General features: G+C 46.6%; 56 protein-coding genes, 2 tRNA genes and 1 CRISPR repeat array (1 of these 59 cut by a window edge). Of the genes, 21 read left to right on the top strand and 37 right to left on the bottom strand.

Translation table 11 applies throughout. The annotated features are described in order from the left end of the window. A protein-coding gene (locus tag QXF64_04815; GenBank protein ID MEM1689801.1) for a hypothetical protein crosses the window boundary here: on the bottom strand, positions 1-288 show its start. Its footprint begins 366 nt before the window's first position; 288 of the gene's 654 nt are visible here — the first part of the coding sequence; it begins with the start codon at positions 286-288; the stop codon falls past the left edge of the window. A gap of 98 nt (positions 289-386) precedes the next feature. Here QXF64_04815 and QXF64_04810 point away from each other — a divergent pair, with 98 nt between their 5' ends. Together QXF64_04810 and QXF64_04805 are read left to right on the top strand one after the other, a co-directional pair. Continuing rightward, positions 387-1,430 carry an NAD(P)-dependent glycerol-1-phosphate dehydrogenase gene (locus QXF64_04810; protein ID MEM1689800.1) on the top strand — a complete coding sequence of 348 codons (1,044 nt, stop codon included), beginning with the start codon at positions 387-389 and terminating at the stop codon, positions 1,428-1,430. A 110-nt stretch (positions 1,431-1,540) separates the two neighbouring features. Continuing rightward, positions 1,541-2,398, top strand: a complete 858-nt coding sequence (locus tag QXF64_04805; protein MEM1689799.1) for a M48 family metalloprotease — start codon at positions 1,541-1,543, stop codon at positions 2,396-2,398. Here the strand turns inward: QXF64_04805 and QXF64_04800 are convergent. Genes QXF64_04800 through QXF64_04780 form a run of 5 tightly spaced genes read right to left on the bottom strand, consistent with a single transcriptional unit; the run spans position 2,395 to position 7,346 of the window. After that, positions 2,395-2,556, bottom strand: a complete 162-nt coding sequence (locus QXF64_04800) for a preprotein translocase subunit Sec61beta (GenBank protein ID MEM1689798.1) — start codon at positions 2,554-2,556, stop codon at positions 2,395-2,397. The two genes, QXF64_04805 and QXF64_04800, sit on opposite strands and share 4 nt — an antisense overlap. Before the next feature lie 10 nt (positions 2,557-2,566). Beyond that, positions 2,567-3,163 (bottom strand): DUF367 family protein, encoded by a 597-nt coding sequence (locus tag QXF64_04795; protein ID MEM1689797.1) that lies wholly within the window; start codon positions 3,161-3,163, stop codon positions 2,567-2,569. Further along, complete coding sequence (locus QXF64_04790) at positions 3,138-4,898, bottom strand: hypothetical protein (GenBank protein MEM1689796.1); 1,761 nt, start codon at positions 4,896-4,898, stop codon at positions 3,138-3,140. Before QXF64_04790 ends, QXF64_04795 begins: the two co-directional genes overlap by 26 nt. Positions 4,899-4,957: 59 nt before the next feature. Beyond that, the gene (locus QXF64_04785; protein ID MEM1689795.1) at positions 4,958-6,031 is read right to left on the bottom strand and encodes a 4Fe-4S binding protein; all 1,074 of its coding nucleotides are present in this window, start codon (positions 6,029-6,031) and stop codon (positions 4,958-4,960) included. A 13-nt stretch (positions 6,032-6,044) separates the two neighbouring features. After that, on the bottom strand, positions 6,045-7,346 hold the full coding sequence (locus QXF64_04780; GenBank protein ID MEM1689794.1) for an amidohydrolase family protein: 1,302 nt from the start codon (positions 7,344-7,346) through the stop codon (positions 6,045-6,047). A gap of 71 nt (positions 7,347-7,417) precedes the next feature. On the opposite strand from QXF64_04780, the gene QXF64_04775 reads away from it, so the two are divergent. Beyond that, positions 7,418-8,704, top strand: a complete 1,287-nt coding sequence (locus QXF64_04775) for a dihydroorotase family protein (GenBank protein ID MEM1689793.1) — start codon at positions 7,418-7,420, stop codon at positions 8,702-8,704. Here the strand turns inward: QXF64_04775 and QXF64_04770 are convergent. From QXF64_04770 to QXF64_04730, 9 genes are all read right to left on the bottom strand, one after another. Continuing rightward, the gene (locus tag QXF64_04770; GenBank protein ID MEM1689792.1) at positions 8,690-9,862 is read right to left on the bottom strand and encodes a hypothetical protein; all 1,173 of its coding nucleotides are present in this window, start codon (positions 9,860-9,862) and stop codon (positions 8,690-8,692) included. The genes QXF64_04775 and QXF64_04770 overlap by 15 nt on opposite strands. Position 9,863: 1 nt before the next feature. Further along, entirely contained in the window at positions 9,864-10,550 is a 687-nt protein-coding gene (locus tag QXF64_04765) for an acetate--CoA ligase family protein (GenBank protein ID MEM1689791.1), read from the bottom strand. A 65-nt stretch (positions 10,551-10,615) separates the two neighbouring features. Beyond that, positions 10,616-10,849 carry a hypothetical protein gene (locus QXF64_04760; protein ID MEM1689790.1) on the bottom strand — a complete coding sequence of 78 codons (234 nt, stop codon included), beginning with the start codon at positions 10,847-10,849 and terminating at the stop codon, positions 10,616-10,618. Next, positions 10,827-11,147, bottom strand: a complete 321-nt coding sequence (gene cutA, locus QXF64_04755; protein MEM1689789.1) for a divalent-cation tolerance protein CutA — start codon at positions 11,145-11,147, stop codon at positions 10,827-10,829. The genes QXF64_04760 and cutA overlap by 23 nt, the downstream gene beginning before the upstream one ends. A 22-nt stretch (positions 11,148-11,169) precedes the next feature. Then, positions 11,170-12,609 carry a hypothetical protein gene (locus tag QXF64_04750; GenBank protein MEM1689788.1) on the bottom strand — a complete coding sequence of 480 codons (1,440 nt, stop codon included), beginning with the start codon at positions 12,607-12,609 and terminating at the stop codon, positions 11,170-11,172. Further along, positions 12,570-14,657 (bottom strand): type II/IV secretion system ATPase subunit, encoded by a 2,088-nt coding sequence (locus QXF64_04745; GenBank protein ID MEM1689787.1) that lies wholly within the window; start codon positions 14,655-14,657, stop codon positions 12,570-12,572. The genes QXF64_04750 and QXF64_04745 overlap by 40 nt, the downstream gene beginning before the upstream one ends. Then, entirely contained in the window at positions 14,654-14,812 is a 159-nt protein-coding gene (locus tag QXF64_04740) for a hypothetical protein (GenBank protein ID MEM1689786.1), read from the bottom strand. The genes QXF64_04745 and QXF64_04740 overlap by 4 nt, the downstream gene beginning before the upstream one ends. Further along, entirely contained in the window at positions 14,790-15,344 is a 555-nt protein-coding gene (locus QXF64_04735) for a hypothetical protein (protein ID MEM1689785.1), read from the bottom strand. Before QXF64_04735 ends, QXF64_04740 begins: the two co-directional genes overlap by 23 nt. Continuing rightward, complete coding sequence (locus QXF64_04730; protein ID MEM1689784.1) at positions 15,322-15,549, bottom strand: hypothetical protein; 228 nt, start codon at positions 15,547-15,549, stop codon at positions 15,322-15,324. Before QXF64_04730 ends, QXF64_04735 begins: the two co-directional genes overlap by 23 nt. Positions 15,550-15,619: 70 nt before the next feature. On the opposite strand from QXF64_04730, the gene QXF64_04725 reads away from it, so the two are divergent. From QXF64_04725 to QXF64_04715, 3 genes are read left to right on the top strand one after another with little or no spacing between them, the layout of a single operon-like run. Next, the gene (locus tag QXF64_04725) at positions 15,620-16,183 is read left to right on the top strand and encodes a KH domain-containing protein (GenBank protein ID MEM1689783.1); all 564 of its coding nucleotides are present in this window, start codon (positions 15,620-15,622) and stop codon (positions 16,181-16,183) included. A gap of 3 nt (positions 16,184-16,186) precedes the next feature. Beyond that, positions 16,187-17,764, top strand: coding sequence for a DNA topoisomerase VI subunit B (top6B, locus tag QXF64_04720; GenBank protein ID MEM1689782.1), 1,578 nt, complete (start codon positions 16,187-16,189; stop codon positions 17,762-17,764). After that, a complete protein-coding gene (locus QXF64_04715) occupies positions 17,730-18,800 on the top strand; it encodes a DNA topoisomerase IV subunit A (GenBank protein ID MEM1689781.1) in 1,071 nt (356 codons plus the stop codon). Before top6B ends, QXF64_04715 begins: the two co-directional genes overlap by 35 nt. On the opposite strand, the gene QXF64_04710 is transcribed toward QXF64_04715, so the two are convergent. Then, positions 18,784-20,607, bottom strand: a complete 1,824-nt coding sequence (locus QXF64_04710; GenBank protein ID MEM1689780.1) for a GNAT family N-acetyltransferase — start codon at positions 20,605-20,607, stop codon at positions 18,784-18,786. The genes QXF64_04715 and QXF64_04710 overlap by 17 nt on opposite strands. Positions 20,608-20,716: 109 nt before the next feature. On the opposite strand from QXF64_04710, the gene QXF64_04705 reads away from it, so the two are divergent. After that, entirely contained in the window at positions 20,717-22,840 is a 2,124-nt protein-coding gene (locus QXF64_04705; GenBank protein MEM1689779.1) for an acetate--CoA ligase family protein, read from the top strand. A gap of 2 nt (positions 22,841-22,842) precedes the next feature. Beyond that, entirely contained in the window at positions 22,843-23,889 is a 1,047-nt protein-coding gene (locus QXF64_04700; protein MEM1689778.1) for a phosphotransacetylase family protein, read from the top strand. Position 23,890: 1 nt separating this feature from the next. Here QXF64_04700 and QXF64_04695 read toward each other — a convergent pair whose 3' ends face one another. Continuing rightward, positions 23,891-24,589, bottom strand: coding sequence for an orotidine 5'-phosphate decarboxylase / HUMPS family protein (locus QXF64_04695; protein MEM1689777.1), 699 nt, complete (start codon positions 24,587-24,589; stop codon positions 23,891-23,893). 67 nt (positions 24,590-24,656) lie between these two features. Between QXF64_04695 and panB the strand changes: the two genes are divergently transcribed. Next, positions 24,657-25,514 carry a 3-methyl-2-oxobutanoate hydroxymethyltransferase gene (gene panB, locus QXF64_04690; protein MEM1689776.1) on the top strand — a complete coding sequence of 286 codons (858 nt, stop codon included), beginning with the start codon at positions 24,657-24,659 and terminating at the stop codon, positions 25,512-25,514. A 15-nt stretch (positions 25,515-25,529) separates the two neighbouring features. Then, positions 25,530-25,721, top strand: coding sequence for a hypothetical protein (locus QXF64_04685; GenBank protein MEM1689775.1), 192 nt, complete (start codon positions 25,530-25,532; stop codon positions 25,719-25,721). 14 nt (positions 25,722-25,735) lie between these two features. On the opposite strand, the gene QXF64_04680 is transcribed toward QXF64_04685, so the two are convergent. Next, positions 25,736-26,137, bottom strand: coding sequence for a translation initiation factor IF-5A (locus QXF64_04680; GenBank protein ID MEM1689774.1), 402 nt, complete (start codon positions 26,135-26,137; stop codon positions 25,736-25,738). Positions 26,138-26,220: 83 nt separating this feature from the next. On the opposite strand from QXF64_04680, the gene QXF64_04675 reads away from it, so the two are divergent. The 3 genes from QXF64_04675 to QXF64_04665 are packed head-to-tail and all read left to right on the top strand — an operon-like array spanning position 26,221 to position 28,218. Further along, entirely contained in the window at positions 26,221-27,012 is a 792-nt protein-coding gene (locus QXF64_04675; GenBank protein MEM1689773.1) for an NAD(+)/NADH kinase, read from the top strand. Next, positions 26,973-27,491, top strand: a complete 519-nt coding sequence (locus QXF64_04670; GenBank protein ID MEM1689772.1) for a hypothetical protein — start codon at positions 26,973-26,975, stop codon at positions 27,489-27,491. Before QXF64_04675 ends, QXF64_04670 begins: the two co-directional genes overlap by 40 nt. A gap of 40 nt (positions 27,492-27,531) precedes the next feature. Beyond that, positions 27,532-28,218 (top strand): DUF47 family protein, encoded by a 687-nt coding sequence (locus tag QXF64_04665; protein ID MEM1689771.1) that lies wholly within the window; start codon positions 27,532-27,534, stop codon positions 28,216-28,218. 4 nt (positions 28,219-28,222) lie between these two features. Here QXF64_04665 and QXF64_04660 read toward each other — a convergent pair whose 3' ends face one another. Genes QXF64_04660 through QXF64_04650 form a run of 3 tightly spaced genes read right to left on the bottom strand, consistent with a single transcriptional unit; the run spans position 28,223 to position 30,897 of the window. Then, on the bottom strand, positions 28,223-29,218 hold the full coding sequence (locus QXF64_04660; GenBank protein ID MEM1689770.1) for an inorganic phosphate transporter: 996 nt from the start codon (positions 29,216-29,218) through the stop codon (positions 28,223-28,225). A 21-nt stretch (positions 29,219-29,239) separates the two neighbouring features. Further along, the gene (locus QXF64_04655; GenBank protein MEM1689769.1) at positions 29,240-29,731 is read right to left on the bottom strand and encodes a metallophosphoesterase; all 492 of its coding nucleotides are present in this window, start codon (positions 29,729-29,731) and stop codon (positions 29,240-29,242) included. After that, on the bottom strand, positions 29,728-30,897 hold the full coding sequence (locus tag QXF64_04650; protein MEM1689768.1) for a M28 family peptidase: 1,170 nt from the start codon (positions 30,895-30,897) through the stop codon (positions 29,728-29,730). The genes QXF64_04655 and QXF64_04650 overlap by 4 nt, the downstream gene beginning before the upstream one ends. Before the next feature lie 40 nt (positions 30,898-30,937). On the opposite strand from QXF64_04650, the gene QXF64_04645 reads away from it, so the two are divergent. Both QXF64_04645 and lysA read left to right on the top strand, forming a co-directional pair. Continuing rightward, positions 30,938-31,025, top strand: a tRNA-Leu gene (locus QXF64_04645). A 105-nt stretch (positions 31,026-31,130) separates the two neighbouring features. Beyond that, positions 31,131-32,426: a diaminopimelate decarboxylase gene (lysA, locus tag QXF64_04640; protein ID MEM1689767.1), complete on the top strand. Its 1,296-nt coding sequence runs from the start codon at positions 31,131-31,133 to the stop codon at positions 32,424-32,426. Positions 32,427-32,516: 90 nt separating this feature from the next. On the opposite strand, the gene QXF64_04635 is transcribed toward lysA, so the two are convergent. Next, entirely contained in the window at positions 32,517-33,212 is a 696-nt protein-coding gene (locus tag QXF64_04635) for a hypothetical protein (GenBank protein ID MEM1689766.1), read from the bottom strand. A gap of 72 nt (positions 33,213-33,284) precedes the next feature. Continuing rightward, positions 33,285-34,406 (bottom strand): ATP-binding protein, encoded by a 1,122-nt coding sequence (locus QXF64_04630; protein MEM1689765.1) that lies wholly within the window; start codon positions 34,404-34,406, stop codon positions 33,285-33,287. A gap of 100 nt (positions 34,407-34,506) precedes the next feature. On the opposite strand from QXF64_04630, the gene QXF64_04625 reads away from it, so the two are divergent. Together QXF64_04625 and QXF64_04620 are read left to right on the top strand one after the other, a co-directional pair. Then, positions 34,507-35,193 carry a 5-formyltetrahydrofolate cyclo-ligase gene (locus QXF64_04625; protein ID MEM1689764.1) on the top strand — a complete coding sequence of 229 codons (687 nt, stop codon included), beginning with the start codon at positions 34,507-34,509 and terminating at the stop codon, positions 35,191-35,193. Between the two features lie 46 nt (positions 35,194-35,239). Beyond that, entirely contained in the window at positions 35,240-35,665 is a 426-nt protein-coding gene (locus QXF64_04620; GenBank protein MEM1689763.1) for a YDG/SRA domain-containing protein, read from the top strand. On the opposite strand, the gene QXF64_04615 is transcribed toward QXF64_04620, so the two are convergent. Both QXF64_04615 and QXF64_04610 read right to left on the bottom strand, forming a co-directional pair. Further along, positions 35,645-37,684, bottom strand: coding sequence for a LamG-like jellyroll fold domain-containing protein (locus tag QXF64_04615; GenBank protein MEM1689762.1), 2,040 nt, complete (start codon positions 37,682-37,684; stop codon positions 35,645-35,647). The genes QXF64_04620 and QXF64_04615 overlap by 21 nt on opposite strands. Before the next feature lie 122 nt (positions 37,685-37,806). Then, on the bottom strand, positions 37,807-39,852 hold the full coding sequence (locus QXF64_04610; protein MEM1689761.1) for a GH92 family glycosyl hydrolase: 2,046 nt from the start codon (positions 39,850-39,852) through the stop codon (positions 37,807-37,809). A gap of 37 nt (positions 39,853-39,889) precedes the next feature. Here QXF64_04610 and QXF64_04605 point away from each other — a divergent pair, with 37 nt between their 5' ends. After that, positions 39,890-40,264, top strand: coding sequence for a CoA-binding protein (locus QXF64_04605; protein ID MEM1689760.1), 375 nt, complete (start codon positions 39,890-39,892; stop codon positions 40,262-40,264). 3 nt (positions 40,265-40,267) lie between these two features. Here QXF64_04605 and QXF64_04600 read toward each other — a convergent pair whose 3' ends face one another. The 3 genes from QXF64_04600 to QXF64_04590 form a co-directional block, all read right to left on the bottom strand. Further along, a complete protein-coding gene (locus QXF64_04600; GenBank protein MEM1689759.1) occupies positions 40,268-40,681 on the bottom strand; it encodes a Holliday junction resolvase-like protein in 414 nt (137 codons plus the stop codon). A gap of 9 nt (positions 40,682-40,690) precedes the next feature. After that, positions 40,691-41,653, bottom strand: coding sequence for an ROK family protein (locus QXF64_04595; protein MEM1689758.1), 963 nt, complete (start codon positions 41,651-41,653; stop codon positions 40,691-40,693). A gap of 74 nt (positions 41,654-41,727) precedes the next feature. Further along, on the bottom strand, positions 41,728-43,566 hold the full coding sequence (locus QXF64_04590) for a beta-galactosidase (GenBank protein ID MEM1689757.1): 1,839 nt from the start codon (positions 43,564-43,566) through the stop codon (positions 41,728-41,730). Between the two features lie 81 nt (positions 43,567-43,647). Between QXF64_04590 and QXF64_04585 the strand changes: the two genes are divergently transcribed. After that, positions 43,648-43,721 (top strand) — tRNA-Phe (locus QXF64_04585). Between the two features lie 128 nt (positions 43,722-43,849). Further along, a CRISPR array of direct repeats spans positions 43,850-44,986; the repeat unit is 37 nt; unit sequence GTTGCAGTGAAATGCCCCTGAAAATGGGGATTGAAAG. Positions 44,987-45,809: 823 nt separating this feature from the next. Here QXF64_04585 and QXF64_04580 read toward each other — a convergent pair. The 9 genes from QXF64_04580 to csx1 form a co-directional block, all read right to left on the bottom strand. Then, positions 45,810-46,688, bottom strand: coding sequence for an RAMP superfamily CRISPR-associated protein (locus QXF64_04580; protein ID MEM1689756.1), 879 nt, complete (start codon positions 46,686-46,688; stop codon positions 45,810-45,812). Further along, entirely contained in the window at positions 46,685-47,758 is a 1,074-nt protein-coding gene (locus QXF64_04575) for a hypothetical protein (GenBank protein MEM1689755.1), read from the bottom strand. The genes QXF64_04580 and QXF64_04575 overlap by 4 nt, the downstream gene beginning before the upstream one ends. Further along, positions 47,755-48,369 (bottom strand): RAMP superfamily CRISPR-associated protein, encoded by a 615-nt coding sequence (locus QXF64_04570; protein MEM1689754.1) that lies wholly within the window; start codon positions 48,367-48,369, stop codon positions 47,755-47,757. Before QXF64_04570 ends, QXF64_04575 begins: the two co-directional genes overlap by 4 nt. After that, positions 48,366-50,969, bottom strand: a complete 2,604-nt coding sequence (locus QXF64_04565; protein ID MEM1689753.1) for an HD domain-containing protein — start codon at positions 50,967-50,969, stop codon at positions 48,366-48,368. Before QXF64_04565 ends, QXF64_04570 begins: the two co-directional genes overlap by 4 nt. Continuing rightward, positions 50,966-51,877, bottom strand: a complete 912-nt coding sequence (locus QXF64_04560) for an RAMP superfamily CRISPR-associated protein (protein ID MEM1689752.1) — start codon at positions 51,875-51,877, stop codon at positions 50,966-50,968. The genes QXF64_04565 and QXF64_04560 overlap by 4 nt, the downstream gene beginning before the upstream one ends. After that, positions 51,874-52,695 (bottom strand): RAMP superfamily CRISPR-associated protein, encoded by an 822-nt coding sequence (locus QXF64_04555; GenBank protein ID MEM1689751.1) that lies wholly within the window; start codon positions 52,693-52,695, stop codon positions 51,874-51,876. Before QXF64_04555 ends, QXF64_04560 begins: the two co-directional genes overlap by 4 nt. A gap of 1 nt (position 52,696) precedes the next feature. Next, positions 52,697-53,380, bottom strand: a complete 684-nt coding sequence (locus QXF64_04550; GenBank protein MEM1689750.1) for an RAMP superfamily CRISPR-associated protein — start codon at positions 53,378-53,380, stop codon at positions 52,697-52,699. Further along, positions 53,367-53,771 (bottom strand): hypothetical protein, encoded by a 405-nt coding sequence (locus QXF64_04545; GenBank protein MEM1689749.1) that lies wholly within the window; start codon positions 53,769-53,771, stop codon positions 53,367-53,369. Before QXF64_04545 ends, QXF64_04550 begins: the two co-directional genes overlap by 14 nt. 803 nt (positions 53,772-54,574) lie before the next feature. Then, positions 54,575-55,876, bottom strand: a complete 1,302-nt coding sequence (csx1, locus tag QXF64_04540) for a CRISPR-associated CARF protein Csx1 (protein MEM1689748.1) — start codon at positions 55,874-55,876, stop codon at positions 54,575-54,577. Positions 55,877-55,918: 42 nt separating this feature from the next. Between csx1 and QXF64_04535 the strand changes: the two genes are divergently transcribed. Further along, a complete protein-coding gene (locus tag QXF64_04535; GenBank protein MEM1689747.1) occupies positions 55,919-56,710 on the top strand; it encodes a putative CRISPR-associated protein in 792 nt (263 codons plus the stop codon). A gap of 175 nt (positions 56,711-56,885) precedes the next feature. Beyond that, positions 56,886-57,298: hypothetical protein (locus QXF64_04530; GenBank protein MEM1689746.1), on the top strand; the 413-nt coding region annotated here is incomplete at its 3' end.

The following is a 57,298-nucleotide window of genomic DNA, read 5'->3' as shown; positions in this document are numbered from 1 at the left end:
AGCGCAGGCAGACACACTCATAGGTTTTCCCAAACTTGTTTGATGATAACCTGCTTCCGCTCTCAGCCATTCTACCAGTTTTTGCGTATCCGCCACCCCCCCGGCGGTCGTAAATGCGATGTGGTCAGTAACTTTGTATATTTTTTTTGCAATTTTGCTGGCTATCAGATATCCCGCAGTAGCCCTACTGTCGGTTGCCAGAACCACCCCATCGCGACACACGACACCGACTGTTGTGGTTCCCTTTAGATATTTCAACTTCTCTTCAGACATCACAGAATCGACCATTTACTCTGAATTTTCCAACCTTAAAAGTCTTTATGATAAACCTGCTCGGAGGACGATTACCGCGGTCTATTTTTATGTGAAGGCGTAAGTGGAAAGAGATGAAAGAACCTAAACGCATACAACTAGCTAGGGAAATTTGGGTTGGTCGTGCTGTTCTTGAAAAGATCCCCGAGGTTTGTCAAGCTCTCGACCTGCATGGTGAGGCTCTGATAGTGGCTGACAAAACAACGTATGATATCGCCGGTCGGACGGTGGAAAGAAAACTGCGCGAAGCCGGTATAAAACCATCGGTTTCCCTGATATCAGATGCAAACTCGGAGGTTGTGGAGAAAGTTAGAAAGTCTTCAAAGGGCGTTTCTTTCTTCGTGGGAGTAGGGGGTGGAAAATCCATCGACGTAGCAAAGTTGGCCTCATTCTATGAGGGAAAACCATTCATTTCAGTTCCAACGGCAGCTTCGCATGACGGAATTGCTTCCTCGCGGGCATCCGTAAGAGATAACGGATCACCGGTTTCAATTCAGGCGCACGCACCAATCGCGATAATCGCAGACACAGCAATCATCAAAAAAGCCCCTTACAGATTGCTTGCCTCCGGTTGTGGGGATTTAGTTGCCAACATAACAGCTGTCAGGGATTGGCAACTCGCTCGAGACTTCAAAGGTGAGCCTTACAGTGAATATGCAGCAACCCTTTCCATTGTCAGCGCGGAGCTAATAATCGCAAACGCGAAGGTGATTAAGCGATACACAGAAGAAAGCGTGAGAAAAGTCGTTAAATCTTTGATATCAAGTGGAGTTGCCATGGCAATTGCCGGAAGCAGCAGGCCGGCCAGCGGTTCGGAACATCTTTTTAGTCACGCTCTCGACATGGTTGCTCCTAAACCAGCTCTCCATGGCGAGCAATGCGGCGTTGGTGCGATAATGATGTCATATCTTCAAGGTGGAGATTGGGAGATCATAAGAAATGCTCTAAAAACAATCGGAGCTCCGACCACGGCCAAAGAATTAGGTATACCTCCGAAATACATTGTCAAAGCTTTGACAATTGCCCACAAAATTCGTCCTGAGAGATACACCGTGCTCGGCGGCGGACTTGGCAGAAAAGAAGCGGAGCGGCTGGCAAAAATCACCGGCGTCATTTAGTCCGGTTTCGGCTCGAATTTTCACAATAGGGAACCCCTTTAAAAGAAAGTACAAAAAAGAGCACTGAGAGAATTCTTTTTATACTGCCTCGCCGCCAATACCAGATATTGATGAGCGGAACAGTACGGACAGCCCTGCTGATGAGTATTCTGACGGGGCTTCTGCTTGCAATCGGCTGGATAGTGGGTTACTTGACAGGCTTGTCGATTAGCAGCACTCTTACCTTCGCCTTCATGCTAGCGATAGCGCTAAACTTGTTCATGTATTTCTATGCAGATAAGTGGGTGCTTTCTATGTACCGCGCCAAGGTGGTTAGTGAGGAGGAACACCCGGTGCTCCATAAGATAGTAGAACGTTTGGCTAAGAATGCTGGAATTCCGAAACCAAAGATCGCCATTGTTCCGTCAGATGTTCCGAACGCTTTTGCAACCGGAAGATCACCCTCTCACTCCGTTGTCGCGGTTACAAGAGGAGCCCTCGACCTTCTGTCAGAAGAAGAACTTGAAGGAGTCCTTGCCCATGAAGTCGCCCATGTGAAAAACCGGGACATGTTGATCAACACGATTGCGGCTATAATCGGAGCGGCAATAACATACGTGTTTTATTTCGCCTTCTTGGCTGGTGGGCGACGGGAACAGAAGGGATCTCCGTTGTTTCTACTGCTTCTCCCCATCATTCCTTTCGCTGCTATGCTCGTCAGGCTTGCTATCTCTCGGGGTAGAGAATATGAGGCAGATGCCGCCGGTGCCTCGATTTCTAAAAAACCGCTAGCTTTAGCGAGAGCCCTGAGAAAGATTCAAGAAAGCGTTATTAGGCGTCCGTTAGATCATGGAAATCCATCGACCACCCATCTCTTCATTGTGAATCCATTCCGTGGTGTTTCATTGGCCTCTCTCTTCTCAACCCATCCGCCAACAGAGGAGCGTATAAAAAGATTAGAGTGGATGGCAAAAATTGGGAATTATTAAATCGCCGGTCCGAAGATGTGAAGTCCAATCATGAAGATTATGAAACCAATCGTGAAATAAATCATTTTCTTCGGGTCAATCTTTATTCCGAAACCTTCCTCCTCAAAATATCTTATCAACCCGGCCCTGCTTGCAGGCATTCTTTCCCTTTCTCTCATATTCTCTCCATTATGGTGACTGGTTCATGTCTTTTAATAAGCTTTTGTTTAACAAACGGGATCTTTCCATCTCCATAAAATGCTCCTGGATTTTGACTATTTCCTCGCTCGTACCCGCCCGCATGTAGGCTTCTAGCCGCTCTTTATTAAGTTCGATGAAGACAGGCCCCCATTTGAAGATTCTCATTATTTTTTCCGATAGTTCTGGTTTGCCGAGTATGTAAAGTGCTGCCGCGAAAGCTTCAGCAGTGCTGAGAATTGTCGGTCTACCGTAGTTGATGGGGTTTGCCGCTACCAAATAGGGCAACGATCGGGGATGTCTTCCTTTCCACAGTCTCGAAAACCCCTTTAACTTTTTCCAAGAGCAGTCAATGGCGATTATTCCGAATCTTTCGGCCGTTGGCAGATCTTCTCTTGAGAGAGCTCTCTCTGAGGTTGGATCCAAAAGAATCCCAGGGGGAAGTTCGCCCGCACGTTTCACGATTTCAGCAAAACCTGCCTGCTTTAACTTCCTAGCGGAACATCGTTTAGGATCACATTCTTCAAGATGAAGGACTATCAGTCTAATTTCATCCAACGTGTCATGTTTTAATACTCTCGTTTTCATCCACCCATGAGAACTTTTTATGGAGGCTTTTCGGATATAGTTTCTTCCAGTCATATCCAAGCTTTTTCGCCCAGTACGCATAAACTCTAGGATCGATGTAGCTTTTGAGAGAGGTGATCAAGTTATAATCCTTCGTCTTTTTCGCCAGCTGCAATTTTATTTCAGCCTCCTTTATCTTGAGCTCCAAATTTTTTATTTTATGCTCATACATTTCGAGAATTCTTTTCTTCTTCTCTCGGTATTTTTCTATAGCTTTCCTCAGCATCAGTTTTTCTTTGTTTATTCTTTCCCTGATCTTCTTGCTTTTGGAAGGTTTCTTACTCAGCTCTTCGATTTTTTCAGTTCTCTTTTTCTTCTCCTGTTTCAACTTTTCTTCGAGTTTCTCCAACTTCTCATTCATCTTTTTCTTAGCGATTTTGATGTCTTCCTTTAGTTTTCTCACTCTTTCCTCCTTTTTTCTGATGGACTCTATCCAATTCTTGGGAAGTTTTCTCTTGTGATTGCATTCTATCGCGGCCTGCAAGTTGGCCATGCAACCGACATATTTTTTCTCGATTTCCGGAGCATCTTTATCCACATGGTTCTTGTTGAGATATTCTTCGACAATCTTTGTCGCGTGGTATGTCCTGAAAACCTTGGCTGTCAACCCTGGCATAACCTCTCCGAGAAACTCATTCACGAGTTCCGATTTGACCCCATCAAAAATTTGATCTCTTGGGCCCCGAATGAAAGATTTTAGGTTTTGGATTACCTCTTTTGGGAGTTTAACTCTCTTGACCCACCTGACAGAATCTTTTCCAAGAAAGTCGAATGTTACTGTATTATCCGAGTTTATTTTAACGTGGGAACCTCTGAGGGTAGTTGCGCCAACAGTGTCCGCTTCATCCTTGTCTTTTTCGTCTCCGACTCTTAGCTTCAGGACATCTATCAGGTACGCCACCGTGGCGATTTTCCTTCTGAGTTCATCTTCAGATGTCAGATTTTTCCATATGTGTTCCCTAATTTTTTCGATGTATTGATCGAGCTTTCTAGCGACATCATATTTCTCCTTTTCTCTCATTTGTCTCAGCTCCGCGTTTTCAGCTATCCAAACATATTTCATCTTTCCAGTGAGTTTGTCCCTCCATTTGGCGATCCACAAAGCTTTTGGATCGAAAACCCTCCCTCCCCACGACTCTCCAGTCGGCGTTTGGGGCGTAGGAGCATCTTCAGAAAGATTGAGTATGATGTCGGAGTGGTATATCCTAGGTTTCCATCTGCCACGGAGGGGATGTTTTCCACGACCCACGAATATGCATGGAGGTTCTACCGTGTAATTCGCGATTTCAACTTCTTTACCGTTTATTATCGCAATGCCATATTTTTTCTTGTTTTCTTCTCTGATTCTTTTCCTCTCTTCGGAAAGCTTCTTTTTTTCATCTTTTGTCATCGATTCTTTCTTAGCTTTTTCTTCCTCTACCCATTGTTTGACTTCAGAAAAATCAAAATCCTCCGGTTTTCCATTTTCAATTCCGAGCGCTTTGCAGAAGTCTTTAAAAAAGTTTTTGACGAAAACCGGATCTTTGACCTGCTCACTATCCATTTTTTTAGCCCAAGCTACTGCCATTTCTTCCTGTTCCGGGGTAAGTTTTATCTCCTTTCCTCTAAACTTGATGGAAAGTCCGACTGGCTTATACTCCGGAATCAGGACACCATTGTGCCGCAGTTGCCATATTGTTATCTCTTCTTCGTTCATTCTAATCCAATAGATTAGCCTGCAAAAGTTCTAAAATTTTCCTCTTGTAATGTGGAAATTTACCACCTGAGAGCTCTAGAAGGACAAACAGAAACGCATAAACCACATCCGTCACATCTTGACAAATCTATTCTAATTCCTCGGGCTGAGGTCCACATCGCGGAAGACGGGCACTGCTGCACGCATATCCCACAAGAATTACATCTTGTGGCTATGATTTCTGGTGGTTTAGTTTCCAAATGAGGCCAGTCCGGTAAGCGACCGAGAAGTTTTCCTCTAACCTCTTCTAAAGAATAGTTTTTTGTCCTGAGAAACTTCAATATCTCGTCCGCGATTATTCCGAAAACTTTCGGTCCTCGAAAGATTGCCGCCGTGCATATTTGCACCGCAGAAGCTCCAGCCTGGATAAATTCTATTGCATCTCTCCCGGACGAAATTCCTCCGCAGCCTATTATTGGAATCGAAACATTCTTGGCGATTTTCGCTGTCCAATAAAGCGCCAATGGTTTAATTGCCGGACCCGATAGAAGACCCGCTCCTTCTGCAGTTCCGATAGCTGGCATGGCAACTTCGATATCAGCCTCCAAGGCTGGCCAGAGCGCATCCATGCAAACTATTCCGTCTGCTCCAGCCTTTTTTGAACTGATTGCCATTTCCAGCGGACCTTTATCGTACATCCCTACTTTAACGAAAACGGGGATATTGGCAGAACTTTTTGCAGCTTTCACAGCTTCGGCCACCTTTGATGGATTTTTTCCAGAATGTCTGGCCGAGATTTCTATGGCGTCGGCTCCTGCTCCAGCGATTTCTCCAGCAAGTTTTTCTATTTCTTCTGGCTCACCACCTACACTGGCAATTAGCGGAAGACCGATCTTTTTTGCTTTTTTCAATTCTTCTTTTATCCAGATCTCGGCTCGGATCTCAGACCATCCATCTGCGCTCAAAAGGTTATCTCTAGTTTTAGCTAGATAGGGACGCGGCATTTTGCACGATTCCACTTTGATTGTCTGCGTGACCACCGCAGCTGCTCCTCCTTCAGCTGCTCTGCTCATCATTTCCGCATTTTTACCAAACGGACCAGCTCCTGCAATTATTGGATTAACAAGCTTTAACCCACACAATTCTACTTGCAAGACAGTCAGAGACTCAACCTCCCCCTACTCTATCCCAAACTTCTTCTGCAATCTTCTGGTATTCTTCAATGGTTTTTTCTTCATCGATGGAGAGAACCTTTCCATCTCTTTTCACAATTCTACCGTCCACTATGACAGTATCCACGAATCTTCCATCGAAGTTCCCTACTATTTGATCCGTAATCCAAGCTGGTCTAAGAGGCGCAGGCATGTGTGAATGATCCAAAATCACGATGTCTGCAGCCTTTCCTTTCTCCAGAATTCCCGTATTTACGCCATACATTTCGGCTCCGTTTTTTGTTGCCATTTCAAGAAGCTGGGAAGTTTTCAAAGTCAATCCAAGCGAAGACAGCTTTGTCATAAGATAGACTGTCTTCAGCAATCCTAGAAGATCTGGCAACAATCCGTCGTCTCCCAAACTCACAGGTACGTTCTCGGAGACTATCCACTCAAGACGGATTGCTTCGGAAACATCGGCAATGGTATACCCAAGCTTAGTTTCGTTGTTTTTTAACAACTTCAACTCCTCTCCGTTTATAGGAATGCAATGAGCGAGAATGGTGCCTTGTCTGAGAACTCCAAGCTCGAAGAGCTTAATCAGAGGATTTTCACCATATTTCTGATAGCTCACCTCGCGTAGCAACCTGCTGTCTTCGGAATGAAGGAGGAATGGAACTCTGTATCTCTGCGAAATTTCCTTTCCATACTTCAAAAGTTCTTCTGAAGTCGAAGGATCTAGTTTCACACTCACAAATCCTACAACATTCTGACGTCTTTTCTTCCTGATTTTTTTGATGAGTTTTTCGTTTTCTCGCATTCCATGGGCACCCTTCAGCTTTCCATGTTGTTCATCGGCTAGCACGCTTAAGCCAACTCTTATCCCGATTTCTTGGATCTTGGAAAGGATCCTACCGAGGATACCGGCCGATGGATTGCTGCCTGGAAGAACCCCAGCCACGAAAGTTACACCATTGTGGAGGTATTGCAGACAGGATGCAGACACACAGGTCCAAAGTTCGTTTTTAGAAAGACTTTCGTCAATCTTGTGCCAGAGGTTTTTCATCCTGAAGATATTGGAGTTCCCCAAGGATGTTCCTTGAGCTAAAATTCTCGAGAAATGTGTGTGAGCACAAACGAATCCAGGCATTACTATCTTTCCTCGAGCATCGATGATTTCATCCGCTTTTAACTTAATGGAACCTTTTCCAATCTGAGATATCTTTCCATCCTCGATTAACACAAATCCGTTTTTGATAATGGTACCCTCCTTGTTCATCGTCAACACTAGGCCATTCTCGATCAATAGATCTGCCATCACGCTTCCATCACAATGCAGACATTATAGAAGTATATATTTTTTGACGTTCAAAACACATAGAAAATGAAATGTCAGAACTGGTAATCAGAAACGCTAGGCTTCTTCTGCCAGAGGGCATAGTGACTGGAGAAATGTCGATTGAAAATGGCAAAATAAAGAAAATTTCAGTTAGTGGGGTAGAAAAAGGAGAAAGAGAAATTGACGCGAAAAATAAACTGGTTATTCCGGGAATAATAGACACAGAAGCCCATATCTTGACTCGCTCCAAGCAGAAGTGGAAGATTTTTAAAGAGGAGACGGCTGCCGCGGCAGCAGCCGGAGTCACTACAGTCCTTATTTCTCCGGAACCACTTCAACTCACGAATGTATTCGAAATAAAGAAGGCTCTTAAGTTCATGAAAAAGTTCAGCCTTGTAGATTTTTGTTTTCAAGCTGGACCGATTACCGGGGCGTCCATTTCCAAAATGGCTGAGATATCTGTCGCTGGAACTAAAATCTTCAAAATTAGAACATGTGAACCAGAAAAGCTCACGAATGAAGAAATTCTCGAAGTGATGAAAATCGCCAAAACTCTGGACTTAATCTTGTGTGCACATGCTGAAAGCGAAGAAGTTATAAAGGAAAAGTCTGACGAAGAGGTCAGACCACCTTTAGCCGAAGAAAAAGCGGTAGAGGAACTTCTCGAGAAAGTCAGAAAAACAGGAGCAACAGTTCACTTCGGACGTATAACAACACAAAAAGCATGCCTTTTTCTTTCGAAAGCAGAAAAGGAACATTTAACGGTCTCGGGAGGAACTTGTGTTCACTATCTCGTTTTCTCAAAAGAAGATTCGGAGAAAAATCCGCTTTTAAAAATGTGTCCACCACTGCGGTCTAAGGAGGATGTAGAGAATCTGTGGAAAGCCATAGATATCGGAGCGATAGATGCAGTGGCAAGCGGTCATTTTTTCATTAAAATGGAAGAAGTAAAAAACCTTGAGCCGGCACGCGCTCCTGAAGGTTTGCCGGGAATAGAAGCTCTGTTACCCGTAATGTTTGAACTCGGCGTGAGGAATGGGAGGATAACAATAGAGACAATGGTAAAGGTTCTTTCAACTAGGCCTGCTCAAATCTTCAGACTTTATCCGAGGAAGGGTGTGTTGCGAGAAGGTTCAGATGCAGATCTTGTGATTTTAAACCCCTCGCACAAAAAAATCTCCGCTAAGAAGTTGATTGAACCAGCAGGCTGGACGCCTTATGAGGAAATGGAGCTTTCCGGTTTTTCAGATATAACCATCTCCCGTGGCGAAATAATTTATGAGAATGGAGAAGTTTGTGGCAAACCTGGCCGGGGACAGTTCCTAACAAATTTTTGATTTTCTTAAGAACTTGCCTCTTTCTGCCGAGATCTTCATTGCCAAAGCCGCATCCTCGACATCTTCGAAAATCGGAAATCTGGCTGAGCTTATGCGTCTTGGATAAATGACTACAAACGTTTTGTTAACTCGTATTCCTTCCAATTTTTCAATTTCCTCATCTTCTTCAAGAACTAAGAAGATGCCATCAGAAACTTTTTCAAGCTCGGGTATATATCTTACAAGCAAATCGATGTTCTTGAAGCAACACCCAGTGTTTCCCCTCTCAAGTCCAGCTTTCACCAAAATTTTTTCTGGGACATCGCAAATTGTGAATTCCGAAAGATGCTTCGCTGCATCCAAGCAAAGGTCTACAGCTCGAGCCAATAAGAATATCCTGTCCCCAAGTAGTGGTGGAGTTTCAGACAAAATCTTTGCACCACATACGAGTTCTCTGACATTTCGAACGTATATGCCTCCCCTTTGTCTGACAGCCGAGGCGACCATCCAGTCATCCTTACCCAAAAAGTGAAAGACAACAGGCTTTGATCTGGAGACATGGCCGATTTCATCCAGCAGATTTCGTAAATTCTTCGTTCGATAGATGTTCAAGCAAATTGTAGAGGTTGACTTATCTGATGCCAAAACTTTTAGGATGTCTATCTCCGGAATTCCTTGACCTTCACCAGTGCAAATGACCTTACTCACACCCACCGAATATGCACTCATTTTTCTTAGTATCCTTACGGTAACGGCTTGTTTCTGTGATATTAGCGAGACAGAACCAGCTGGAGGGATTTCCGAGATTGATGTTCGAAGGCCAACATCGTTATTTATAATGCCGGCGGATCTAGGTCCCAAAATTTTCTCTCTATTTTCTAGAATTTGCTCTGAAATATCGCTGAGGAGAACTACAAGTTTGCATCTCTTAAAAATCTCTTGCAAGTGTTTTCCTAGACTTTTACCTCCGAGAACGACGACGCAGATATCAATATCGCGCCACAGATATCTTACAGACTTCTCGGCGCCATTAATCTCGCCTCCGAGGTCTACAATTTTAACCTTCGGAAAGCCCGTTGTTCGCTCTACGATTTTGATAAACATTTTATATGTTGTCTTCTCCCTCGCATCTCCAACGATTGCGATCTTTTCTGGTCGCAGGAGGACATCAAGAGACATATTATTTCACCTCTAAAACAACTTTAACGTCTACTGCCTTCACACCTCTTTCAAGAACCTTTAATGGATGGAGATGTATTTCCACGACGCGCCCGAGTTTGCAGATAAGATCGCTCATTTTGCACATTGTCTCTATCAGTGCGTCGAAATCCACGGGCAGTGAACCGTCTTCTCCAACAAGCATATAATATCCATACGTTTCCTTTATCATCTCTTTGGCCTCATCCCTGTCCAGTGGGGCCAATCTAAAGCTTCGATCTCCGAAAATCTTCATCCAGAAACTAATCGGTTCGAAAACTATAGAGGGACCAAGTTCATCATCTCGAAATGCTTTGATTCTAACCTCTTCCCCACCGGCTATATATTCTTGGACCACCCACCCTTCGAGTTTCCATCCTGCCGCGGAGACGATTTTTTCCAGCTCGTTGAATGCTCTTCTCAACTCTGTCTCCGAACTTATCCCTAACCTTACACCGGAGAGTCCCCGCTCCTTCAGGTCGGAGGACATCAACTTGAGAACTACAGGATATCTGATGGTTCTAGCCGCCTGCAAAACCTCTTCCAAACTTCGACAGACAATTGTGCGAGCAAATGGAATGCCTGCCTCTTCAATTATTTTTAAAGATTCCTGTTCTGTTAGACGTTTTGTTGAGGCAGCTTTTGGCTGGTTTAAAAGTTTCCTTTTCAGTGCCCCACCAAAAATAGAGTATTATATGGGAAATATAAGGTTTCGGAAACGGCGAAATCTCCACATTACTCCTGTTTCTTTTCCTCCTGCTCGATGAGCTGATTCAGCTCTTTTATTATTTTTTCTGCATCCAGGTTATACGCCTTGATAACATCCCCCAGTTTCATTGTGCCAATTTCAAAAAAGGCGAGCGGGCACATGATGCACGGAAAGTTATTTCTGAGCAGGACTTCCGTGGCACCAGGAATTTTTAAAACCTCTGTTAGAGGCGTGTTTTCACTTATCTTCTGTTTCTCCATCTATCCACTCCAGAAATTCCTCGTTTCCTTGCTTTATATCAAATCCTACTATACACGGTATTTCATATGGATGAATTTCGGCAACTCGTTTTGTCAATTTGCTAAACAAGGTTTTCTTGGTTTTAGCTATCAATACGACTTCTCTGGCTTTCTCGATTTTTCCTTTCCACCTATAAATCGACCTGATCGGAAAGATGTTTACGCAGGCAGCGAGTTTTTCTTCAACTAGGATCTTTCCGATTTTTTCGGCTTCTTTGACATTCGGCGCAGTTATGTATACAAATGTGTATCTGCTCATCAGTAACATCTCTCTCTGGTGTTTAATAACCGAGAAGGAAACCAAAGAAGAGACCACCAGCTATCCATCCTGCCGTAAATACAATCAACGCCGTCAGCATGGCTATCGCGATGTTCACACATCTTAAAGGGGCATCTTTTCCATACTCCAATCTCACACTATAGTCGACAAGCAAAACAGAAAGAATCAATGTATAAACGCAAAGAACGGTTGCAAGTGAAATTTTCGAGAATGAGGCTTGAAAGAAACCATTCTGTTTGGACGTGATGACCTCGTATGTTCTAGCCGTGAATGCTGTCAAAATCGGGGCGAAGAAGATAGCAAGAGCACGCGCTGTTGTAAGGATATCGGACATTTTATCTTTTATTTCTTTTTTAAGTTCGAGAATTTTTCTGAGATGGTTAGAAATCCTGATAATTGTGCCGGCAGCCGAGCGCCTTCCCTTTTCAGCCGCGGAGACGAGTAAAATCATACCGCTGTGTACGGTTCGTGATGGTATTTCTCTTTTAAAATCTTCTGACATTACTGTGTCTATGATACCTGTGCCTTCGAATTGAATATTCCGCTCGATTTTTCTCAAAACGGAGGTTAAAGGAGTTTTATTTTTCTTCTCATAATCCGCTATTGCTTTTTCGAGCGGTTTTCCCTCTTCAATCGACATTCCCATCTCGAGTAAAAAATCCGGGAATTCCTCTTCTACCTGCTCAACTTTTATGCGCAACTTGAAAGGTCCAATTCCAACGATTAGGAGTAAGAGCGAGGTGGAAAACACTAAAATCCATATCGCAGGGAGCCAAGCCGAATCTCCCAATTGGAAAATCGGAATGACCACCAAGATACATGAAAAGATCGGGATAGAAACATAAGCTGGGTTAAATTTTAGTGGAACTGGTGGTGGAGCTATACAACGTGGTCTTTCTTGATCAATTTTGTTTGTAATAAAAAACACGAAGGCCGGAAGTACTACGCAGTAGACGACCCCCGCTTGAAGAAGAGTAAATCGACCACCTAAAAAGGAAAAAGTTGGAAATAGAAGCACAAGTGCTAGCGGAACCAAAATACCGATTCCAAAGATTATCAGATTTGGTAGCTTAACTTTTTCGTAAAACGAGTTTATTTCCTTTCTGATAGAAGAAAGCAGGTTTTCTAGCGCCCTGTCAAGGAGAATCTTTCTCTCATCCAGACCTCGTTTATTCGCCGCTCTTTCAAGCAACTGAAAAACACTTACTAGTTCTTTCCTTCTCAGTTTGCCAATAAAATTCAAACTTAGGCTTCTCTCCGTGAAAACGTCCTCAGCTAAATGTTTTTCGATCCAAAGGCGACTATCACTGTCAAGATGTTTGGACGCGAAAGCAATCGCATGTTCTATGTTGGGGTCATGTTCGAGCGCAAAGACGAGATCTCCACAAAACTCTAGAATGTTTACTTCATCGGGCGGCGTTTTACTTCTTTCTCCAGCCAATCTTTCCACCTTTTGAAGATTTTACATGGTCTACTCTTTTCGATTTCAAGTATCTCTCTCCATTTGAGATTCGCACGCACGACAAATTCAGCCTCCAAAATTTGTGGTTCCCGAGACGCTAGGCTAACAAGCTCGCGTTGCATTGCCGTTTTGTAATTAAGCATTTCGAACAAACGATTTCTGCTGATTCCCCATCTAAGAGCAATTTTCTTGAGAAGTTCTGACTTGTGCAGCTCGATCTGAAATTTTCCCTTCTCGGGAAGATATGATAGAAGCCTTCTAAAGCACGTCTCCCGGCTCTCCTCTTTTTCAACCTCCACGATTTCTGTCAATTTTCTGCTTCTCGTCATCCTTCCGCCCTCTCTTACAGCCGAAACCACGACGATCACGTCGGTGACTTTGAAGGAACTTTCTGGAATCTCCAAATCGAAAACCACTCTGTCAAACACATCTTTGGCGGAGGAGCCGTGTATTGTCCCCATCACCGCATTTCCAGCTGTCCCTACCCTCATTGCTTCGTAAAGGACTTTTGCTTCGGAGCCTCTGACTTCTCCAATGATGAGCACGGATTCTCCGAGCCTCAAGGCAGCTTTCAAAGCATCTTCTGCCCGCAGCTCGGTTTCAGTTCCCCCAACTACTGGCTGAATCACAAGAGAGAGTATTTTAAATCCAAACCTTCGCAGCTTTTCTACTGGAAGTTCCCTTGTATCTTCGATAGTTATCATCCTAACGTTGGGAGGCACCTCAAGCATGAGGGAGGACAAAAGAGATGTTTTGCCTGCTCCACGATGGCCTGTTATTAACATTGCTGTCTGAGCATCGACCAAAAGACTGAGCAAACCGGCTGCTTCCTCGCTCAAAAAACCCTTTGCCACGAATTGTGGAAGTGTCCATGGTTCTGGTCTGTGCCTTCTTATGGCAAAGGACACTCCACTTGGGCTGAGCGGCGGACCAACGACTGTACACCTGCTCCCACTCAGATCGAGATCTAGAACCGGAAAAGCTTCCGAAAATGGTCTTCCGCTAAGAAGTCTGAACTTTGAAATCAACCATCCCATCCCAGAATGTGTTAGATACATGTTGGTCACACACTCGCCAAAATCGGAGTGAATTAGATAAACTGGATTTTCATTAGTTGGCGAATCGACATAGATATCTTGCACATGGGGGTCGGCGAGAAGTATATCAAGCATCCCAAAGCCTGCTGTCATTCTCGTCAGACAAGCTGCGATTTTTTCATGGTCACGACAGTTGCCGATTTCTGCCAAAATTTCTTCCGTTTTTCGTTTGACGGTTTCTCTCATTTGTGTGACATCGAAAGGGGAACATGGAAAAGATTCTGCTAGTTTTTTCCTAGCTAATGACAAAACTTCAATTTCTGTCGCGTCAAATCTGTATTCCGTAGGAAGTACAAAGTACAGATACTGAAGTTTGTTTTGGTTCCAGAAAATTTTTATCTCGCAATCTTCAACTTCATATGTCTGAACGAGATGAAATTCTGGAGAAACTTTTGTCTCCACTCTCATCGAAGAGAACGGCGGTCTCAGCCGGGGTTCTAGGATAGCTGTTCCCATTTTTACAACTTTGCAGTTTTCGAAAATGGATATGAGAGCCCTTAGATTCTCTACAAAGAAATCTTTACACTCTCCACACGGTTTCAGGCTGCTTCCTTTTCTATTTTCTGAAAGCAGAGTTTTCAGACCGATGAGAGCACTACTAGGTTTTTCAGGAAGTTTTTCCAGAATTCTTTCTAGCTTTCTCTTTCTTTCACTTTCACATTTTCTGCAAGTCTCCACTGTTAGAGAGCTTCGGAGAAAAATCTTGCCCTTGTGGAGAACCTTGGAGAGCTCCTTGAGGGCTTCTAAAGAATCTCCGCAATATTCTCTGCAGTAGACCCCCTCGAGCTTTATTTCATCGACATTCGGATAATCTGCCAGCGCATTTAGAACGTGCTGCATACATCTTGTCGAGAATCCTTCCATTCCGCAGTCGAGACATAACATCCGCAGAACCCTGATGTTGCCGTATTTGATGATCTCATGTTTCATAGATTATCTCCTAAAAGCTGAATCATGTTTTCAATTTCCTTAATTCTGCTCTCCAGAGACTCCAATCTTCGCGAGATTAAATCCACATCTGAACGAAGTCTCGAAACTTCTCGGATCATTTCAAGCATAATTTTATGAGTTTCGTTCTTCAGCATCGCGGAGCCTCCTGATTTGAAAAAGTAGTCCCGCGATTCTTCTGATTTCGTCAGGGTTTTTCCACTTCTCGATCTCTCTGCTTTCAAGTCTGAGATAGGACGCCGTGCTCTTCGATAGGAGTCCGCTCTCTATAAGGTCGTCAATCACTACGGTCGGAGAAATTCCAAGTTTGGCTTTGGCGAAAGCTTCAAGCAGAACTTCCTCCAGCTTTTCTCTTTTCTTTTCAAAGATTTTTCGGAGGGCTAAAAGGTTTTCACGTAATCTCCTCAAATCTATTTTGGCAATGCTTTGCCATTCATCCTTCAATGGCTCAGAGCAAGCCGCGGCAGATATTTCAAAGCGACTTCCAGAGGTAAAGACTTCTTCAATGACTTTCTTCAACTTTGGTTCAGAACAGCTCGACCTGATTATCAAAAGAAATTCCTTCAAATTTATCCAAAGATCCAAGACTTTCTCGATTTTTTCCTCTTCGACTTCCAAGATCTTATCTATCCTTCTCAAAAATTCATCATAAATCCCCAATCTCTTCAAGCCTCCTTTTCGCTTCTGCCCATTCTTTGGTGTATTTTTTCTTTCTCCTAGTTCTTCTTTCTATTTCTCTCAACAGGTCGCGTTCTACCATTTTTACTACTTGTTTGAGATTTGGTCTGTCGATTTTCGGGATCAGCTTTTTTATCAAAATCCAAATCATCAGATACCAAACGGCTGCAAGAGCAACTAAAATAGGCACTAACATCGGTGATTTTTTTGAGAAGAAGAGGATTAAAAACCGAAAGCATATATCCGTGGTTTGGGATTGGGTTTTGATGGAGAAGACGGAATTGTTTGTCCGCATACCCAAAGAAAGAATCGGGGTTCTGATAGGCCAAGATGGACGTATAAAGAGAGAAATAGAAAGTCGAACAGGCACGAGATTGCTGATAGATAGCGAAACCGGCGAGGTAACGATCGAGGTCGCGGAAAATCCTTTAGGAGGGTTACAAGCTCTTGAAGTAGTCAAGGCTATAGGGAGAGGTTTCAGTCCGGAGAGAGCTTTCAGACTTTTTGAAGAGGATCAATATTTAGACATCATAGAGATAAAAGATTTTGTTGGGGATTCGGAAAAGGCTATGCAGAGAATGCGCGGCAGGGTGATCGGAGAAAGCGGAAAAATGAGGAGGACCATAGAACAAATGACTGGAGCATATGTTTCAGTTTTCGGAAAAACAGTTTCTATAATCGGCGATCCCGAGCAGATAAGAACAGCTAGGACGGCCATACAGATGTTGCTCTCCGGCTCCGAACATTCATCAGTTTATAGATTTTTAGAAAGAGAGAAAGCAAAAAAGAAGAATGTGATATTTCCAAGAATGGGAGTTGGGAGGGAGTAGGGTTTGGTAAGAGTCGCGGAGGAAATATTCAGGGAGTTCAAGGAGCACACGGTTAGCGAGTTCTTTAGGAAGAACGCAGCAATGCTCGGATATACAGGAAAAATAAGATCTCTGACAACGGTCATTCACGAAGCCGTTACAAACTCCATCGACGCCGCCGAGGAGGCAGGTATTCTTCCAAAGATAAAAGTCATAATAGAAAAAGCGAGCGAGGATCCGGAGCATTTGCGGGTGACCGTTGAAGACAATGCAACCGGAATTCCAGAGAATTTTATTTCGCATGTTTTTGGAAAGATGCTTGCGGGGACGAAACTTCACAGGTTTATGCAACAGAGAGGGCAGCAGGGCATCGGAATCTCAGGCGCCGTCATGTTCTCGCAGATGACTACGGGAAAGCCTGTAAAAGTAATCACCTCGACCGGCAAGGGGGAAATCGTTGAAGCACACGTTATGATCGACGTTGAAAGAAATGAAGGAAAAATAGTGAAACTCAGGAAACTTAAGGGAAAGTGGCGCGGGACTAGGGTAGAGCTCGAGCTCAAGGACATTGTTTATATTCGATCAAGATATGGTCCGTTCAATTACCTACGAATGACGGCTGTCGCCAACCCTCACGTGCACATAACGCTCGTGGAGCCGGACGGGAATCTCACGGTTTTTGAAAATGCTGTCGAAGAAGTTCCGAAGCCGCCCGAACCGGTTCTACCGCATCCCTTAGGTCTTCTCCCAGATGATCTCCTTTCTCTGGCCAAGCGCACATCCGCAAAAAGCATCGGTTCTTTCCTGTCGAGCGAACTTGAGAAGGTCAGCAGAGAAAAAGCCAGAGAAGTCTGCAGAATGGCAGGAGTGCCCGAGAACAAAAATCCAAAAGAACTAACATGGGAAGAAGCCGAGAGAATCGTAAAGGCTTTCAAAGAGGTGAAGATACAGGCGCCTTCATCGCAAGGTCTGAGACCGATTGGTGCACAGAATATAGAAAGCGGTCTCAAGCAGATCTATAATCCAGAATTTGTTCATGTGGTTCAAAGACCACCGAAAGTCTATCGTGGAGGAATACCTTTCCAAGTCGAGGTTGGGATAGCTTACGGTGGAAGCGCTGGTAAGCGGACGGAGGAGGGTGAGGGAGAAACCGGTATAGAAGTAATCAGATTCGCAAACAGGGCCCCACTGATATTCGACCAAGGAGGCTGTGCGATCATGACAGCAGTGAATTCGATAGATTGGAGAAGATATGGCGTGGATCCGGCCAACGCGCCGATTACGCTTTTTGTAAATATCTCTTCAGTTTATGTTCCGTATACTTCAGCGGGCAAACAGTCAATTGCCGATGAGCCCGAAATAGTTGCAGAAATCAGGAGCGCCATAATGGATGCAGCAAGAGAACTGAGGGCTTTCCTGAACAGAAAGATAAGATTGAAAGAAAGAAGGGAAAAGGCAATGATTTTCGAGAAGTATCTACCGGTGATCGCTAAAAAAGCCGCCAGACTAGCCGGCAAAAGTCTGCCAGATATAAGTAAGGTTTTAACAAAAATACTGGGGGGTAAAAATGTCAAAACTGGGGAAGAGGAAAAAGGAAGCTAGAGAGAAGTTATCTGATTTGGGCGAGCTTGTTCTCAAAATGCTCGAAGAAGGTGTGCCACCACGTTTGAAAATACCCTCTAGGAGCACATCAAACATAGTTTACGACGAGAAAAGCAGATACTATGTTCTTGGGAACAAAGTAAGTGTGAGATCCGCTGCTAACATAAAGCAGGTTAAGAAATTTGCTCAACTTATGTGTGTTGCAGATTTTGCCGCGGAGCTTATAGAAAGCGGAAAGTTTGCAACTCTAAGGGAAATGTACTACACCGCCGAAGGATGGGAGACGGGTCCCTTCTCGGATCAATCGGAATCCGATTTGATGGTTGAAGACTTAGAGGCTACTTTTGGGATTAAAAGGGAAGATTTAGGCCTTATGCCCGAGGAAGATGGAGCGGCTGTTTTCGGAGAAATAGTTCTGAAAGAAGAGGACGTTGTAATAGACGCGACGAAAGCTGGAAGGGGTGGATATACCATACCGCCAACGATAGACGACGTGGAGTTTGTCAAGTGTAAAGCAAAGAGAGTAATAGCGGTAGAAACAATGGGTATGTATCACAGACTCTTGCAGGAGGAAGCTTGGAAAAAGTTTGATGCTTTAATCGTGGGGCTTAAGGGACAGGCTGCCAGAGCGACAAGAAGATTTCTGAAGCGGGTGAACGAGGAACTAGACTTGCCTGTGCTTTTGTTCACGGATGGTGATCCATTTGGCTTTCATATAGCAATGGTTGTGATTTCTGGAAGCGCGAAGCTCGCATACATCAACCATGAGCTCGCAGTCCCCGATGCGAAATTCATAGGTGTGACCGCTACAGACATAGTTGAGTATGATCTCCCGACCGACAAGTTGAGAGAGATAGATATTGCTCGGTTGAAGCAGCTACAGAAAGACCCGAGATACAATTCCGAATTCTGGCAAAGGGAAATAAAGAAGATGCTTGAACTTGGGAAAAAGGCTGAGCAGCAGGCGTTTGCGAAGTACGGATTGGCATATGTTGTAAACGAGTATCTTCCAGCAAAACTCAAAGAGTTCGGTTAGTATTTTCTTCAAGCTTTTGTGTCAAGTCGATGACCACATAGTAGAGGTTTCCCTCTATTCGATATTTCATGGGATATCCACATTTCCGAAAGATGTGCATCATTCTATAATTGTCTGTAGAAACCCAAGCTGTAAACGTTGATATTCCCTTAGCTCTTGCGATATCGATCAGATGTTGAAGAAGCGCACTGCCCACACCACGCCCCTGCCAATCGTCTCTGACCAAGAAAGAAACCTCGGCTGAGTCTGTGTGAGGGATCTTCACATAGCTTCCTATCCCAATCAAGTCTTCTGTTTCATTTTCTTTGACGGCTACTATACTCATTTCATTGTTGTAATCGATTAACACAAATGGCCATATTCTCTTCAGTGGCATCGTTCTAAGGGAACCCAAAAATCTTTTGGTCACGCTTTCTTTCGAGAGAGCATAAAAGAGATGCTGCTTAAGAGTAGCGTCCGAGGGTTTGATGGGCCTTGACAGAATTCGGGTTCCTTCCTTAAGGGTTACCCATTTTTTCAACTCTTCTGGGTACTCAATTTCTGGGAAGGGCAAAACATCTGGGGGAACTAGTCGTTTTTCTTTAGCCCAGCCCAATAGTTCGTTTCTGAATCGGGGATGAGCGATGGATATGAGTGAGAGCGCTCTTTCTCTTATGTTTTTCCCTCGCAGCCAAGCCACACCATACTCCGTCACGACGTAGTCAACATCCCCCCTCGTTAAAACCACTCCGGCTCCTTCGCTGAGCACGGATTTTATTCTGGAAATCTCTCCTTCTTTCGCTGTAGAAGGGATAACGGTTATCGCCTTGCCTCCTTTTGAACGTATCGCGCCTCTGACGAAATCCGCTTGGCCCCCCAACCCGCTGTAAAATCGGTATCCTATTGAGTCGGCGCAAACTTGTCCTGTCAAGTCTATCTCAAGCGCCTGATTTATTGCCACCATTTTCTCATTTTGACTTATAATGAACGGATCATTTACGTAATCAGCCTCGTAGAATTCGATCATTGGATTATTGTCAATGAAATCGTAGAGTCTGCGTGTACCCATTGCGAAGGATGCGACAATTTTTCCTCTATGAAGAGTTTTCTTAGCGCATGTTATCACACCTTCTTCAACTAAGTCAACTATCCCCTCCGTTAGAAGTTCGGTGTGGACTCCCAAGTCCTTTTTATCCGTAAGCGCCCCCAGAACAGCGTCAGGTATTGTTCCGATGCCTATCTGCAGCGTGGATCCATCCTCCACGAGCTCTGCAACATACCTGGCGATCCTGTCTGAAACAATATCGCGCTCGGGGGGTGGGACTTCAAGAATTGGCTCGTCATGCTTAACGAAAACATCGATTTCGCTGACATGTAAAAAGCTGTCACCCATCGTTCTAGGCATATATCTGTTAACCTGTGCTATGACAAGTTTAGCAATTTTAGCCGCAGTTTTTGTGATTTCCACCGAGACGCCGAGACTGCAGAAACCGTGGTCATCAGGTGGGGTGACTTGAATAAGGGCAACATCAATGGGGACCATTCCCTTAGAAATCATTTTTGGAAGTTCGGAAAGAAACACCGGAGTGTAGTCAGCCCTACCATCTGCCACGGCTTCCCTAGTCGTCGCGCCAACAAAGAATGTGTTTAATCTAAATCTGTCGGAATATTTTGACTCTGCATACGGAGCCACACCTAGCGTGTATAAATGCAGAATCTCGTTGTCTGAAAGATGGCTTGCTTTTTCTACCAGTCCTCTCACAAGATATTGGGGTTCTCCGCAGGCAGAGCCAACGAAAATGTGGTCTCCGGTCTTTATGAGACTCAGGGCTTCTTCAAGTTTCCTTTTTCTACTTTCGTATATCTTTAACGGGTCCCGTTTTCATGGGGTCATCCATCATGATATAATTTCAGTCGAGTTATTTAGGTTAGATGTAATGCATAATGATGAGGTGATTGAAATAGACCTTTCGGCTTTCCTTGCTCCAAGCTCCGTGGCGGTGATTGGTGCAAGCAGGGATCCCAATAAGGTCGGTCACAAAATCCTAAAAAACATGATAGAGGCTGGTTTTGGGGGTAAGCTTTATGCGATTAATCCCAAAGCTACGGATGTCCTAGGAGTCAAGACTTATGGAAACATTCTGGACGTGCCGGGAAAGGTCGATCTAGCTATAATCTCGGTTCCAGCCCCACTGGTTCCAGATGTTGCCAGAGATTGTGGACGCAAGGGGGTAAAAGGAATAGTGGTGGTATCAGCCGGATTCAGTGAAATCGGACCTCAAGGATTGAAACTCGAAAAAGAACTCGTTGAAACGTGTAGGAATTATGGAGTACGTCTGTTAGGGCCAAACTGTCTTGGACTAATAAACACTACAACGAGAGTGAATGCTTCTTTTAGCTCGGGATTCCCCAAAGCTGGAAATATTACTTTAATATCGCAGAGCGGGGCTCTGGGTAGCGCAATCCTTAATTGGGCGCTTCAGATGAAAATTGGAATAGCAAGCTTCATAAGCGTGGGCAATGAGGCAGATTTAACGTTTGCAGATTTCATAGAGGCAGTTTCCGAAGATAAACAAACAAAAGTGATTGGACTTTATATAGAGGGGGTTAAGGAAGGTAGGAGATTTGTCGAGGTTTGTCGCAAGGTTTCGCGCTTGAAGCCGATAGTGGTTTTAAAATCGGGAGTCACGGAAGCCGGAGTAAGGGCTGCTCTGTCACATACGGGTTCTCTTGCCGGTTCTGACGCGGTTTTCTCTGCAGTTTGCAAGAAGACCGGTATAATACGGGCCGAGACCTTACAGCAGTTTTTTGATATCGTTGTCGGTTTTGGAACACAACCTCTACCCAAGGGCAAAAGAGTACTAGTGCTGACGAACGGTGGTGGACCAGGAGTCCTGGCTGCGGACGCGTGCGAACGCCTTGGACTAGAGTTACCGCTCTTGGAGGAAGACATCAAGGAGAAACTAGAGAAATCGTTACCGCCACATGCCATTATCCACAACCCGATCGATGTTTTGGGAGACGCTGATGAAAATCGGTATCGGAGAGTTCTGGAGTTATGTCTTTCCAGTGCAAGGGTGGACGCAGTTTTAGTAATTGTCACACCCCAAGCGATGACACCGGTGGAAAAAATTGCTAAGGAAATCGCAAACGTTAGAAAAATCTTTCCCGACAAACCCATAATTCCAATTTTCATGGGTGTCGGAAAGGAGACAGTTCAAATTTTAGAGGATAGTGGATTGGCTAACTTCGCATTTCCGGAATCTGCGATTCTAGTTTTAGCGAAGATGTATGAGTATTCAAGCCGATCACCTCCGCCAGAGCCTACTCCGCTTGGGTTAAGCTTGGAAGTTGTCAGAGAAATAGTGAAGAAAGCCAGAGAAGAAGGAAGAGCAAATCTTACCGTGGATGAGAGCTTCAAGCTGGCGGAAGCATGTGGGATACCAACGCCGGCCATGAGACTGGTTAGGAGTCCGGAAGAAGCAGTAATGGCAGCCGAAGAAATAGGATATCCAGTTGTCATGAAAATCGTATCTCCGGAAGTTGTTCATAAAACTGATATAGGAGGTGTTGTTTTGAATGTTCGATCTGCAGAAGAAGTCAGAAAGTATTATGAAGAAATAATCGGAAGAGCTCGCACAGCCATTCCGGGAGGAAAGATATTGGGAGTTCAAATCTGCAAAATGCTTCCTCCAGCGAAAGAGGTTATTGTTGGTTCGATTAGAGATTTTCAGTTTGGTCCAGTCGTTATGTTCGGATTAGGAGGAATATATGTTGACTTTTTGCGTGATGTCTCATACAGGCTTTGTCCTCTGACAGAAGAGGAGGCAAGAGAACTCATCAAAGAAACCAAAGCTTTTACACTTTTGAAAGGCATACGTGGAGAAAAACCGTCTGATATAGACTCGATAGTCAAAATAATTCTTCGGATATCGGAGCTTGTAACGTCTGTGGAAGAAATAGAAGAAATAGAGGCGAATCCACTCTTCGTTTATGAAGAAGGGAGAGGCTGCATAGCAGCAGATATAAGAGTCACGGTTGGAAAGATAAGGAGGGAATAAGCGTGCGGGTACTCTATGTGGTTTCTCCAACCGAGTACAGCGGCAAGACCACTTTTATAATGACAATGGCTTTAAAGGCTAAAAATATGGGGAAAAAGATCGGCTACTTCAAACCCATTGGCTATGCTATATCTGAAGACTCTATTGATGATGATGTACGTAACATGAAAGAGATTTTGGATTTGGAGGAGGAAATGGAGTCAATTTCTCCGGTTACGCTCGATAAATTTGGGTTGGTTGGAAAAATTGACAGATTGTCTCCAGAAGTATACAAGAAAATAATCGAGGCTTACAGGTTTATTTCTAGGGGGAAAGATATCCTTTTTATAGACGGTCCGGATTTCTTCTCTGGCGGTTTCTCAATTGAATGTTCAGTGACTAGAATCGCTAAGGACATCGGGGCCAAGATACTATTTGTAACCAGCTTGACGAGCTCTTCATTCCTGGACGATGTTTTGCTTTTTGCAGATTATTGCAGAGTGCAGGGCGTAGACATTATTGGTGTGGTTTTAAATAAGGTTCCGGTGGAAAACACCAGCGTGGAGAAAAACGCTCGTTCAATCTTAGAAAAGAATGGATTGGAAGTGTTGGGCTCGGTTCCAGAAAATGATACTCTCGGAGCAACCAGAGTTATGGAAATTTATGAAGAAATAGGCGGCGAGATTTTGGCTGGACGTGAGGGCATGAATAGGCTAGTCAGAAGCTTTTTGATCGGAGCAATGACAATGGATAGCGCGCTCAGATACTTCCAGAGAGTTAAGGACAAGCTTGTTATAGTTGGTGGAGACAGAACGGATATCATCTCAGCAGCGCTTGAGACAGACACCTCCGCCATAATTGTAACGGGAAATCTCAGACCTAGCGTCAAAGTTCTTCCCCGTGCAGATGAGCAAAAAGTCCCGATAATTCTCGTACCCCACGATACATACACAACACTGCAGAGAATCCACAAGATTGTTGGAAAAATAAGACCGGACGATAAGATTAGACAAGGACTTGCCCAGGAACTCTTTGAGGAAAACGTCAGATGGGAAAAAATAATTGGTTGAGTTATTTCTTTATCTCTCGTAAAATCCGTCTGGTTACTTCAGCCGGCTCGCTTGACTTATAAATCGCGCTTCCTACAATACAAATATCTGCGCCTGCGCTGGCCAAGCTGCCCGCCGTCTCCTCTTTTATTCCACCCGCCACGGCTAAAAAAGAGGGAGCCGCCAGAATTTTCGCTCTTTTGATGACTTCCATTTGATCACTTACGCGGTAACCTTTCTTCTGCAGGCTTATCCCGATGTGTAGACAGAAAATCGCTCTTGACGAATTTGGTCCGAGAAAATTTTTGATTTTCATAATGGTTCCGAGCGGATCTGGACAATCAATCAGGTCCACGAGGATTGCTTTGTTCCACCGGAGAGCCTCGTCCATTGCCTCGATTATTTTTTCCTCATTTCCTATTGCTGCGACACCGACGATATCCGCACCGGCTCTAAAAGCTATGCGCGCCTCCAAGTCTCCAGCATCCATTGTTTTCAAATCGGCCACGATTATCGCATCGGGGGCCGCCACTCTAAGAGCGGGAATGAGGTTGTCTGCTCCATGCCTTTTAATGGCTGGAGTTCCGGCTTCGATTATTCTGGCTCCAGCCGAGTAAACTAGGCCGGCGATCTCCATAATTGTTTTCATGTCGGTATCGAGATCCAAGGCAACCTGTAACTCTGGAGGAGAAATCAGCCCGAGTGGATTTCGACTTTCCATTCTACCAAGTATGTTTAAGATAGCAGAAAATTAAAAGGTAAGTGCCGGGAAGAGGATAATGACCGGAATGAAAACGGAAAGAGTGATACCGGAAACTCTGCTGGACATGAAGGAACGCGGCGAGCCCATAGTTATGATCTCCACTTACGATTACATCACTGCGAAGATCGCCGATGAGTGTGGCGTGGACGTGATCTTGGTTGGGGACTCTTTGGCTGGGCCTATTCTCGGCTTACCGAACACACTCGGTGTGACAATGGATGAAATGCTCCATCACACGAGGGGAGTTGCGCGGGGAGCAAATCGCGCAATGGTTGTTGGAGACATGCCTTTCATGTCATATCAAACCTGCAGCGAGGAAGCTGTTAAAAATGCTGGAAGATTTGTCAAGGAGGCGGGCGCGCACGCCGTCAAGGTAGAGGGAAGCGGGGCGATGGTTGAGAGAATTCGTGCGATAGTTGAAGCCGGTATTCCCGTTATGGGACATATCGGGCTAACGCCTCAATGGGTTTTGGAGATCGGCGGTTATAGGGTTGCGGGAAAAAGTCTTGAGGCCGCAAAAAAGCTTGTGGAAGATGCGCTACTCCTCGAAAAGGTAGGAGTTTTCTGTCTGGTTCTTGAATGTGTTCCTTGGCAGGTGGCGAAGGCTATAACGGAGAGATTACGTATACCGACGATTGGTTGTGGAGCTGGTCCTTATTGTGATGGTCAGGTGCTCGTTCTCCACGATTTGATTGGGGTAACGGAAAAGGTCCCGAAATTTGTTAAAAAATATGCAGAAGTTGGAAAGGAGATTTCAAGAGCGCTGAGAGAATTTAGACAGGAGACCAAAGAAAAGAAGTTTCCAACGATGGAGCACAGCTATTCAATGCCCGCCGAAGAGGAGGAAAAATTCATTTCCTGGCTCAAAACACGGCATCTTTAAATAACCCGAAATCTAGTGAAAATCAGAGGTGATGTTGTGGCATATGTTGTGAAATCTGCTGTTAGAGAGCTTCTAAAGAAACTGCGAGTCAGAGCGAGCGAGGACTTCTTTAAGGGATTGGACAGCATGATTGAAGATGCTGTTAAGAAAGCTGCTAAGAGAGCTTCAGAAAACAACAGAAAGACATTGAGAGCCTGCGATCTGTAGAACTCAAGAATTTTTCAAGTTTTTATTCTTTCAATTTTTCTTCTCCCGAGAGCTTGAATGTACTCTATTTCCACCCCTTCTCTGATTTCTCCGCGTAGGTTCATGGGAATCGGTAGCTCAAAAGTTTCGTATGTCGTGAGGTCCATCAACTGGGCATTATTTCCAACAACTGCAAGAACCTGCGCGGTTCCACGCTCGATTATTGGGACCTCGATTTTGGCGCTCGTTGGCTTCACGATCGTGTGTTTTTGACCGTCAAAGATACCTATCGCGTCGATCTTTGCTTTCGCGTGTCCGTGCTTTCCCGGGGCAGAGGTTGTAAAACCAACTATTCTGCAGGGCTCGTTGTCTATCACGACAAACCTTCCTTCCTTCAGTTTTCCGACTTCCGTGATTTCGACTCCCACTTTGTTCACCTCTTTTTCTTTCCTTTTTTGTGTCTTTAAAAGTTTGCTGAAGTTCCGAGAGTTTAATATTCTTCTAAGCATATTACGGCTTGATGAAAATCGGAATCGTGATAAATCCGCTAATAGAGGAAGCTGTCAGATTGGCGAAAAAATTGAAAGAGAAAATCCCAGCGCTGCATGAGCTGTTATTTGACGAAAGAACTGCACGAGCTCTGGGTGAGAAAGCTTCGGATATCTCAGAGGCGGAAGTTGTGATAACGCTCGGAGGTGACGGGACGGTTCTAAGGGCGCATGCCCTGGCTCAAGACGCGCACATCCTTGCCATCAACATGGGCGATCGGGGATTCTTGGCGGAAGTGAAAAAAGACGAGGCTGAGCGCGCCGTTGAGCTATTGCTGGAGAAAAAGCTTGAAGTTGTGGAGAGAACCAGGCTGAAGGTTGAATTCGGTGAGAAAATTCCCGAGGCATTGAACGATGTCGTGATATTTTCCGCAGTTCCGGGCAAAACTGTCACGCTGAAGGTCTCTGTCGATGGTAAAAAGATATTCAGTTTCCGTGGAGATGGTGTCATCGTCTCAACTCCCACAGGAAGTACCGCGTACACCAGAGCTGCGGGAGGTCCGATAATATTCCCGGGCGTGGAATGCATTGTGGTCACAGCAATTTGCCCATCCAGCAAGCCTATCCCGCCCATAGTGCTCCCAGCTAAAAGCAGAGTTGATGTCGAAGTTTGTTTGCCCGGGCAGGAGGGGCTTTTGATAGTAGACGGGCTGGAGAGAGCAAGGCTACCCCACGGAAGTGTGGTAAAAATATCTGCATCTGAGAGTGGGGCAAAGTTTTTCAAATGGGGAGAATTTTGCCGGAGTCTGGAAAAGATTCTGTGAAAAGGTATGTACTTGACACCTCTGCGCTGGTGGGCGGTTTAGTTTTAACCGGAAGGGGAGAGTTTTTCACGATTGATGAAGTTTTGAATGAGGCGAAGGGTCTGTTAACGAAGTCTAGGTTGGAAGCTGGGCTTCTTTCTGGAACCGTAAAGATTCTTTCCCCTTCCGAGAGTTCGCTAGAGAAGGTCAAAGAAATTTGTGTCAGAACGTGCAACGTAATATCCGAAACCGATGCAAAGCTGCTAGCTCTGGCGTTAGACCTTGAGGCAACGCTTGTTACGGACGATTACGCGCTTCAGAATGTGGCGGCGATCATGGGAGTTTCGATCAGACCGATCACAACGGAAGGAATAAAAGAAGTTAGGGAGTGGGAAAAATTCTGTCCGAGCTGTGGCAGAGTTTACGAAAGAAAAAACAAGGTGTGCGAGGTCTGCGGGCATGTTCTTTCCAAAAGAGTGAAGAAGAGGCGCAGGTTATAAAAGATGCGGCTCAAAATGGTGATTGGACTGAGGTGATCTCGTGATTGGTGGAAAACTGGAAAAGCAAGCTTTTGAGATTTTGAAGAACAACTCGGAGATAGTTCTGGAGGTTGTTAAGAAGTTCGAGGAGGTTGTGCGGGCTTACTTTAAAGAGTGGAACTTGGAAAAGGCGGAAAAGCTTGGAAGGGAACTCTCAAGCTTAGAGACAAGAGCGGACAAGGGTAGAAGGGATTTTATCACTCTGCTCACAAGAGGAGCTTTCATCCCGGCTTTCCGAGGGGACTTGGCGTGGTTGGCGGAGAGGTTAGACAGGGTAGCGGACACGGCGGAGGGTGCAATGCGTACTCTTCTTCTCAGGGAGAGTCTGATTAAGGAGTTAAAATCGCTCTCGGCGAAAAATAAGCGAGTAGCTCAATGGAAGGAGAAGTTTATGACGATGGCCGGCGTTATAACGCAGACGGCGGAAATGCTCAGCAATTCTGTGAAAGCTCTGGAGAGAAATGTGGATGAAGCGATCAGAATCGCGAGGAGTGTGGATGACCTAGAACACGAGGTCGATTTGATAGAGCACGAGATAGTTGAGGAACTTTACGAGATGGAGAAACTATTCAAACCGTTAAGCGTTGTACAGCTTGCGGAAATAATAAGAAGAATGGGAAATATAGCCGACAGAGCGGAGGACATGAGCGATTCCATAGCTATTCTCGGATTAACACTCACGACATGAAAATCTATACCAACGAGAAAAGTTGGCAGAACAGAAGGGATATCAAGCAGACAATTAATGGTGTAGCCACCCAAGCCACCGAGATTTTCAAGAGATTTCGCTTGTTTATCATCGAAGACCTTTTCGCAAGACCAACGCCTGCGATGCCACCTACGAGCGCCTGCGAAGTTGAAACAGGAATTCCCAGCTGAACGAAAAACCAGACTGTCATGGCTGCCCCGAACTGTGCAGCAAAGGCGCTGATGGCGTCAAGGGGAACTATTCCTTTCCCTACAGTTCCTATAACTCTGGAGCTGAAAGTTATCGCACCAACGATCAAAGCCAGAGCTCCGAAGACTGCTGTTAATCTCGTCGACCACCCCATTTTGGCGTATATCACTCCAGTCGATGTTCCAACGTCGTTTGCTCCAAGAGTATAGGCGCTGTAGGCTGCGGAAATTAAGATGAGGATGGTCAGGATTCTGTTGATCGCGAGCAGACCTCTTGTTGTTCTTATGAGACTTCGTAGAATGATCATCAGGAGCGTCGCGATTAAAGCCGCGAACATCGGGTTTAAAACCCAAGAGAGAGCGATTCCGCCTATTTTCCGATAGTTGACGCCGACTCCGATTTCCGGGCGGGTTAGGGAGAGGAAGATTCCGCTTCCTAAAACTGCTCCGATCATGGACTGGGATGTTGAGATCGGCATCCCAAAGAAAGTTGCGAGAAGAACCCAGGAACCTGCCGCAGCTAGTATAGCGATAACGAGAAAGGAGAGAGAAGGATCTGCAAGCGGATTTCCACCGACTCCGGGTATCAGAATTCCTTCCCCAACGGTCTTCATGTTTTTCCAGCCTTCGAGAGAGGCTCCCAGTAGAACAAAAAAGGCGACGATTAGAAGAGCACGTTTTTTTGTTATTATCCCGCTACCTACAGCCGTGCCTATGCAGTTTGCGGTATCGTTCGCTCCGATGTTCCAAGCTACGAAGAAGCCGAGAGCAACTATCGCTATTTCTATCAAGGATCACTTACCTCCCGAAGTTTAGATTTCGAGAAGCTGAACGTCCATTGTATCTGTTTCAAGAACTGCTACCGTTCTTTTACCCGTCAAGTAGCCGCAGGCTTCCCCGGGGTTTATGACGAGGCAGTTTCCCCGTATGACCTCTGCCTTGTGCGTATGTCCCCTGACAATGATGTCAAACTGCATAGATTTAGCCAGAGCCTCAACGATGAGTTCGCTAGTTCCGTGTAGGAGAGCGATTCTCTTTCCGGCAATGTTCAGCAGGGCTATCTCCGTGGGCGGCTCCATCCCGAATTCGGCCATTCTTTTGCTGACGAGCAGCCTATCACCGTCATTGTTTCCCCAGACGTAGTAGAGTTTTGCTTTTAGCTTTGCGAGTCTCGGAACCACAAAAGGGGAGACGAGATCGCCGGCGTGTAGGACGACCTCGACACCAGCGGTGTTAAAGAGGTCAACGGCCTTTTCGACAGCTTCGAGTCTATCGTGTGTGTCGGAGATTATCCCGATTTTCACGGTTTCACCTCCATTTCAACATTCTCTGATTTGCTTAAATCAAGTTGAGTCTGCTGTGTTCTAACGCCTAGGAACTCGAGGATCAGATTTCCAGCCGTTTCAACCGCGTTTACGTCCAACTTGTCCGGAAGATCGTCTTTCGTGTGCAACCACTTATAGCTCCTTTTTTTGGCGTTTATCAGACCTTTTTCCACAGCCTTTTTGTCGGTCTGTTGGTCGGGGCTGTCAAGGGTAATGGTGGTAGAAGGATGGCCGGCTGATATCGCAGGCATGTGGTCATGTTTGGCGTAGACAGACCACCAAGGAAGGATTTTGAGTTGGAGTCTGGCAGCAGTTTCCTCCAGTTTTTTGTTCAATTCAAAACTTGTCGTCAGTCTTCTATGAAGACCGTTCCCTTCGATGAAGTAAATCTGACTTCCAAAGCCCACGGTGTCTATGTTTAAGATTGGTGTTCCTCTCGGAATAATTTTCTCCTTGAGAATGTTTTTCATGCCCTCGAGCCCCTGTTCCTCGGCTCCGGTGAAGAGAAAGAAAACTTCGGGCGGATCTTGAATTTCACGGAGACATCTGGCGACTTCGAGGAGGACGGCTACGCCACTCGCATTGTCGTTCGCGCCTGGTGAAAGCTCTTCGCGTTTGAGCATGAAGAGAGCGTTCACGGCTAAAAGAATGAAGCAGGGTGGCCAGAGCAAGGCCCAGTATGCAGAGATTGGACGGATGAGGACGGCGATGGTCGCGATGGAAATCGAGATCGGGAATAGCTTCTTCTTAATCTTTGAGCGTTTTGCAGAATCGTGATGGGCTGACAGGGCGACGACCGGAGGTTTTCCACGAATTCTGGCGATTATATTTATTCCACGCCTGCGTGGTAGCGGCGCGAAAAAGGTGAGAGCAAGCAAGGAAAACCACATGGGGATGGATATCTCAGGTGGGAAGAGGAGCATGAACGGGAGGGAGACTGCCAGGATGATTGAGAAGATTTTTCTCCTCGCACGTCTGTCTGTGAAGATGAAGACCTGCCTGCGGGTTTCAAGTCCGATTGATTTGAGATAATTTTGGATGTAATCTGCAGATAGGGATTCTCCTCTTGTTCCCGAGATGCGGGGGCCTATCCCGTAGGCAAGTCTGTCGATGTGTTCAAAAGCCTTCGAAGTTTCGAACGGCATCTGGAGAACTTATAACCGCAAGTATGAAAAAATTAATTGGGCGGGGGTGGCCGAGCCAGGTCAAAGGCGCCAGACTCAAGATCTGGTCCCGAAGGGGTTCGGGGGTTCAAATCCCCTCCCCCGCACCACTTTCGGAAGACAAGAAAAGCAAAAATTTGGCAGAGACATTAGTCTAAATTGAAAACTCCGGAGATTTCGAAAACCTGATTAAACTTCACGCGGAATGTTCATGAATGAGCTGGACGATCAGAAATCATCTTGAATACGGGGAGGACGGTTATCTCAAAATCGGCGGAGTTGACGCTCTCGAACTCGCAGAAAAATATGGAACCCCCCTCTTCGTTATAAACGAGCAGCGTGTTAGAAAACGCTTCAGGGAGTTTCTAGGCGCCCTGAAGAAAAGGTACGAGAAGGTTAAGGTCTGCTACGCGGTGAAGGCAAATCCCTCTTTAGCCATTCTCAAAATCCTCAAGGAAGAAGGAGCCGGTTTTGAGGTAGTCTCTGAGTATGAACTCCTAAGCGCGCTCAGGATTGGTGCTAAGCCTGAGGATATCGTCTTCAACGGTGCGAACAAGAGCCAGGAGGAACTAGAGCTGGCAGTGAAGAAAGGGATTCTAATAAACGTGGATTCTCTCTCCGAACTTGAGAAGCTTGAGAAAATCTCCAAACGGCTTAACAGGCTCGCCAACATCTGCATAAGGGTTAATCCGGGTGTGAAAGTCCGGACGCACAGGGATCTCGTAACGGGAGCGGAGTACAGCCATTTCGGGATCCACATTCCAGAGGCGAGGAAGGCTTTCGAGCGAGCGGCCGGATCGAAACACATCTCTCTCAAAGGGGTACACATGCACATTGGTTCTCAAATCACCTCTACGCGACCTTTTGTTTTCGCGATAAACAGAATTTTCCGTCTTCTAGCGGATCTGAGCAAAAGCGGAATCAAGCTTGGGCTGGTTGATCTCGGTGGAGGTCTCGGCGTGGAGTACGAGGGAGAGCATCCACCAACGGCTGAAGAATATGCAGAAGCGGTCATCTCAGCCGTGAAATCGAACGTGAAAAAGTACGGGTTGAGCGAGCCTCTTCTCATCTTCGAGCCCGGGCGATATATTCTAGCCGACGCAGGCGTCTGTCTTCTCAAAGTTGGTGTCGTGAAGAGAACGCCCGACGGGAGCAAATGGGTGATTGTCGACGGAGGATCGAACATTCTTCTCAGAGCAGCTATGGGCGTGTACAGGTTCAAAATGATTCTCGCAAACAAAGCTGTAATGAAACCGAGGGAAAGAGTGAACATCGCTGGTCCTCTCTGCTTCGGTGGTGACGTCATCGGTCGGAACGTCAGGCTCCCTCCGGTCGAGGAGGGTGATATTCTTGCCGTTTTCTGTGCGGGCGCTTACACAACCAGCTTATCCCACCAGTACAACATGAGACCGAGACCACCCATTGTTCTCGTCAGCAACGGCAGGCATCGCCTAATCAGGGAAGCAGAGCAGTACAGAGATCTCATCGCGAGGGACATCATTCAGAAATAATCAAAGTAGCAGAGAAATCTTTCTTTACAAAGGTTAAATACCAAACATCCGTCATTGAGAGATTCAAATTTTGATGGTGGGTGATACAGGTCATTCGTGGATAAACTCTTTAGGAGTACAAATGGCTGCTCCAATAGCGAGTCCCGCTGAAGCCCAAGAGGGATCAAGCTTTCTTAATTTCTCCAGACCTTTCCTCTCACATATGAACTGCAGGGAGTCGAGATACATGAGAAATTTCTTCCCTTCTCCGCTGATTCTCCAGTACCTTTTCGCATCCTTTTCAATTTTCTTCTTTCTTTCATTCAACAGCTTTTCGACCTCATGGCATGTCCAAAATCTTTCCGCGTTCTCCACACTCCAGCTGTAGAAGTCTAGCACCGTGTAGTCAGCAATCCGCAGATGAAGCTTCATATCTCTGTTCGTTAGTTTTTTCGACGTCCGCACGCTTCCTGCCTCGAGAGGTCTAAGAAAACGCACAGATTTCTCATCAAGGGCAAAAATGGGACTGATATAAGCCGAGGCGAGCACAACTGCTTCCGCTGCGTTTCTTTCGATTCTCATGTTTGTCAGAAGCTCAACGAGTTTTTTGAGTTCTCCGCTCGGATAGATGAGCTCGACAAAAGGCTTTTTGATTTCGATTTTTTCTCCGAGACTCGGCGGAATTCCAAGATTCCGATAGCGGAAATGTTTCATCAACCACTCGATGCTGCTGGCCGCATCCTCTTGCTCAAAGAAAAGGAGGACCCCTCTGAGGTTTTTGACAGTTGCCGCATACTTCGTCAGCATGCTCTCTTCAAAAAAACTGGATTTTTAAATTATTACAATGATACATTAAATCCCGAGAGTGAAGGCACGTTTTCATGGCATGCCTCTTTTGATCCATTCCCTAAAGAAAATGTCCGAGATCTTGTTTTTCTCGACGAGACCGCGCTTTTCGAGCAACTTGAGGGCTTTCCTCACATGGGCGGGTGATCTCAAGCCGTACTTCGAGATAAACTCCATTGAGTATGGTCCGATCTCTTCCTTTGCGAGACCTTCCAGAAGTCTGCGCTGCAAATATGTCAGATTTTCCCAAATTTGCAAGTAGTGAATCCTCTCGTGGAAAATTATGTTTTCGACGGCTTTCTCCACGGTCGATTTTTCCTCGACCGTTCTCGACATAAACCAGAGTTCATAGCAAAGCTGCTGAGTGAAGGACGGATGACATCCTGTTATCTCGAGTATACGCTCAACCGCTTCCCCGCTTATTCTCCCACCAGTTCTCTCAAAGCAGTCGGTTATGTAACGTGAAAACTCATCTCGCGGAATTGGTCCCAGTTCCATGGGTCTGCCGAATCTGTAAAAGGCCCTGCGTTCTTCGCTGAATATTTCATCCAAGAGATGTCTTCTGCTTCCAGTAAAGATGTAAACTACATTCTTATGGTGCTGGAATCTCGACCTCATGAGTTTTTCCATTTCTTCACCGTCTAAATTTCTTATCTCCTGAAATTCGTCAAAGGCCAAGATGATTTGCAGTCCATGCTTCTCAGCAACTCTCTCAGGCAGATCCAAAACCTCGCTGATATCTTCCTGCACGGGGGTCCTGGAGAATTCAAACCTGATTTTACCGTCCGGAGTGAGAACCATGTCTATCTTCGTTCTTCGGAGAAAATCGCCCAGAGATTTCCTTATTTTTTCAAGAGTTCCATACACGGAATTCGCAACATTCTCTACAAGCGTTCTGGCCAAGATCTCTCTGCTCGGGGTTCCGAACATGTCAATCAAGATCGGAACGTACGGTTTGTTCAGTCTTCTGAAGAACTCTTTAAGCAGAGAGGTTTTCCCCATGCCGCGGGAGGAATAGATTATCACGCTCTTTCCAGATTTCACGTGGGCTTTCAGTTCTTCGAGTTCTTTCTCACGGTTGATGAATTGCTTTCCACTCACCGCTTTCCCGTACGAGAACGGGTTTCCCAGCTCCTCCGCAGGTTTTATACCCATCAGTATACTTTTTGGTATAATACCTTTATTTATACCTTTTGGTTTAATTAAACAAAACTCCTCCATTTGCGTCGAGTATTATAGGATGAGGTCTCAGAAGATGGAAATCCGAAGGAAAATCTGGAGGATTCTCGAAGAGACCGGGGTTGCGAGATTCCCGAAACCGGTGGAGGGCAGGATTCCTAACTTCATCGGGAGTGAGAAAGCCGCTGAACGGCTTTGCTCATCAAGACAGTACCGATGTGCAGAGGTCGTCTTGGTCAGTCCAGATTCTCCACAACTTCCGGTTAGGCAAGCCGTGCTGATAGACGGAAAAAGACTTGTGATGGCTTCCCCCAGATTGCGCATAGGTTTTATCGAGGTTTCCGGAGCCGTAAATCCGCGCGAGGCCGCAACGATAGGCGGAGCGATGAAATTCGGAAGGGAGATAATGCCATGGGATCTGAAAGTGGACCTCATTGTGGAAGGTTCAGTTGCTGTAGATTTGAGTGGTGGGAGAATCGGGAAAGGAGGGGGATTCGGAGATCTAGAGTTTGCAATTCTGAGGGAATGTGGAGCTGCCGAAGAAAGCACACCAGTTGCCACAACCGTCCACGAGCTGCAGATCGTGGAGAGCGTACCGGTTGAGCCTCACGATGTTCCGGTCGATATCATCGCCACACCCGAACGCCTAATCGAGACCGAGAAAAAACATCCAAAGCCTAGAGGAATCATCTGGGAGATGGTAGGTCGAAATCAAATGGAGGAAATACCACTCCTGCGTATTCTGCATCATAAATCGATTTAAACAATCTAAAATACATCCAAGAATTGTGCAGATATCCTATCAAGAAATGTGTAGCCGTGAAGGCAAAAGATTGCGCCGTGGAATGTACTATCGGTTGAAGAAAAACTACAGCGTGATCTTGATGAATACTTCATCAGATGTACCCTATGAGGATTTTTGGGAAGAAGCGGGCAAGATTCTCATTTATGAAGGTCATAATGCCTTCAGGAGAAAAGGATGTCCAGACCCAAAGAGCATAGACCAACCGTATACGACGAAATCCAGAAAGCTGACGCAGAACGGTCTTTTCTTTGAGGCCGTGAAGGCCTTTAAATTGGGTAAAAGAAAAGCAGAGCGGGTAAAAGTTTATGAGAAGATCGCCCCGGGAATCTGGAAATATCATGGATTTTTCAGATTGGTCGACGCCTGGCGCATACGAAAGGACGGACGTTATGTTTTCAAATTCAGGTTGCTAGCGGAAAAAGAACTTTAAGCCCAGCGCGATTGCAAGAAGCGCTGCAGCAACCCCCACGACTATTGAGGTCAGATCTTTTTCCTCGTACACGTTGATCTCTTCGGCCAGATTATCGACAGAAACGACATGTTTTCCAGCTTTGTAAATTCGAATCCGAAAACTGATTTCAATGTTTTCGGAAGGGCCGAGCGAGACAAGCATATTTTCAACCTGCACACCATCCACTTTCAGAATAACTTCGTAAGTGCCAGAAGTGTTACCAGAATTTTTAACAACCACGATCACTTCAAGCTTTTCGCCTTTCTTCACCCTCTCTTTTGAAACATTCAATCCGAGAATGATGAATTTCGTCTCAAAGGAGACTACATTGAATTCTACACTCAGCTCCCCGATGGTAACCGTATGCTTTCCGGGCGTCGTTAGGCTCTGAGTAAAATACACCCTTCTAGCTTCTCCTGGCTGCAGTGTGATGTCGATATTGTCGATAACATCGTTGTCGATCAGAAGTTCAATCCTGCAAGTGCCGGCGAGATCTCCAACATTTTTGATGTCAACGAAAATCGTCACAGGTTCTCCTGAAAGAACCTCATGTGGTTCTACGTTTAGATTCTCGAAAATGAAGCGGGCAGCTTCAGCTGGTTCCATTGCCAAGGAGAAATTTCTAACTTTAGGCGAATGTATCGAATTTGATGTCTGAAGTTCGAGGATTATAGACAGCTTCTCTGTGATGATGTTTTCCACCCAGATCTTTCTGTCTCCTTCGAGAGAAATGGGTCCGAAGACCCCGACCGCATACTGGTTATCCAATAATAGCGTGAGGTATACATTTTCATCAATTGATCGAACAACCCCGTATTCTACCGAGATGAGTTTGACAGGAAATCCGAACTCGAACCATCCAGAATTCCAGCTTTCGGAACCACCTGCGAAGCAGGCGGGATCGTCCGCGTCCCACCTAGCAACAAGCGCTTGGTCTTCCACTAGTCCGCCCAAGAATAAAGTTTGGATTTCTTGAGAATTCAGAGCCTTGCGATAAATCCTTATGTCATCCATCCTGCCCCTGAAGTTGAAGCGCCGCGATTGCTCGATTCCTGTTTGTCCTGCTAGGCCGAGCGATTGATCGGAGGGGCTTGGATCAGCGATTACGCTTCTCTCGAAAACCAACTGGGCGTCGATAAATAGTCTGTCGAATCCATCACTTCTTGAGTGAACCCATGTCAGCAGATGCCACTCCTCACTTGGCATCACGTATCTGGTGTTCACCACTCCGCCATCTCGGGTTTCCAAGATAACTTCATCCTTGGGTCCTCCCCATCCGCTCCCGGCAATCCAAAGCTGGTAGGATTTCTGGCTGTAGTTCGCACCCCACTTACTGATGATTCTGTGAATCCCCGGCGTGTGCACGTAGTATATCCATGCCGAGATCGTGAACTCAGAACCCAAGTTTAGAGAAGAGGAAGACGGCACGGTTATAATATCGTTTACACCATTGAACTCGAAAACCCAGTTCGTTCCATCTTTGACTATTAGCGGATCCTCATGTTCTGCGTTCGAAGAGATCTCTAATACTCCATTGTTTCCGTTCCCCGACAAATCTCGGACAATTTGTGACGGAATAGGCTCGATTTTCAGAGAACTATTTTCCTCCACAAGTCCCTTGGTTACATTTCTCCATGGAGGGAATCTCAAAATAGTGGGGAAAGGCTCAGCTCTAACTATTACGTAATGATTTTCGACGGAGATAACATGTTCGCCCGCCCGGTAGAACAGACAGTCAAAAACTACGAGATTTTCCTCTCCTCTTACAATCACAGGTTTCAGCATGTTTTCGTTATCTATTTTTACAACGATGTATCCGACAACGGTCGCCGGAAGCGGATTTCTCACTCTGATTGTCGCTTGGAAATTTTTCCCGATTTCTACTTTTTCAGGCGCCTCTAAACTCTTACATTCTAAAGGAGTCCATGGAATATACTCTCCAGAGGGAGGCATGTCGTCTGGATTGACCCCCCATTCATAGTTCGGTTGAGGACCCATCCAGAGCTCAAGCGTTCCGCCGGCGGCTATTTCCCAGTGCCAAAGCCAAGGTCTGTTAAGCGGTTTTCCGTTTAGTTTGGCCGACTGAATATAAACGTTCTCTTTTGAATTGTTATGAGCGATTATTGTGAAATCTCTTCCGCCGTAATGATAATCGGGCAGATGGACGATGATTTTTTAAAGAGGGGACTACCGATTTCGTAGTGAAGACCGACTGGGCAGACCGGATAAAATCCCATCGCCGAGAAAACAAACCAGGCAGATGTTTGACCGCAATCCTCATTGCCACAGAGTCCCCCTATCTTTCCAGTTATCGTCCAGTATCTGGTCTCCATGATTTTTCTGACAAGTTCTTGTGTCCTCCAAGGTTTACCCGACCAGTTGTAAAGGTAAGCTACATGTTGACAGGGCTCATTTCCGTGCCAGTAGTAGCTTGACCAGTCGTTCCCCTTCCTCCACACTGAGTGATCAAAGAACCAATCGAGTTTTGCGTTAAAGATGTCTCTACCGCCCATCGCGTCTATCAAACCCTTCACATCGTGCATCACATGCCAAGTGTACTGAAATGGCGTTCCTTCAGTGATGTAGGAATACCACTGAGTTGGAGAAAAATCTGTAGGATTCGTCCAAGATCCATCTAGATTTCTGCCACGTACGTATCCTCTGTAAGGATTTCCGGGTTCACCCGGTGCATTTGGATCGTAAACGTTCCTCCAGTATCTGGATCTCTCGAGGAAGTATCTGTGTTCGTTTTCCCTTCCGAGAGCCAGTGCAAACATTGCCAGCGCATAATCGTCGTACGAGGACTCAATTGTGATCGAGGTGGCTTCCCCCATGACGTTGGCCGGCACATATCCCAGTTCTGTGTAATATTCGACTCCCTCTCTCGCCTCGAAGAACGACGGCCCCGGACGCGTCGCGTGTTTGTAGCATAACATATATGCAGTTTCGGCATCAAATCGAACAAGTCCTTTCAGGTATGTTTCGGCAATGACGGAATCAGCATGCGTCGCAATCATTATTCCAGAATATCCTGGGTTGGGCCACTTCGGAATCCACCCACCTTCGATCCCCATTCTGGTAAGCGACTGGCACATATCTTCCGCTTCTCTTGGTTTGAGGAGTATCAGGAGGGAATGTTCGGCCCGAAACGTGTCCCAGAGCGAAAAATCGTTGTAGTATTCTCCCCACGCACACTCGTGGATTTTGTTGTCGAAGGCACTGTAGTATTTTCCATACTCGGAAAGCTGGCTCGGTTCCAGCAGGCAGTGATAGAGAGCCGTGTAAAACTTCACGAGGTCCTCTTGGTTTTCGCTTTCCACTTCTATGCGTCCTAGTTCTTTATTCCAGATTTCTCTCGCGGTCCTCCTCACGTTTTCAAAGTCCCAGCCGGGAATTTCTAGGGCTAAGTTCATTCTCGCCTGTTCATAGCTTATGAAAGACGTTCCGACCTTCAGGAGTATCACATCGCCGGACTGCACTGCATAGTCTGCGTGTGCGAGCTCTCCAGAAGCCGCCGAAGACTGCAGGAAGGGTTTTTCGAATCGGACGACATGAAAACCCTCGATCGAGCTACCATACCCGTGTTGCACATTATGTACGAGAATCTCGGAGTTCTCATGAATAACAAAGGTTTGTCCGCCCGCATGTGCGTCCACCAGAACGTACGCTGCTCCTGATCCGAGATAAGTCAGCCTAAAAATAGCACAATGCATCGTCGCTGTTATCTCAACTTTTATTCCGAACTGATCTATCAGGATGCATGACCAGTAGTCCGGATGCGCTTCAACGTTTTCCATTCTGACCTCTCTCTGGGCGGGTGTGAGCTTCAGAGATCCGGCTTGTGGCTGGATTGTCAGACATCCGTAGTCGAGCATCCAGGAACCCTGCGGGGCATGTGATCCTCTGAACCCAGTTATAGTGTTTTCTCCCCAGTAGGGAATCTCTGCTCTTTCGGTCTCCTTAGGTGACTGTGGAGTCCACTGGGTAAAACCGAACGGAAGGGAAACTGCTGGGAAAGTCCTTCCGTCCTCACCTACCCCAATGAAAGGATTGACATAGTCGGCAAGATTCTCGGGAGCAGGCATGCTTTCGGCATGGATATTTTTGAACAGAGTGAGAGTCAGAATGGTGATTATTAAAGCGGTCAGGATAATTTTGTCTCGCATCTGGAATTTCTTTATCTTCCGAGTTTAAGGTGATATTGTGACCCTGCCGAAGAAAATAGCTGTGGTCGGCGCCTCTCCTAACAGAGAAAAGTGGGGGTGGAGAATTTACAACAAGCTAAAATCTCTTGGATTCGATGTCTTTCCTGTAAATCCCAATTATCCCGAAGTCGATGGAGAAAAATGTTACTCCTCTCTGAAAGATCTGCCGGTCAAGCCGGATCTTGTGATAACGGTAGTTCCACCGCGGGTGACGGAGAAGATTGTCGAGGAGTGCAGAGAACTTGGCATAACAAAAGTCTGGATGCAACCAGGATCTGAGTCAGAAAGGGCGATTGAGTTCTGCAGAGCAAACGGGATCGAGGCTACATACAATGCATGTTTCATCGTGGATTTTCTTGGAGAAAGCTGGTGATTTTCAAACTTCAGGGATTTCTACTGTCTCCCACTCGATCTTTTTTTCATCTATTAGCTTTTTGATCTTTCTTTCGATCGGCGTGAGCTCTCGGCTCTTTCCAGTTTTTACGTCCAAGAAGATTATTTTTTGTGGTTCACCTTCCTTGTATCCCTCGAAGACGATGTAGTCTACCGGGGAGCCGATGAAGCGTGCATCAGCCGGCTCATGCTTGAAGGCAGGGAGAAGCGGGGCAAGCTGTTCTCCTATTTTTCCTTTCAAAACCGCCCGACTCCTTTCCAGAATCTCCGCTTTCAACTTTTCTTCGAACTCCATTCTCCATCTTTCAAGCATAGTTCTAAACTTCCATTGGTAGTATTTTGAAGCCAGGAAGATTCCAAAGAGGAATCCGGCAATTATAAAAATAATCTCGATCATTTGGACACCTTACAAGAATCTTGAGGCATGCCTAAACTTTTTCGGCAAGACTTCTGGATTAAGGGCCAGCGCAACTGCTCCGAAGAGGACAGCATCTTCGCCGAGTGGTGTCGTCACAACTTTCGGCTTTCTGTTTCTCAGATATTTGGCTATCCGCTTCTTCGCGGGCTCGACGACAAGGTCGGAATCCTTCAGCGCGACACTCCCTCCAAGCGTGAGAATAGACGGGTCATACACGTTAACGACGTCGGCTAGACCCACTGCGTTTAACTCCGCTATTTCCATGACGAGTTTGAGAGCGAGTTTATCTCCGCTTCTCGCTCTCTGATATATCTCCTTTGAACCGAGCTCCGATAGGTCAGATTTCTCGCCCATCTCCTCAAGCCTCATCCTTACGAAGTTTGGAATATTTTTACCAGAACAGTAGGCTTCCCAGTGTCCTCTTTTTCCGCAACCACACTCGAGCCTACCGGCTGGATCTACAACGATATGTCCGATTTCGCACGCGTTTCCATCTTTCCCGAAGAGAAGATGACCGTCAACGATTGCACCCCCACCTATTCCCGTCCCGATCCCGACGTACACGACGTTTTCTTCCCCCTTCCCGGCTCCAAAGATGGCTTCACCCAGCACGGCCGCCGAGCAATCGTTCAGCAGACATACGGGAATCTCCAGCTCTTCCTCTAGAGGTCGGACGAGCGGGACCCTTGGAAATGGTATATTGGTTGGTTTCATCAGCTCGCCCTTCGCCAAGTTCATTGGACCGGCTGAGGCTATGCCAACCGCTGCTAGTTTTTCGATTTTTGCCTTCTTGCAAGCCTGCGAGATCATCGTGAAGAGTTGTTCGACGATTGCTCTCTCACTTCTCACATCGATTGGCTCTTTCAGAGAAACCAGAAATCGACCTTTCTCATCCGCGACAACACACTTTACTTTTGTTCCTCCAATATCAATTCCAGCGACGAGTTTCATCGGTTTCAAGTAGGTTCTTCCCCTAAAAAACTTCTCGGAAAAACATTCGGCATAATCATTGACATCGAATTTTTTCACTCGAAGAATGCCACGGAATAGCAGTGAAGATAGGGCAATGTGAACTTCGCCTTTCTATCTTGTATCACGAAGCCCAGAGTTATGTTATCTGAATCCGGGCTTACGACTCTAAGGAGTTTCCCATCTAGCGTTACCCCATCTGGAATCGTCAGCGTTATTTCTACATTTGTTAAACTCGAAAAATCGCGCGCCTGTAGGTCGTATCTAGAGTTTATCATATGGATCAAGAGCGAATCTCCTCTACGGTAAATGATAAGCGAGAGAGCATCTGTGGCATTTGTTTCCACCCCGAGATCGATTCCGAGTCTTCTCAGCTCTGAAACTATTTGGGAGTCATCAGCCAAGTTGTCGCGTCTTATGACTATGCCTCCGCTGGCTGAATATTGCTGCAGAATGTTCAGGAAGTCTTGATCGAGATCGTAATCTTTAGGTATTATGATCGCCCGATACCTCCGTAATTCGCTAAGTGAACAAGATTTCTGCACGAAAACCCCATCGCCTCTGTAAATTACCTCAAAGGGAACATGGGCTTCTTGGAGGGTTATTCCGATGTTTTCGAAGCTCGACCATGCGTTGTAGGTAAGCCAGGTAAACTTATTGAAAAGTGTGGAGTGAAGATCAAAAAGTAGTCCAACGGTTGCAATTCTTTCCAAGTTTTCATAATATTCCGGATTTTCGGCAAAGAATTTCGTGTAGGGAGAGACCTCCTCGACATCCAGCGTGTAATCACTTTCCCCTCCATAAACGTACGCTTTGTATGGTATCATGAAGGAGGCGCCGCAGGCTCTCGCTTCTGCCAACCAGTATCTCCACAGCCATTGCTCATTCTCCAAGTCTCTGGAGAGGTGGAGTAAGTCAAAGACATCCGGGAAAGCTGAGAATGGCTTCTCTGGATCTAGAGCTTCGGCCAGAAGATAAGTTACAAAATGTTTGCCAGGGATCGATCTAAGATAAGAAACGTCAGGGTGGGCTTCCGGGATTATCGGCATCTCGTAGATTACAAAGTCGAGGAGGGGAACGAAAATTTGGTGATTCGGTGAAAACTCGTAGACATTGGCCGTAACGGGAATGTCCCAGCCCGCGGCCTCTTTGGCTTGCCGAATGAGGTTGCGAATGAAGTTCACTCTTTCCGAATACCTGAATTTTAGATAGGCCATTTGCAGGTTTGGATTGGGATCGTCCCACCATTGGGTTCCCCCATTTCTCAGCAGATATTCCCGATAGCTGAAAGATGAGAGATCAGTTATCCCAAAAAACCGCTGTAATTCTTCGGACGTGTAATGTTCAGCTAAGTAATTGTTAAAGGCTCGCATGCAGTGGTCACAGAAACAATCCCCGATATCCCCCGGTTCGTCGAGAAGTATTCCGTCCACATCTCCTTGCGCCAGCTCGGCTATCCTCTTCATGAGAAAATCACGCCAGAGCGGATTATTCCCACATGCGTTGTAAATTCCTTCTAGTCCGAGCAGAAGAATTGGCTGGTTGTGAATGTTTCTCTTGCAGACATTTTCTCTGAGCTCGATGTTTTCGGTAATGGTAGCCTGCCCAAGAGGAAGATTGGCAGTGGCTTTAAAGCCACGGTGATGTAGAGATTTCACATAATTCCACTCATACTCGTTGAAACCGGAATAGTAGACGGAGAAAGCAGTGCCGGTTGCTCCCAGCGCCTCAAGATATTCCGGTGGTGGTTGGTCGAAAACCCAAATGTTTCCTTTCCTGAGCCAGTCCCGGGTGAAGGTGTATGGCAATTTTTCGACAGGTTTCCTTGTTAGATAGATCATGAAAGAGAAAACGATCACAAGCAGAACAGCAGCCACAATCGGAAATTTTTTCATTTTTTTCGTGTTTTGATCTATTGCTTTCCCTAAAAGCTTTTTCCATCAGAATTTTAAGCAATGGTGCATGAAAAGAAATTGGCGGAGGTAGCTCAGCCTGGGAGAGCGTCGGACTGAAGATCCGAATGTCGGGGGTTCAAATCCCCCCCTCCGCACTAGGCTTTCGGTAAAAGGCGAAACTTTGTGAACTTCTTTATAAACCCCCTATGCAAAAATCGAAGTTCAAAAAGTCTTCACATAGATTTTTAAGGAAAGCCGGCCAAACATGAAAAGAAGAGCGGGGGTTGCAGTGAAATGCCCCTGAAAATGGGGATTGAAAGATATTTAAGCTTTTGCAATCTCCGAGAGCATCTTGTTGCAGTGAAATGCCCCTGAAAATGGGGATTGAAAGCTTAATTCCAAAAGCTCTGCTTCTATCCTCTTTAAGTTGCAGTGAAATGCCCCTGAAAATGGGGATTGAAAGGAACTAATTTGAAGTCCTTCTTTTGCTCTCACGATTGTTGCAGTGAAATGCCCCTGAAAATGGGGATTGAAAGGAAACTATTCCTGCCGACGTTATTCCCTTCGAACGCGTTGCAGTGAAATGCCCCTGAAAATGGGGATTGAAAGCTTGATTTTGAAAGGTATTCTGTTTAGTATTTCAATTGCAGTGAAATGCCCCTGAAAATGGGGATTGAAAGATAAAATAACAGGCTATCATAGGAGAGAGTTTTGTGAGTTGCAGTGAAATGCCCCTGAAAATGGGGATTGAAAGTAATATAGTTATATACTATCCTGCGCGTGCGGAGGTAATGTTGCAGTGAAATGCCCCTGAAAATGGGGATTGAAAGCTGTTTTCTCGCAAAGTGTTCATATTGTCATAGAAAGTTGCAGTGAAATGCCCCTGAAAATGGGGATTGAAAGCACATCGACGGAGGAGCTGGCGGTGAAGTAATAATTGTTGCAGTGAAATGCCCCTGAAAATGGGGATTGAAAGACCACAATAGTCGCATATCTCATCTTGTTGGTATCAAAGTTGCAGTGAAATGCCCCTGAAAATGGGGATTGAAAGCGTTAGCGGGACCGTTGCGTTTGCGTTTGACTTAACGGTTGCAGTGAAATGCCCCTGAAAATGGGGATTGAAAGACGTAGAGATAAATGTCATCCCTCAATTTCCCTGTTGTTGCAGTGAAATGCCCCTGAAAATGGGGATTGAAAGATTTTATAACCTAAAGAACTTAACACTTCAGTAAATGTTGCAGTGAAATGCCCCTGAAAATGGGGATTGAAAGCGTTCAGGTGGAAGAAAATTTTCGCTTCTTGTCCCAAAGTTGCAGTGAAATGCCCCTGAAAATGGGGATTGAAAGTCCCAATACGGATATCCAAGCGGAGGAGATTGTGCTAAGTTTAGTAGGATGCCCCTGAAGGAGACTTTTCGGAGGGGAAGGCCATAACCTCGAAGAGGGGCTTGTAGAGGTCGAGTATTACTTCGTGAAGAGCGAGAGGATCGAGTATAGTTACAACTCGCTCAGGATTTCCTTATTTCTCGCCCAATCCATTCACTGGCTGAAGTTTCCGACTCATTTTATTCATGAGGCTCGCAACCTTATCAAAAAGGGTCCTTTTCTAACTCTTTCGAAGGCCAGAAATCTCCGAAACCTTGGTATCATTTCTTCCCTTCCGACGATTTTCACCGTCCCTTCTTGCTCTCTCTTCTCTCAAACCCCTCACGCAGCTCCATAAGGGTTTCCCCTACTTGTAGCTCGAAAAATGGGAATTCGTTCCAACCTCTTGCTCAAAATCTTTTCGACCGTGCTCGCCATGGCAACGTCTTTCAACTCGAGTTATTCGGGATGGAGAAGGGAGATGTAGTGTTGAAAATACAGTAGTACCTCGCCGCAGTGGCTGTGAAACACCACCCAAGAGAAGAGCGAAATTGACTTGATTTGTTCAGCGATTAAGTTCACCCAAATTTCCTTGTCTTTAGGCGCATAGAAAGTCGTACCAATTTTTCGACAAATATACCTCCTTCACCCAATCTTCATCGCAAGGTGGCTGAAACTTTTCCCTAGCCTCTCCCAAAGTTTATACAGATATTTCTTCATGATCCTACGTACCTCAACCGATTCACCGTTGCTCTCAAACCGCATATCCTTTGCTTCCTGAGCCCTAAGTTTCTCCTTTATGAGCTCCTTCGATGCCCCTTTAGCTCCCGACCAGCTTCCTCAGAGGCCCCGAAGAATTCCCGCTTAAATCCCCGAAAATCACGTACCAGGATTCAGCCAATTTATAAAACTGTCCAAGTCCAGCCTCTCTCCAGTGAAGGGATTAGCCAGCTTTGTCCCATCATCTCTCTCCAGGTCGGCAATCCAAAATTCGCCATCCTTCAGCTCTAACTCACCCATCCCTACGCTCTTCCTCGCTCCAAGCGAAAGCCCCACCGACTTAATCAAACTAAGAGTCCCTGCGAGCAGTTTGGCCTCCAAGCTGGCAGGCTGGAGATTGTCGGCTATAAACCATATGCTCACCCTCGAAGGCTTCAAGGATTCCAAGAAGTATAGGTGGTGCTCGCTCGCCCTCCCGCTCTTTCTGTCGATCCCAACTCCAGCTTTCTCTTGGATGCTTGCTTCTAAGGGAATATCTAGAAATCTTAGCTTCGAGGCGATTTTCTGCCCTCCCATAAGCCTATACAGGGGATGTCTTACCGTCGCGTACTCCTCCGCAATCTTCTTTAATGTTTCACGCTTTTCTGGCAGTGGTTTAAGCTTCTCCCAATCCTCTTCACTTTTTACTTGCAGCCTTTCTAGCTCATCCTCTAAGCCAAGCGAGCGTAGCAAGGAGAGGATCCCCCTTTGTTGCAGTAACCATTGGATTGCCTCATCGGTTCTCTCCTTGCACTCAAGCTTCCCTTCCCCTATCCTGAACACATCTGGAAAGTCCACAACTTCTATGGTCCTCGCAACCTGCTCAACTAGCTTTCGGAGGGCACCCTTGACGGAAGATGCAGGAATCAGGACTTTCTCCCCGATTTTAAGGATTTCCCTTCTGACCTCCTCTCCCCCGGTCCCAATATGCAAGAGCGATCTACCTTCAAACTCCAGCCTCCCAATCACTCTATTTTTCAACGGCAATAGATGGCTCATGTTCCCTCCACCGGATGCCCCGCCAGCGGGAGGAGCTGGTTCACGCAGCACGATGTCTCGTCCCCCCATTTCTCCACGGTTCCCAGGATTCCCAAAGAGGCAATGGCCTCCCAACTCACATTCCCAACCACTCTTGCCCTCAGGATGCTCCCCGGATAACACACACCGTAAAAGGTCGGCCTGCTCCTCCCCCTGAGCATGTCCCATCCCGCCTCGTATGGCCCAGCTCTTCCATAAACTTTTTCTATCCGAAGGGAACCCTCAGCAGGGCTACCGATTCTATTTCCTATCGGTCCTAGCTCAATCACGGTCGGGAAAGGGGTAGCTCTCTGTCCGCCTCCCAGAAGGGGGGAGAGAGCATACAACACAAGAATCCCATCGGTGGAAGCCTTTCTGCAGTCTTCTTCGAGCTTTTTCATGTCCAGCTCCCATAGACTCAGCCGGGCCTCCCCGAATCCTCTCGTCACCCCTCTTCCGATCCAGATTTCCAGTGGATTAGGGATTTCGTACGGGGTGGCGAGATAGGCCCAGAACATTTGCCCGCTTTCAAGCGCATCGTACTCGTAGAGCATGCCCCCCTCAACCGAGCCCCTGTCCTTGTTTACACCAGCACACACGGAAGAGGTAAAACTGACTCTCACTCTCTTACCGTTTGGAAGAACTGGTCCCGGATGCAGGCTTTCGAGGCTCACATGACCATATCTGCAGCTTGTCGGAATGGTTGGTTCTTCCCCCTTCTCAATCTTTATGCGAGCCTCCCTTCCCCGATTCTCGTAAGAATTCTTCTCCGGTTTGCATAGTTTACACTTAAAGAAGAAGGGATGGGCAGGCCAGCTTTGCTGCCCGTCGACGAGTGGATAGGCAGGCGTGCAGATGAGGGAGGGTTCATTCGCCTCTCTTTCGAGCTCGTTCCTTGAGATTTTATCGTGATAGTAAAGGGAGGATAGAATTGCCCCCCTCAAGGTTGTTCCGGGTATAAACTCGAGAGCTGACTTAAATCCGTGCTCGGTCCTGCGGGAGGTTATGATTGCCGGAGATCTAAGCTCAATCCGGACCTCGTAGAACTTCATATTTTCCCCTCCCACAAAAATTTCTCGAGTTCATTCACAAGTTTGAGCCATCTTCCCTCCACTTTCCCCTGAAGCCCGGCTGTCTTGCCTATCTTCAGGTCGAGGAGGGATCTTCTTCCCGCCCTCCCCGTTCTGAGTTCCGCAAGTGCGAGGAGCAGGAGTCCCAGAAGCTCGGCCCCATCCTCCATGACCCTTATCATCCCCCTGAAGCTCCCTCCATATGAGTGCTCCTGGGTGAAGAGTCCCCCTTCCTCGGCCTTGTTGCTTTTGTCGTTAATCCTGACCCTCGTGAACCAGAGGAGTTCATATCCTTCGACAGCCTCCAAATTCCCTACGATGAGTTTTCCCTGCGATCTTATGGATCCGAAAAGTTTACAGACGTCGCAGGATCCGCAGAGTTCCTCTGGCCTTATGTTGCCACACGAGGAAAACCCGTACGTTTCAGCTACTCTTGATGCAGCCGACCTCAGTAGACCCTTGAAGGTCGAACCTGGAATGAAAATCTTTCCCCTCTCCTTTATGAAGGGAACGTCTGGCCCGAAGACCTCGACCGTCCCCCCACCAACCGTGAAGAGCCCGACAGGTCTGACCTCGACCTCAAACTCTATCACGTAATTCCCCCCAGTGCAAATTTGATCAGCAATTCAATGTCGCCGAAAGCCACCTTTCCCCACCCCTCCGCGCACGCATCCACAGCCACCCTCCATTCCTCTCTCTTTTCCAACCTAACCTGCTGTCTTCTCATGTAGAGTTTTGAAATCTCGTTCAGCAGCTCTTTGTCCGCCTCCTCACCCAGAATTCCCTTTGCAGCCCCAACAGCCTCCTTGATGCAAGCCCTAACTCTTTTCGCAAGCTTCTTAGCATCATTATCTTCTTCCCTCGAGGTTTCCAGTGCCCACCTGTACCAGTCTCCGCGCGAGCTCCCACCGGAAAGCTTTTGAAGGATCTCGCCCAGCCTCCCTCCATTTTCAACCACGAAGGGCTGAAGAGTCATCTTCCTCTCTTCCAGCTCTTTTCTCCGGTGACGGACGGCGGTGGAGGAGAGAGGAACCTCGCAAATATCGTAGCAAATGGCCCCTTGACTCACCATTTCCCTCGTCCTGCTCTTCGCTTCTCTTTCCAGCTCATCTGCAGCATCTATCAGGGACCAGACCGGCGTCTTCGCACCCCCCGCCGCCAGCCCAGCCGAAAGTCCCCTGACCTCCCCCATATAAGTCCTGAACCTGGAGACGAGCGAATGGGTGAAGATGGGTGCGTACCAGGAGCTCATCAGCGCGAGGGAGTCGTCCCCTCCCATGTACAGCAGTCCGAGTTCCAGTCTCGCGATGGACTTTCTCGCTTCTTCCTCATCCTTCTCGCGCAGGGCAGTGTAAAGCTCGCGGGCAGAATCCTCAAAGGCCTTCTTGAGGGAGATGTCTATTCTCGCGCTCCTCTCGCAGGCGTCTGTTATGGAGATGGCTGAGGCCATGAAAGCTCCCATGCAGACCCCATCCACCTTCAGAACGGCATAGTTTCTCTGCTCAACACCCCTTCGAATCTCCTCCAGATTGTGACCGGCGATAATTTCCATCAGTCTGGCTGAAGCGTCCTCCCAGCTGCCGAAAATCTGGGCGGGCGATTTTCTTTCCAGGAGCGAGATCTCCGTTTCCCACCTTGCTCTGAAATGAAAGTTGCCCCCGAGATCTATTAACTGGTTGCAAACCTTACAGTAGTCTCCGACCTCCGCAATCCTTGTAAAGCAGCACTTGCACTTTTTCACATCGCCCCTCTCCACCTGCGTCTCTTTAGGCGGGGAGATCTTCTGGAGGCCCATCTCCCCCGCCATATGTTTGAGCAGATCCGGGAAGAAAGCTGTAAACGGGGTAGCTGCCATTCTGAGCTCAAGGGAAATTTTGTTTTTTGCAAGAACACTGGTGTACTTCTCGACAGCCTTCTTGATCTTTCCCTCCAGTTTCTTCGGGAAGACGAAATACAGGTTGCCCCCGCCGGAATACAGGAACGCCTCCATCGGGAACCAGACCTGCTCAAGCTCTTTAAGCTCTCGCTGGATGAAGGCTGGAATGTGAACCAAAACCGCCGTTTCGATCACGTAGCTGGCGGCCGCGACCGCCTTCAGCTCGGTTGGGGTTCGGATAAATCTCTGGATCCCTCCCAAATCGACGCATCCAAACCCGATCTCCCCCACCGGGGCGTATTTGTAATCGGGTGGGAGCGGGAGGGTTCTGACGAAAAGATTTTCCCCCTCCCCTGTATCCCTCCGAACCTTCTCGACGAATTCCTCGCTGAGCGACCTTATGGAGCCAGGAGAATTTTTTTCGAGCTCTACCCAGAAATCCCAGCCCTCAAGCTCCTCGATTTCCGGTCGTCTTCCAAGCCTTTCCGAGATGATCTCCTGAAGATATCCCCTTATCCGGTCTGTAGCGGAGGACAATATGTCCGCCTTCCTAATTATTTCTCCTTCCTTGGTTTCGGGCCGGTGGTGATCCATCACGAACTTCACGATCTCCTCCCTTTCGCCCGGCTCCAAGAAGTCGGTAAACCATCTCGCGATTTCAGCTGAACGCGTGACATGCTCCTCTGGGGCGAAGGGCTTGCCGACATCGTGGAGGAGAGCCGAAAGCCTGATCAACGCCGCTTTTCTCCTTTCCAAACCCCGCTGTATGGCGAGAGCCCAGGAGAGCGCAGAAGTCGTGAGCAGGTGCGGGATGAGACCCGCACAGTTGGCTACTGGGCGGGTGTCCGCAGGCAGATGGAACCAGCATCTCTCAACCTTTTCCCTAGCCTCCTCGACGATTTTCAACAATTCCTCGAGCTGCGGCCCGAACTCCCTGTAAATCGTGTACAGATGACTGGCGAATTCAATAGGGTTGTCTCTGAACTCCTTAAGTCTCGATTCGAGCGCGAGCTTCCAAGCGAGATAGGCTTTAAGCGGGCTTGGGAGAAGCGAGATCGGCTCGCGGAGAAGGGGAACTTTAAGGAAGAGAACCAGCAAATCGCCGACGAGTTCGAGCCTCGCCTCTTCCTTCACCCCCAGTGCGTTGACTGCCCGCGTGATGAAGTCCTTTGCAAGCTCTAGGGTCTTCCCCCATTCCTCGACATCTTTCTCGCTCAATTTCCTGACCGACAGAGTGCCGTTTTCCCGGTAGGGAACGATGAAGGACTTGTAAACCGGATACGGCCACTCAACTTTCTGGAAAATGTTTGCGGTCATTTTAGGCTCACCTCATCTATATCCTCAAGCTCTCCACCATACGTGCGCCTTGCCAACTCCACAAGCTCCTTCGCGAGCTGGTCGTCGGCCTGCACCTCGTCGCCTGCTTTGATCTCAACCGAATCCAACTTCAGTTGCTCCGAGAACTGGGATAATTTAAATGTGTCTAGTCTGTATCTTACCTTTCCAATCGGCCCCACATACTTCAGCCTTCCCATGAGAACTCCCCTCCCGATTCTCCCATCCCTGAGACCCATTCCCCATAAAACCAGTCCCAATTCTTCCGGCTTCAGGTTCATGAACCACACCTTCCCAGTGAAAACTGAGCCGATCTCCGCAACCAACAATTTTAACCCGTACTTAAATTTCTGGGGGGAGAGCCTGCCTTCGCTGAGAATAAAGTCGCTGAACTCGAGCAGACCGATCAGACCGGTTGTCCCAAAAAGATCACAGAGAAGGCAGACTCTCTCCTGCTTTCCTTTCACGAAATCGCATTGCGACCCTTTTCCTTCCCTAGGAACGATTCTATTCTGCTTCACCGACGGCTCCCATATCTTGAAATGCCTCCAAGACCCGTCCTTCGAGGGGCCTTTTTGGAACCTTCCCGTCTCCGTGAAACAAGATCTGAACCAGCCATCCTTTTCCTTAAAGGAAAGTTCCAGCCTTGCCCTGACGTTCCCTTTCACGCTTGAGCCCGGTATGACAGCCCTCTCATTGACCAAGGGAAAGGACCAGTAGTCAAGTTCTATGGTCTGGGCTAGTTTCTCCTCATCTACTTTTATTGGAAGTTGACCCGAGCCCACATGAAGTCCGCTTACCACCTCGATGGAAACTTGGAGGTCCCCGCAAAGTCCCGTAAACCTTCCCCTCGTCCTCGGCTGTTCTTGGATTACGTTGAACCTCCTCATAGCTTGGCTTCCTCCCACCATTGAGCCAGCTTCTTCAGAATCTTCCAAGCCGCATCCCCGCTTGCCACTAACCAATCGTTCTCCACTTCCATTTCCCCGACCTCGATCTCTCTGTCCTGCGGGTCCAGAGCGGTCATCTTCTTCCCGGTTCCCCCGACATCCCGATTTCTGATCTCGACCTCTTCCAGCCTCACCTCTCCGAAGCCCCTCGTCTTGAACCCTCCAACCTTCACCTCCCCCTCGTGTAGACAAAGGAGGGCCCTCGAGAGCAGGCCGAGCGCAAAGTTAGGTAGGTTGAGGCAACGAATGCCTGACTTAAACTTTGCACCCGGCTCTACATACTCAACATCAAAAAGGTTCTGTGCTCTTCCGGATTTCCTGCCGATTCGAATTCCCCTTCTTACACCCAGTCTGAACGGATAGAGCTGCTGGCCATTCCAAGGAAAGGCATCAGAAAAGCTCACAAGCCCCCTGTACCCTTGCGTACCAAAAATTTTACACAGAAGACAAGCCTGCTCCGCAAACTGTTCGATGTTCCTCTCTCGCCCAACCTCGCATCTATTTCCGGACAACTCGCAGACCCTCAGCCCCTTCCGCGCAAGGAGTTTCGCGCAAAAACTTCTGAAGACTCCCTTCAGGCTGGATCCCGGAATATATGGCACTTCCCCGAACTCGGAAGGAATTCTAAGAACAGCGAGATCGGATAGTGCTTCAAGTGGAGGCTCTCCGCCGCATCCGATTCTTAAAGGAGCCTCGTTTGTCAGAATAAAGTTGAAGGAAGTTTCCCTACGAATGTTGTCATGTGAAATCCATTGCATGTTATTGCACTCTACCCTCTTTTTTCAAAACGAGCCCTTTTTCGGTTAAGATATACGTGGCGTAATTCACGTCCTCCAAAACTGTTAGGCCGGACCCCACTGTGCTCCTCGCCCCGACATGCAGTCCCGTAGTTGTGAACATACGGAAGAGCGTCTCCAAGATTTTCCCTCTCTTGTCCGTACTCTCCTCGAAAACCGGGATGTTTATGATATCTACCCGAAAGTTCCACTTGCAACCCGGGGCCACCAACTCCTCCTCGAAAAAAGATCCGTGTGCTACGCTTCCGAAATTTCTATCAATCGCGACTCCAGGCTTGACGAAGATTTGTGCTTCACCTTGAGGATATGCGTCATAGACCTTTATATGGCTCATTAACTCCTGATTCCCAAAAATCCCGCAAATCTCGCAAAAGTCACCTTTCTTCTCGGCTTTCGGAAGGTCCCAGGGAGGATGGGGGGTAATTCCAAAAGAGCGTGCGAGGGTCTCCGCCGCGGTCCGTAAAACCCCCTTCAGACTTGATCCTGGTATACAGGGCACTTCCCCCACTCTGAAAACGGCTATGTCAACCGTTGCCTCAAGAGGCGCCTCCCTTCCCGTCCCCACGCGAAGCGGAGTATGGTTTATAAGGGTCCCCCTGATTTTGGTAAGACTCTTAAGCGTGTCGAAGTCTCTATAATCTGGCACCTACATCCTCCACAGACAAACTGTCAATGAATTCTTTAAGGGTTTTAACTGGTCTGATCTGCCTCCCTGTGGAGGCCTCCACAATCCACTTTGCAAACCTAAGCATTTTGCGAGCTTCTGTTTTGCTTCCGTTGGCTTCGTAAATTTGTTGAAGAATAGATGCCACCCGCTCCGCGAATTTCCTCGTGAGAAGAGCCTTCCCTCGCTCTTCTCGCTGGGACTGCCTTAAAGCAAACGCAGCTGTTACATATAGAGCGAGACGAGGATCTTTCACGCTTTCAAGTGAAGCAATCAGCTTTTCGAGCTGGCTCTTTTCTATCTTCTCGGAGAAGGCTAAAGTTCCTATTTCGGTACCCCAGTTTATCAAATCCTCCTCTGTTGGAGGCATCATTTAGTATTTAGTGCTATCCTTAAAAAAACTTACGTTTCAGGTTTCAAATTTCTCAAAAGTCTAAAACCCCAATCACTCATGGCGACTCTTCTATTCCTTAACTTTCAGGGTCTTTGCTATAACGCTTGGCAGACGGGGCGAAGCTTGTAATCTCGCCTCATCATCGATCCTCTGCTGATAACGAGCTTTTAATCCCATTTCCAGGGAATCCTCCATTGCAACAGTTGATAAAAAATGGAGAACAACCAGCCTGGATGGCTTTCAATTCCCAGTTTCAGGGATCCTCTATTGCAATCCCGGCTCCCTTTAACCCTATGGGACGGAAGGATCCGGAAAGGCAGCCTAGTACTCTTCTAACTCTTTCAAGACTTATTTATTAGAGAAAATAAGGAAAAGGTTAGAGGTTGACTCCATCCAAAGGTGAGCAGAAAGGTGGTTACCGCGAGGTCAGAAAGTATTGCTTGTGATGTTACTTGGTTGGCCGAATTCAAAGAAATCCATTCCAAAGGAGAACTTGGATCCGGCCCCCAGAACCTTTCCAACCGAAAGCAACCAGCGCCGACCTCGCCGATTTTCTCGGTGATACTCTGCGGTTCCCACCTACCCTTGCAACTCCCCTTTTCCTGATCTCATCGACCTGTCAGGAAGCCTCACGAGTTTGCTCTCAACAATCCTCCCGCTCCCCTTGCAAGAAAAATCTGAGATCTTCCTTTCATCCAACGTATTCGTTCACGAGAAGGATTAGCTGGTACTTGATCAGCTCCAAGAAATCGAAGGGTGAGGAGGGAAGCCCTTTCGGGAACTCAACCGGAAGCCCCGTCTTTTTTGTGGAGCAATCCTTCCAGATGGCTCGCTATTTCCTTCCGTTGATTTTTTCTGTATCGAAGCTCCAGCTTCTCTGAGTACCGCAGTTCCGTGACGTTATACTCTAATCCAGCATGTGCCAAAAAGTTGCGCCGGTCGAAGGAAGGAGAGATTTGTTCACTAGAAAAGAGAGTTCTGAGCAACTTCCATTTGTTAAGTTCTTTTTTCTTAGCTTCCGCTTCCTCCTTTATCTTTGCTAGTTCATGGGAGATCAATGCCTCTTTCGAACGCTCATACCCAAATATCTTTCTCATCTTTTCTTTCAGCTCTTCCAGAACTACAGCTTCTTTCCTTTTGATGTTAAAGGACTTGGCAGCGAGCCAAAGCTTCACGCAATTTGTGAAATCAGGGGTGAAGCTTACTTTCCTCTCAACTTCTCCGAATCTTATTTCCACGTTTTTCCTCCACTCTTTCACGGCCGAAGACAACTTTTTCTCCAGCCGTTGAGGATCGGGACAAAAGGTGTAAAGGCAAAGCGGGAGGCCGTTCACTATTCCACTGAGAAAGGCATTGAGTTCTTTGCTATTGGAAACTTTGGCGACTTTTGAAATTTTTTTACAAAATTCTGTATCCTTTTTATGTTCCTCTCTGACCGCGAGAAAGCGGGCTTCTCCTTTCCCGCCTACTCTATTAGGGCCCAAGCTGGGATACACGTCCCCATATTCAATACGGTGTATTGTTAAGGATGATTTTTTCCTAGTTCCCGGAATAAAAGGTTCAGCATTGTAGATGGAAAACTTAATGTTTTTGGTGTACGCTAGAATACCAAGGATGTGCTCCAAAGCTTCATGAAGAAGAACTGGGGCGAAGTTCAACCCGTGAGTGATGTCAAGATGAACTTCACATTGTTTTTCCAGTCCTATCAACTCTCTCGAGAGCTCGAAAAAGACATAGTGGTAAAAATCCATCATCTCTCCCTTAAACTTCAGCTTAAAGTTTCCAACACCAGGAGCAACAATCACTTTCACTTCCTCCGAGATTTCGAGCTCCTTTTGTATGAAGTCGAGGTAACGCTTCTCCACCATTTTACAGAGTTTCTGGTAGTCTGAGCATACTTTCTCTGCAACAGTGTCCAAAACCACTATCACTATCCTCTCTGGTTTGGTGTGTTCGACGAGGACGGGGAGAGAACTCCTAGAGGTCTTTGAGATTTCCTTCAGCCTGTATTCCACCTTCTCCCAACTGAATTCTCCCCCTGTTCTCCAAGGCTTTCCCCAGCTGGATATCAGGATGGATCGCATTGTTTAAACTCAATCTTTAATAACCCTCTTGGTAGATAAAAAATGTTGACGATAAATGCCCACATAGTGACCACAGGAACCTCCCTACTAGCGAATGTGAGAAGGGAAATAGGAAAAGAGCCCTCAGAGGGGGAACTTCTCTCTTTTGTCAAACGAGATCCTAGAAAAGCCAGTGCCGAATTGAACACACTTCTTCCCCTCTTGGAGGAAAAGAAAGACAAACAGCACTACGTGTATCTGCTACACTCTGACACAGAGGAAGGGAGACTCTGCGCAAAGATTCTTCAAAGTTTTTTGTCTCAACTAAAATTGAGAATTTACGTGGAATCGGTGGAAATCAGCGGGCTCGGAGATCCAAAGAACTTCCGTCATGGATTGGCCAAACTTTTTGAAAAGGTTGTAGAATTGATAAGGGCGCATTATCTCCAAAACGACACAGTTTACGTCCACGCAACTGGTGGATTCAAACCTGAAACTGCTATAGCGCTTTTGGCTTCCAACTTGCCTGGGATCGGAGCTCCAGTCTTGTATATTCATGAATCCTTTAGGGAGGTGGTAAGGCTCCCCGCTATGCCGGTTCGGCTGAGAAGGAAAGAGAAATTCCAAAGATTAATGAATCACATGTGTAGAAATATGAAAGCACACCTGCTACAATTAGAAAGAGAATTCCCAAAGGATGTGATTTCTGAAGCGGAAAGACTTGGATGGATAGAGCGAAAGAGAGATGAGTTGGAGATAACACCTATGGGACTTCTACTTTGGAAAACTTTCATGAGATTAGGATTATATGGCGGAGGAAAAGTCTGCGAAAGGAGAAGGCCGAGGATGTCATAAAAATTTGAGGAATTTTCCTCTTAATTTCCAAGGAGATATTTGTGAAGAGGATGGACCTCCGAACCGCTATCCCAAAACCTTTTTTCTACTTCCCCTCTCTTTTTTCTTGGTGCTGAAGTTAACTTCCTTGATCTTACGGCTTCGCTTTCAAAGGCCCACTAGTTTACCTTACTGGATGGGATCCGCTTTTAGAGGTGGATTTGGAATACATCTGAGGAAGATCGTTTGTTACCGACCCATGCATGAGTGTGAGGATTGTAAGTTTAGGGAGAATTGTCTATTCTACGCAGCTTATGAGAATCCATATGCAAAAAAAGGAAAAAGTCCCCCACCACGTCCCATCATCTTCATTCCTCCATTCTTTGGAGAGCCTATGGATTTCAAAGAAGGAGCAGAAATTGAGGTCAAACTACTTCTCCTCGGAGAATATTCGCGATATCTTCCACACGTTTTGCTTTCCCTCCGGCAGTTTGGAAGCTATGGATTGGGTGATAGAAGACATATAGGACTGAACAAGTTTGAGGTCGCTGAAGCCAAGTGTGCCTTCTCTGGGGAGACAGTTTACGAGGAAGGAGCTATCTATCCTTC

Source organism: Candidatus Hadarchaeales archaeon (genome assembly GCA_038823825.1).
In the GTDB taxonomy this organism is placed as follows: Archaea; Hadarchaeota; Hadarchaeia; order Hadarchaeales; family Hadarchaeaceae; genus JAVZGN01.
This window is presented reverse-complemented; position numbering and strand designations above follow the sequence as displayed.

Excerpts from the sequence above, each read along its gene's own strand:
- QXF64_04810 (MEM1689800.1), top strand. The coding sequence starts at position 387 with ATGAAAGAACCTAAACGCATACAACTAGCTAGGGAAATTTGGGTTGGT.
- QXF64_04805 (MEM1689799.1), top strand. The coding sequence starts at position 1,541 with ATGAGCGGAACAGTACGGACAGCCCTGCTGATGAGTATTCTGACGGGG.
- QXF64_04800 (MEM1689798.1), bottom strand. The coding sequence starts at position 2,556 with ATGAGAGAAAGGGAAAGAATGCCTGCAAGCAGGGCCGGGTTGATAAGA.
- QXF64_04795 (MEM1689797.1), bottom strand. The coding sequence starts at position 3,163 with ATGAAAACGAGAGTATTAAAACATGACACGTTGGATGAAATTAGACTG.
- QXF64_04790 (MEM1689796.1), bottom strand. The coding sequence starts at position 4,898 with ATGAACGAAGAAGAGATAACAATATGGCAACTGCGGCACAATGGTGTC.
- QXF64_04780 (MEM1689794.1), bottom strand. The coding sequence starts at position 7,346 with ATGGCAGATCTATTGATCGAGAATGGCCTAGTGTTGACGATGAACAAG.
- QXF64_04775 (MEM1689793.1), top strand. The coding sequence starts at position 7,418 with ATGTCAGAACTGGTAATCAGAAACGCTAGGCTTCTTCTGCCAGAGGGC.
- QXF64_04770 (MEM1689792.1), bottom strand. The coding sequence starts at position 9,862 with ATGTCTCTTGATGTCCTCCTGCGACCAGAAAAGATCGCAATCGTTGGA.
- QXF64_04760 (MEM1689790.1), bottom strand. The coding sequence starts at position 10,849 with ATGGAGAAACAGAAGATAAGTGAAAACACGCCTCTAACAGAGGTTTTA.
- cutA (MEM1689789.1), bottom strand. The coding sequence starts at position 11,147 with ATGAGCAGATACACATTTGTATACATAACTGCGCCGAATGTCAAAGAA.
- QXF64_04745 (MEM1689787.1), bottom strand. The coding sequence starts at position 14,657 with ATGAAACATGAGATCATCAAATACGGCAACATCAGGGTTCTGCGGATG.
- QXF64_04740 (MEM1689786.1), bottom strand. The coding sequence starts at position 14,812 with ATGCTGAAGAACGAAACTCATAAAATTATGCTTGAAATGATCCGAGAA.
- QXF64_04730 (MEM1689784.1), bottom strand. The coding sequence starts at position 15,549 with ATGTTAGTGCCTATTTTAGTTGCTCTTGCAGCCGTTTGGTATCTGATG.
- QXF64_04725 (MEM1689783.1), top strand. The coding sequence starts at position 15,620 with ATGGAGAAGACGGAATTGTTTGTCCGCATACCCAAAGAAAGAATCGGG.
- QXF64_04715 (MEM1689781.1), top strand. The coding sequence starts at position 17,730 with ATGTCAAAACTGGGGAAGAGGAAAAAGGAAGCTAGAGAGAAGTTATCT.
- QXF64_04705 (MEM1689779.1), top strand. The coding sequence starts at position 20,717 with ATGCATAATGATGAGGTGATTGAAATAGACCTTTCGGCTTTCCTTGCT.
- QXF64_04695 (MEM1689777.1), bottom strand. The coding sequence starts at position 24,589 with ATGGAAAGTCGAAATCCACTCGGGCTGATTTCTCCTCCAGAGTTACAG.
- panB (MEM1689776.1), top strand. The coding sequence starts at position 24,657 with ATGAAAACGGAAAGAGTGATACCGGAAACTCTGCTGGACATGAAGGAA.
- QXF64_04675 (MEM1689773.1), top strand. The coding sequence starts at position 26,221 with ATGAAAATCGGAATCGTGATAAATCCGCTAATAGAGGAAGCTGTCAGA.
- QXF64_04670 (MEM1689772.1), top strand. The coding sequence starts at position 26,973 with ATGGGGAGAATTTTGCCGGAGTCTGGAAAAGATTCTGTGAAAAGGTAT.
- QXF64_04650 (MEM1689768.1), bottom strand. The coding sequence starts at position 30,897 with ATGCCGTTCGAAACTTCGAAGGCTTTTGAACACATCGACAGACTTGCC.
- lysA (MEM1689767.1), top strand. The coding sequence starts at position 31,131 with ATGAGCTGGACGATCAGAAATCATCTTGAATACGGGGAGGACGGTTAT.
- QXF64_04635 (MEM1689766.1), bottom strand. The coding sequence starts at position 33,212 with ATGCTGACGAAGTATGCGGCAACTGTCAAAAACCTCAGAGGGGTCCTC.
- QXF64_04630 (MEM1689765.1), bottom strand. The coding sequence starts at position 34,406 with ATGGGTATAAAACCTGCGGAGGAGCTGGGAAACCCGTTCTCGTACGGG.
- QXF64_04625 (MEM1689764.1), top strand. The coding sequence starts at position 34,507 with ATGGAAATCCGAAGGAAAATCTGGAGGATTCTCGAAGAGACCGGGGTT.
- QXF64_04620 (MEM1689763.1), top strand. The coding sequence starts at position 35,240 with ATGTGTAGCCGTGAAGGCAAAAGATTGCGCCGTGGAATGTACTATCGG.
- QXF64_04615 (MEM1689762.1), bottom strand. The coding sequence starts at position 37,684 with ATGGGTCCTCAACCGAACTATGAATGGGGGGTCAATCCAGACGACATG.
- QXF64_04610 (MEM1689761.1), bottom strand. The coding sequence starts at position 39,852 with ATGCGAGACAAAATTATCCTGACCGCTTTAATAATCACCATTCTGACT.
- QXF64_04600 (MEM1689759.1), bottom strand. The coding sequence starts at position 40,681 with ATGATCGAGATTATTTTTATAATTGCCGGATTCCTCTTTGGAATCTTC.
- QXF64_04595 (MEM1689758.1), bottom strand. The coding sequence starts at position 41,653 with ATGAAACTCGTCGCTGGAATTGATATTGGAGGAACAAAAGTAAAGTGT.
- QXF64_04590 (MEM1689757.1), bottom strand. The coding sequence starts at position 43,566 with ATGAAAAAATTTCCGATTGTGGCTGCTGTTCTGCTTGTGATCGTTTTC.
- QXF64_04580 (MEM1689756.1), bottom strand. The coding sequence starts at position 46,688 with ATGAGCCATCTATTGCCGTTGAAAAATAGAGTGATTGGGAGGCTGGAG.
- QXF64_04575 (MEM1689755.1), bottom strand. The coding sequence starts at position 47,758 with ATGAAGTTCTACGAGGTCCGGATTGAGCTTAGATCTCCGGCAATCATA.
- QXF64_04565 (MEM1689753.1), bottom strand. The coding sequence starts at position 50,969 with ATGACCGCAAACATTTTCCAGAAAGTTGAGTGGCCGTATCCGGTTTAC.
- QXF64_04560 (MEM1689752.1), bottom strand. The coding sequence starts at position 51,877 with ATGAGGAGGTTCAACGTAATCCAAGAACAGCCGAGGACGAGGGGAAGG.
- QXF64_04555 (MEM1689751.1), bottom strand. The coding sequence starts at position 52,695 with ATGCAATGGATTTCACATGACAACATTCGTAGGGAAACTTCCTTCAAC.
- QXF64_04545 (MEM1689749.1), bottom strand. The coding sequence starts at position 53,771 with ATGATGCCTCCAACAGAGGAGGATTTGATAAACTGGGGTACCGAAATA.
- csx1 (MEM1689748.1), bottom strand. The coding sequence starts at position 55,876 with ATGCGATCCATCCTGATATCCAGCTGGGGAAAGCCTTGGAGAACAGGG.
- QXF64_04535 (MEM1689747.1), top strand. The coding sequence starts at position 55,919 with ATGTTGACGATAAATGCCCACATAGTGACCACAGGAACCTCCCTACTA.